Source organism: Virgisporangium aurantiacum (assembly GCF_016863635.1).
In the GTDB taxonomy this organism is placed as follows: Bacteria; Actinomycetota; Actinomycetes; order Mycobacteriales; family Micromonosporaceae; genus Virgisporangium; species Virgisporangium aurantiacum.
Window position 1 is genome coordinate 56,486 of sequence record NZ_BOPG01000072.1, and the last position, 56,325, is coordinate 112,810.

The 56,325-nt window shown below is 71.7% G+C and carries 54 protein-coding genes (2 of these 54 only partly in view); 15 read left to right on the plus strand and 39 right to left on the minus strand.

Features of this window, described 5'->3' with window-relative positions:
• The 9 genes from Vau01_RS47225 to Vau01_RS47265 all read right to left on the minus strand — a co-directional run.
• Window positions 1-540, minus strand: the 5' end (the start) of a protein-coding gene (locus Vau01_RS47225) for a hypothetical protein (protein ID WP_204007240.1). Its footprint begins 699 nt before the window's first position; only the first 540 of its 1,239 coding nucleotides appear in the window; its start codon is at window positions 538-540; its stop codon lies off the left edge, out of view.
• 80 nt (window positions 541-620) lie between these two features.
• Entirely contained in the window at window positions 621-2,207 is a 1,587-nt protein-coding gene (locus Vau01_RS47230) for a serine/threonine-protein kinase (protein ID WP_239152457.1), read from the minus strand.
• A gap of 69 nt (window positions 2,208-2,276) precedes the next feature.
• Window positions 2,277-4,961 carry a cyanophycin synthetase gene (gene cphA / locus Vau01_RS47235; protein ID WP_204007242.1) on the minus strand — a complete coding sequence of 895 codons (2,685 nt, stop codon included), beginning with the start codon at window positions 4,959-4,961 and terminating at the stop codon, window positions 2,277-2,279.
• 1 nt (window position 4,962) lies between these two features.
• Entirely contained in the window at window positions 4,963-5,859 is an 897-nt protein-coding gene (locus Vau01_RS47240; protein WP_239152459.1) for a cyanophycinase, read from the minus strand.
• Between the two features lie 455 nt (window positions 5,860-6,314).
• A complete protein-coding gene (locus Vau01_RS47245) occupies window positions 6,315-10,346 on the minus strand; it encodes a PDDEXK-like endonuclease domain-containing protein (RefSeq protein WP_204007245.1) in 4,032 nt (1,343 codons plus the stop codon).
• Between the two features lie 128 nt (window positions 10,347-10,474).
• Window positions 10,475-12,661, minus strand: a complete 2,187-nt coding sequence (locus tag Vau01_RS47250; RefSeq protein WP_204007246.1) for an MMPL family transporter — start codon at window positions 12,659-12,661, stop codon at window positions 10,475-10,477.
• 573 nt (window positions 12,662-13,234) lie between these two features.
• Window positions 13,235-14,602 carry a HAMP domain-containing sensor histidine kinase gene (locus Vau01_RS47255; protein ID WP_204007248.1) on the minus strand — a complete coding sequence of 456 codons (1,368 nt, stop codon included), beginning with the start codon at window positions 14,600-14,602 and terminating at the stop codon, window positions 13,235-13,237.
• Window positions 14,603-14,640: 38 nt separating this feature from the next.
• Window positions 14,641-15,327, minus strand: coding sequence for a response regulator transcription factor (locus Vau01_RS47260; RefSeq protein ID WP_204007250.1), 687 nt, complete (start codon window positions 15,325-15,327; stop codon window positions 14,641-14,643).
• A 189-nt stretch (window positions 15,328-15,516) separates the two neighbouring features.
• Window positions 15,517-17,028 (minus strand): fused MFS/spermidine synthase, encoded by a 1,512-nt coding sequence (locus Vau01_RS47265; RefSeq protein ID WP_204007252.1) that lies wholly within the window; start codon window positions 17,026-17,028, stop codon window positions 15,517-15,519.
• 10 nt (window positions 17,029-17,038) lie between these two features.
• Here Vau01_RS47265 and Vau01_RS47270 point away from each other — a divergent pair, with 10 nt between their 5' ends.
• Entirely contained in the window at window positions 17,039-19,162 is a 2,124-nt protein-coding gene (locus Vau01_RS47270) for an ATP-binding protein (protein WP_204007253.1), read from the plus strand.
• On the opposite strand, the gene Vau01_RS47275 is transcribed toward Vau01_RS47270, so the two are convergent.
• Window positions 19,148-19,864 carry a DUF72 domain-containing protein gene (locus Vau01_RS47275; RefSeq protein WP_239152461.1) on the minus strand — a complete coding sequence of 239 codons (717 nt, stop codon included), beginning with the start codon at window positions 19,862-19,864 and terminating at the stop codon, window positions 19,148-19,150. The genes Vau01_RS47270 and Vau01_RS47275 overlap by 15 nt on opposite strands.
• A 33-nt stretch (window positions 19,865-19,897) precedes the next feature.
• Between Vau01_RS47275 and Vau01_RS47280 the strand changes: the two genes are divergently transcribed.
• Window positions 19,898-20,887 carry an aldo/keto reductase gene (locus Vau01_RS47280; RefSeq protein WP_204007255.1) on the plus strand — a complete coding sequence of 330 codons (990 nt, stop codon included), beginning with the start codon at window positions 19,898-19,900 and terminating at the stop codon, window positions 20,885-20,887.
• Between the two features lie 2 nt (window positions 20,888-20,889).
• Here the strand turns inward: Vau01_RS47280 and Vau01_RS47285 are convergent, their stop codons facing one another.
• The 5 genes from Vau01_RS47285 to Vau01_RS47305 form a co-directional block, all read right to left on the minus strand.
• Window positions 20,890-21,678, minus strand: a complete 789-nt coding sequence (locus Vau01_RS47285; RefSeq protein ID WP_204007256.1) for a VOC family protein — start codon at window positions 21,676-21,678, stop codon at window positions 20,890-20,892.
• On the minus strand, window positions 21,675-22,442 hold the full coding sequence (locus Vau01_RS47290) for an ABC transporter permease (RefSeq protein ID WP_204007257.1): 768 nt from the start codon (window positions 22,440-22,442) through the stop codon (window positions 21,675-21,677). The genes Vau01_RS47285 and Vau01_RS47290 overlap by 4 nt, the downstream gene beginning before the upstream one ends.
• The gene (locus Vau01_RS47295) at window positions 22,439-23,395 is read right to left on the minus strand and encodes an ATP-binding cassette domain-containing protein (protein WP_204007258.1); all 957 of its coding nucleotides are present in this window, start codon (window positions 23,393-23,395) and stop codon (window positions 22,439-22,441) included. Before Vau01_RS47295 ends, Vau01_RS47290 begins: the two co-directional genes overlap by 4 nt.
• A gap of 147 nt (window positions 23,396-23,542) precedes the next feature.
• Window positions 23,543-24,148 (minus strand): PadR family transcriptional regulator, encoded by a 606-nt coding sequence (locus Vau01_RS47300; RefSeq protein WP_204007260.1) that lies wholly within the window; start codon window positions 24,146-24,148, stop codon window positions 23,543-23,545.
• 97 nt (window positions 24,149-24,245) lie between these two features.
• Window positions 24,246-24,725, minus strand: coding sequence for a tetratricopeptide repeat protein (locus Vau01_RS47305; RefSeq protein WP_239152463.1), 480 nt, complete (start codon window positions 24,723-24,725; stop codon window positions 24,246-24,248).
• A gap of 76 nt (window positions 24,726-24,801) precedes the next feature.
• Between Vau01_RS47305 and Vau01_RS47310 the strand changes: the two genes are divergently transcribed.
• Entirely contained in the window at window positions 24,802-26,013 is a 1,212-nt protein-coding gene (locus tag Vau01_RS47310; protein WP_239152465.1) for a monooxygenase, read from the plus strand.
• Between the two features lie 2 nt (window positions 26,014-26,015).
• Here Vau01_RS47310 and Vau01_RS47315 read toward each other — a convergent pair whose 3' ends face one another.
• The 3 genes from Vau01_RS47315 to Vau01_RS47325 form a co-directional block, all read right to left on the minus strand.
• Window positions 26,016-26,474, minus strand: coding sequence for an Lrp/AsnC family transcriptional regulator (locus Vau01_RS47315; protein ID WP_204007262.1), 459 nt, complete (start codon window positions 26,472-26,474; stop codon window positions 26,016-26,018).
• Window positions 26,461-27,483 carry a Glu/Leu/Phe/Val dehydrogenase dimerization domain-containing protein gene (locus tag Vau01_RS47320; protein WP_204007264.1) on the minus strand — a complete coding sequence of 341 codons (1,023 nt, stop codon included), beginning with the start codon at window positions 27,481-27,483 and terminating at the stop codon, window positions 26,461-26,463. The genes Vau01_RS47315 and Vau01_RS47320 overlap by 14 nt, the downstream gene beginning before the upstream one ends.
• A gap of 75 nt (window positions 27,484-27,558) precedes the next feature.
• Window positions 27,559-28,296 (minus strand): IclR family transcriptional regulator, encoded by a 738-nt coding sequence (locus tag Vau01_RS47325; RefSeq protein WP_239152467.1) that lies wholly within the window; start codon window positions 28,294-28,296, stop codon window positions 27,559-27,561.
• Window positions 28,297-28,310: 14 nt separating this feature from the next.
• Here Vau01_RS47325 and eda point away from each other — a divergent pair, with 14 nt between their 5' ends.
• Together eda and Vau01_RS47335 are read left to right on the plus strand one after the other, a co-directional pair.
• The gene (gene eda, locus Vau01_RS47330; RefSeq protein WP_204007266.1) at window positions 28,311-28,952 is read left to right on the plus strand and encodes a bifunctional 4-hydroxy-2-oxoglutarate aldolase/2-dehydro-3-deoxy-phosphogluconate aldolase; all 642 of its coding nucleotides are present in this window, start codon (window positions 28,311-28,313) and stop codon (window positions 28,950-28,952) included.
• Window positions 28,949-30,037 (plus strand): sugar kinase, encoded by a 1,089-nt coding sequence (locus Vau01_RS47335; RefSeq protein WP_204007268.1) that lies wholly within the window; start codon window positions 28,949-28,951, stop codon window positions 30,035-30,037. Before eda ends, Vau01_RS47335 begins: the two co-directional genes overlap by 4 nt.
• On the opposite strand, the gene Vau01_RS47340 is transcribed toward Vau01_RS47335, so the two are convergent.
• On the minus strand, window positions 30,034-30,585 hold the full coding sequence (locus tag Vau01_RS47340; protein WP_204007270.1) for a dihydrofolate reductase family protein: 552 nt from the start codon (window positions 30,583-30,585) through the stop codon (window positions 30,034-30,036). The genes Vau01_RS47335 and Vau01_RS47340 overlap by 4 nt on opposite strands.
• A gap of 75 nt (window positions 30,586-30,660) precedes the next feature.
• On the opposite strand from Vau01_RS47340, the gene Vau01_RS47345 reads away from it, so the two are divergent.
• On the plus strand, window positions 30,661-31,215 hold the full coding sequence (locus Vau01_RS47345; RefSeq protein WP_204007272.1) for a TetR/AcrR family transcriptional regulator: 555 nt from the start codon (window positions 30,661-30,663) through the stop codon (window positions 31,213-31,215).
• On the opposite strand, the gene Vau01_RS47350 is transcribed toward Vau01_RS47345, so the two are convergent.
• The 3 genes from Vau01_RS47350 to Vau01_RS47360 are packed head-to-tail and all read right to left on the minus strand — an operon-like array spanning window position 31,204 to window position 33,820.
• Window positions 31,204-31,788 (minus strand): acyl-CoA-like ligand-binding transcription factor, encoded by a 585-nt coding sequence (locus tag Vau01_RS47350; protein ID WP_204007274.1) that lies wholly within the window; start codon window positions 31,786-31,788, stop codon window positions 31,204-31,206. The genes Vau01_RS47345 and Vau01_RS47350 overlap by 12 nt on opposite strands.
• Window positions 31,766-33,259, minus strand: coding sequence for an MFS transporter (locus Vau01_RS47355; RefSeq protein WP_204007276.1), 1,494 nt, complete (start codon window positions 33,257-33,259; stop codon window positions 31,766-31,768). The genes Vau01_RS47350 and Vau01_RS47355 overlap by 23 nt, the downstream gene beginning before the upstream one ends.
• Before the next feature lie 60 nt (window positions 33,260-33,319).
• Entirely contained in the window at window positions 33,320-33,820 is a 501-nt protein-coding gene (locus Vau01_RS47360) for an anthrone oxygenase family protein (RefSeq protein ID WP_204007277.1), read from the minus strand.
• A gap of 117 nt (window positions 33,821-33,937) precedes the next feature.
• On the opposite strand from Vau01_RS47360, the gene Vau01_RS47365 reads away from it, so the two are divergent.
• The gene (locus tag Vau01_RS47365) at window positions 33,938-34,792 is read left to right on the plus strand and encodes an LLM class flavin-dependent oxidoreductase (RefSeq protein ID WP_204007279.1); all 855 of its coding nucleotides are present in this window, start codon (window positions 33,938-33,940) and stop codon (window positions 34,790-34,792) included.
• Between the two features lie 54 nt (window positions 34,793-34,846).
• Here the strand turns inward: Vau01_RS47365 and Vau01_RS47370 are convergent, their stop codons facing one another.
• From Vau01_RS47370 to Vau01_RS47380, 3 genes are read right to left on the minus strand one after another with little or no spacing between them, the layout of a single operon-like run.
• A complete protein-coding gene (locus tag Vau01_RS47370; protein ID WP_204007281.1) occupies window positions 34,847-35,347 on the minus strand; it encodes a cupin domain-containing protein in 501 nt (166 codons plus the stop codon).
• Window positions 35,347-36,612 (minus strand): sensor histidine kinase, encoded by a 1,266-nt coding sequence (locus Vau01_RS47375; RefSeq protein ID WP_204007283.1) that lies wholly within the window; start codon window positions 36,610-36,612, stop codon window positions 35,347-35,349. The genes Vau01_RS47370 and Vau01_RS47375 overlap by 1 nt, the downstream gene beginning before the upstream one ends.
• The gene (locus tag Vau01_RS47380; protein WP_204007285.1) at window positions 36,609-37,286 is read right to left on the minus strand and encodes a response regulator transcription factor; all 678 of its coding nucleotides are present in this window, start codon (window positions 37,284-37,286) and stop codon (window positions 36,609-36,611) included. Before Vau01_RS47380 ends, Vau01_RS47375 begins: the two co-directional genes overlap by 4 nt.
• A gap of 102 nt (window positions 37,287-37,388) precedes the next feature.
• Between Vau01_RS47380 and Vau01_RS47385 the strand changes: the two genes are divergently transcribed.
• Window positions 37,389-37,853 (plus strand): septum formation initiator, encoded by a 465-nt coding sequence (locus Vau01_RS47385; protein ID WP_204007287.1) that lies wholly within the window; start codon window positions 37,389-37,391, stop codon window positions 37,851-37,853.
• Here the strand turns inward: Vau01_RS47385 and Vau01_RS47390 are convergent.
• The gene (locus Vau01_RS47390) at window positions 37,850-39,652 is read right to left on the minus strand and encodes an alpha-amylase family glycosyl hydrolase (protein WP_204007289.1); all 1,803 of its coding nucleotides are present in this window, start codon (window positions 39,650-39,652) and stop codon (window positions 37,850-37,852) included. The two genes, Vau01_RS47385 and Vau01_RS47390, sit on opposite strands and share 4 nt — an antisense overlap.
• A gap of 22 nt (window positions 39,653-39,674) precedes the next feature.
• On the opposite strand from Vau01_RS47390, the gene Vau01_RS47395 reads away from it, so the two are divergent.
• Genes Vau01_RS47395 through Vau01_RS47405 form a run of 3 tightly spaced genes read left to right on the plus strand, consistent with a single transcriptional unit; the run spans window position 39,675 to window position 40,906 of the window.
• Complete coding sequence (locus Vau01_RS47395; protein ID WP_204007291.1) at window positions 39,675-40,055, plus strand: YidH family protein; 381 nt, start codon at window positions 39,675-39,677, stop codon at window positions 40,053-40,055.
• Window positions 40,056-40,379: a DUF202 domain-containing protein gene (locus Vau01_RS47400; protein ID WP_204007293.1), complete on the plus strand. Its 324-nt coding sequence runs from the start codon at window positions 40,056-40,058 to the stop codon at window positions 40,377-40,379.
• Window positions 40,380-40,384: 5 nt separating this feature from the next.
• Window positions 40,385-40,906 carry a DinB family protein gene (locus tag Vau01_RS47405; protein WP_204007296.1) on the plus strand — a complete coding sequence of 174 codons (522 nt, stop codon included), beginning with the start codon at window positions 40,385-40,387 and terminating at the stop codon, window positions 40,904-40,906.
• Here Vau01_RS47405 and Vau01_RS47410 read toward each other — a convergent pair.
• The 6 genes from Vau01_RS47410 to Vau01_RS47435 all read right to left on the minus strand — a co-directional run bounded on the left by Vau01_RS47410 (window position 40,901) and on the right by Vau01_RS47435 (window position 45,964).
• A complete protein-coding gene (locus Vau01_RS47410) occupies window positions 40,901-41,671 on the minus strand; it encodes an ABC transporter ATP-binding protein (protein ID WP_204007298.1) in 771 nt (256 codons plus the stop codon). The genes Vau01_RS47405 and Vau01_RS47410 overlap by 6 nt on opposite strands.
• A complete protein-coding gene (locus tag Vau01_RS47415) occupies window positions 41,668-42,738 on the minus strand; it encodes a FecCD family ABC transporter permease (protein ID WP_204007300.1) in 1,071 nt (356 codons plus the stop codon). Before Vau01_RS47415 ends, Vau01_RS47410 begins: the two co-directional genes overlap by 4 nt.
• The gene (locus Vau01_RS47420; RefSeq protein WP_204007302.1) at window positions 42,735-43,646 is read right to left on the minus strand and encodes an ABC transporter substrate-binding protein; all 912 of its coding nucleotides are present in this window, start codon (window positions 43,644-43,646) and stop codon (window positions 42,735-42,737) included. The genes Vau01_RS47415 and Vau01_RS47420 overlap by 4 nt, the downstream gene beginning before the upstream one ends.
• 206 nt (window positions 43,647-43,852) lie before the next feature.
• A complete protein-coding gene (locus tag Vau01_RS47425) occupies window positions 43,853-44,605 on the minus strand; it encodes an SAM-dependent methyltransferase (protein WP_204007304.1) in 753 nt (250 codons plus the stop codon).
• Window positions 44,606-44,722: 117 nt separating this feature from the next.
• On the minus strand, window positions 44,723-45,376 hold the full coding sequence (locus tag Vau01_RS47430; protein WP_204007306.1) for a PepSY domain-containing protein: 654 nt from the start codon (window positions 45,374-45,376) through the stop codon (window positions 44,723-44,725).
• A gap of 213 nt (window positions 45,377-45,589) precedes the next feature.
• Window positions 45,590-45,964, minus strand: a complete 375-nt coding sequence (locus tag Vau01_RS47435; RefSeq protein ID WP_204007372.1) for a RidA family protein — start codon at window positions 45,962-45,964, stop codon at window positions 45,590-45,592.
• 43 nt (window positions 45,965-46,007) lie between these two features.
• On the opposite strand from Vau01_RS47435, the gene Vau01_RS47440 reads away from it, so the two are divergent.
• A complete protein-coding gene (locus tag Vau01_RS47440) occupies window positions 46,008-46,469 on the plus strand; it encodes a MarR family winged helix-turn-helix transcriptional regulator (RefSeq protein WP_204007307.1) in 462 nt (153 codons plus the stop codon).
• Between the two features lie 3 nt (window positions 46,470-46,472).
• Here Vau01_RS47440 and Vau01_RS47445 read toward each other — a convergent pair whose 3' ends face one another.
• A complete protein-coding gene (locus tag Vau01_RS47445; RefSeq protein WP_204007309.1) occupies window positions 46,473-47,036 on the minus strand; it encodes an NADPH-dependent FMN reductase in 564 nt (187 codons plus the stop codon).
• Between the two features lie 101 nt (window positions 47,037-47,137).
• On the opposite strand from Vau01_RS47445, the gene Vau01_RS47450 reads away from it, so the two are divergent.
• Window positions 47,138-47,626: a MarR family winged helix-turn-helix transcriptional regulator gene (locus tag Vau01_RS47450; protein WP_239152471.1), complete on the plus strand. Its 489-nt coding sequence runs from the start codon at window positions 47,138-47,140 to the stop codon at window positions 47,624-47,626.
• Here Vau01_RS47450 and Vau01_RS47455 read toward each other — a convergent pair.
• The 3 genes from Vau01_RS47455 to Vau01_RS47465 are packed head-to-tail and all read right to left on the minus strand — an operon-like array spanning window position 47,610 to window position 49,653.
• Window positions 47,610-48,239: a class III extradiol ring-cleavage dioxygenase family protein gene (locus tag Vau01_RS47455; RefSeq protein ID WP_204007311.1), complete on the minus strand. Its 630-nt coding sequence runs from the start codon at window positions 48,237-48,239 to the stop codon at window positions 47,610-47,612. The genes Vau01_RS47450 and Vau01_RS47455 overlap by 17 nt on opposite strands.
• Entirely contained in the window at window positions 48,236-49,048 is an 813-nt protein-coding gene (folP, locus tag Vau01_RS47460; RefSeq protein ID WP_204007376.1) for a dihydropteroate synthase, read from the minus strand. Before folP ends, Vau01_RS47455 begins: the two co-directional genes overlap by 4 nt.
• 56 nt (window positions 49,049-49,104) lie before the next feature.
• Window positions 49,105-49,653: a TetR/AcrR family transcriptional regulator gene (locus tag Vau01_RS47465; protein ID WP_204007313.1), complete on the minus strand. Its 549-nt coding sequence runs from the start codon at window positions 49,651-49,653 to the stop codon at window positions 49,105-49,107.
• 99 nt (window positions 49,654-49,752) lie between these two features.
• Here Vau01_RS47465 and Vau01_RS47470 point away from each other — a divergent pair, with 99 nt between their 5' ends.
• Both Vau01_RS47470 and Vau01_RS47475 read left to right on the plus strand, forming a co-directional pair.
• Entirely contained in the window at window positions 49,753-50,697 is a 945-nt protein-coding gene (locus tag Vau01_RS47470; RefSeq protein ID WP_204007315.1) for an SDR family NAD(P)-dependent oxidoreductase, read from the plus strand.
• 50 nt (window positions 50,698-50,747) lie between these two features.
• A complete protein-coding gene (locus Vau01_RS47475) occupies window positions 50,748-53,912 on the plus strand; it encodes an ATP-binding protein (protein ID WP_204007316.1) in 3,165 nt (1,054 codons plus the stop codon).
• 40 nt (window positions 53,913-53,952) lie between these two features.
• On the opposite strand, the gene Vau01_RS47480 is transcribed toward Vau01_RS47475, so the two are convergent.
• The 3 genes from Vau01_RS47480 to Vau01_RS47490 form a co-directional block, all read right to left on the minus strand.
• The gene (locus tag Vau01_RS47480) at window positions 53,953-54,786 is read right to left on the minus strand and encodes an ABC transporter permease (protein WP_204007318.1); all 834 of its coding nucleotides are present in this window, start codon (window positions 54,784-54,786) and stop codon (window positions 53,953-53,955) included.
• A gap of 78 nt (window positions 54,787-54,864) precedes the next feature.
• Complete coding sequence (locus Vau01_RS47485; protein ID WP_239152482.1) at window positions 54,865-55,818, minus strand: ATP-binding cassette domain-containing protein; 954 nt, start codon at window positions 55,816-55,818, stop codon at window positions 54,865-54,867.
• 104 nt (window positions 55,819-55,922) lie between these two features.
• Window positions 55,923-56,325, minus strand: partial view of a TrmH family RNA methyltransferase gene (locus Vau01_RS47490; RefSeq protein ID WP_239152473.1) — the 3' portion only. Its footprint extends 116 nt past the window's final position; the window shows 403 of its 519 coding nt (coding positions 117-519); its start codon lies beyond the right edge, outside the window — the gene reads right to left on this strand; its stop codon occupies window positions 55,923-55,925.

A 56,325-nucleotide genomic window follows, 5' to 3' on the forward strand; every position in this document is an offset into this window, starting at 1 on the left:
CACGGTGCGCTCGGCGGCGTACCGGCCCACGCTCCGCGATGCACCGGCGGGCGGCGAGTCGGACTCGCCGTCGGGGGTGAGGACGGCCTTGCCGGGCCGGCGGTCGAGCCGCAGCACCCGTTCCGGACTCGACGTCAGCCACGGGAACCGGTCGGCGTACTGGCGGTAGCTGCGGCGGGCGATCACCGGCATCCCGGTGAAGTCGGCCACCTCGATCACGCGGTCTCCGACCATCGGAACCGCCTCGATCCGGCCGCTGTCGAGCCACCGGCCGAGGACCATGCGCTCCTTGGACGTCAACGACTGATCGGAGATCAACTCGCGCCCGGCAACCGGGAACAGCATCGCCGCGCCGTCGAGAAGGTACTGGGCCAACGCGTCGAGGACCATGCCCACGCGGAGCAGATTCACCGGACGTCCGCCGTCTAACTCCTGGAACCGCGCGACGTCGGCGAGGTCGACCACTGCCTGCGCCAGCGTGATATCGGTCGTCAGGCGCTGCTCGACCGTGTCCATCACCCGACTGACCTCGAACCGCACGGCTACTCCTCCCGTTGACGCCCTACACCCTAGGCGGTCGACGGTAACGAGGAAACGATCCCCTTCGCGGGGTCGGACAATCAGTCGTCGTCTTCGCCCTCGTCGTCTTTCTTCTTGCCCTTTCCGGGCCCGGAGTTTGACTTGTCCTCCTTCGGCCCGCCGGCGGCAGGACCGCCGTTAGCAGGCCCGGCAGGCCCGGCGGCGGGTCCGGCGGGTCCGGCGCCGGGACCGCCGCCACCCGCCACGGTCGGCGGCGGCGCGGCCGCACCGACAACCTGTTCCGTGCACTTGTGTCCCGCCAGTTGGAACCCGGTCGGCATCGGGTTGCCCGCCGCGTACGAGCCGACCAGCGACACCGTCGCCATCCCGCCGGCGGCCAACGGCGTCGAGGCCTCCAGCCGGACCGCTCCACCGTCCTGTGTGGACCGTGCACCGTCGACCGAGAGGATCTTCTGGTCGCTCCCGTAGTCGAACGCCAGCGCCCACTGCGACAGGGCCGCGGAACCGGTGTTCGCCACCGTCACGTCCACGATGAACTGCCCACCGGTGTCCACCCGCGTCCGGTATTCCACCCGGCATCCGGGTTGCGGCCCGGGCGACCCGGCCCCACCCGCGCCGGCCGCCGCCTGCGCCCGCACCCCGTCGCCGGCGGGTTCGTCGGGCCCGGCGCACGACACGGCCCCGAACGCCGTCGCCACCGCGGCCACCCCGAGGACACCGACGCCGGCAACGCTCGGGCGGAGGCGCGCGGAAAGCTTCGAAAACAAGGGGACGCCCACCGCCTGCGTCCGGGTACGGAAATCCGTCTTCGTTCCCGCGTCTGCGTCCGCTCGCGCGGGCAGCGCGCCGACCGGGACCCGCAGGCCGGTCACCGCCGCGAGCGTCCGGGCGATCTCCGCCGTCGACGGGCGCGCCACCGGTCGCTTCGAGAGGCTGCGCCGGCACAGGTTCGCCACCGTGGCCGGCAGGCCGGGGATGCGCGGCAACGGCGTCGGGTCGACGTAGCAGTGCGCCCGCAGCATCTGGGTGGTGGTGTCGGCGTCCCACGGCAGGTCGCCGGCCAGCGCCTTGTACAGCACGAGCCCGAACGCGTAGACGTCGCTCGCGGCGTCGGCCGGCCCGCCGTCGAGGCGCTCGGGGGCCAGGTAGGCCGGGGTGCCGAAGACCTGGCCGGGTCCCTCGGAGGTGTCGCCGGCCTCGGCGGAGATGCCGAAGTCGACCAGTTTCGCGCCGATCGCGGTGAGCATGATGTTCGCCGGCTTCACGTCGCGGTGCACGAGACCGCGCTCGTGCACGGCCGCGAGCGCGGCCGCCACCTGGGCGCACAGTTCCACGGCCGCCCGCCACGGCATCGGCCCGTCGGCCAGGTGGTCGTCGAGTTGCACGCCCTCGACGAGTTCCATCACCACGAACGGGACGGTGTGGCCGTCGACCTCCGACTCGCCGTAGTCGTAGACGTCGGTGATGTTGGGGTGGTTGAGGCGCGCGGCGGCGCGGGCCTCGCTCCGGATGCGCTCGCGCGAGGCGGGATCGGTGGCGTACTTCGGCGCGAGCAGCTTCACGGCGACCGGACGGCCGAGCACGTCGTCATGGCCGCGCCACACCACGGACATGCCACCGGCGCCGAGGCGGTCGACCAGCCGGTACCGGCCCGCGAGTGACTCCACCCCATCCATAGGGAAGTCCTGCCCGCCGGGCCGGCGACCTACACAACTCCCAGGTCTCGAAACGGAGACTTAAACGTGAGCCACGCTCCGCAAACGGGCAAGTTCCCGCTGCTGAGTGACGGCGCGTGCGCCGAGCGTGTCGAGAACCTCCAGCATCGGCCCGATCGCCTCGTACATGAGCACGACCACGTCACCCGGGTTCGCCATCGCGAGCGCGACCGGCACCGCCTCGGCCGCGGTCATCACCGTCGTGGCGACCAGTTCCGGCCGGCGGGCGGCGATCTCGCTGCGGACGATCTCCGGCACCTCACCGTGCGCGCGGCCGCGCAGGTCGGAGTCCTCGTACAGCACCACCCGGTGGAAACCGTCGGCAACGGCGCGGGCACAGTCGGCGATCAGGTCGTCGCGCCGGTCACCGGGCAGCGTCACCGCCGCGACCGCGTGCTCGGTGCCCCAGATCGCCTCGACCAGCCCGGCGACGGCCGAGATCGCGGCCGGGTTGTGGGCGTAGTCGACGAGCAGGTGGACGCCGCCGAGCTCGAACAGCTGGCCCCGGCCCGGGTTCTCGGCCGCCGCGTCGAACGAGCCGAGCGCCGGCCCGATCTCGCTCGCCGCGAGTCCCATCGCCCGTGCCGCCGCGGCGGCCGCGAGCGCGTTCGCGGCCGCGAACCGCGCGGCGCCGGCGAAACCGCCCGGAACATCGGTGACCGGCAGCAACCTCGTCTCGACCGGCCCCGCCCGTTCCATCAGGTACCCCTCGGACAGCACGTACGCGGTGCCGCCGTTCTCCACGTGCCGTTCGACCAGCGGCGACTTCGAGTCCAGGCTGAACCACAACAGGTTCTTGTGGGCCGCCCGGATCCGGGGCCGCACGATGAGGTCACGCACCAGCGCGTCGTCGGCGTTCAGCACCAGCGTCCCGCCGTCGCGGACCTTCTCGGCGATCAGCGCCTTGACGTGCACCAGGTCGTCCATGGTGTCGACGCCGTCCTGGCCGAGGTGGTCGGGCGACAGGTTGGTGATCACGCCGACGTCGGACCGGTCGTAGCCGAGGCCCTGCCGGAGCAGCCCGCCCCGCGCGGTCTCCAGCACGGCGCAGTCGATGCCGGGATCGCCGAGCACCACCTGGGCCGAGCGGGGACCGGTGGCGTCGGCCTTCTGGGCCAGCCGGCCGTTCAGGTAGATGCCGTCGGTGGTCGTCAGGCCGACCCGGTGACCCGACTGCGCCAGCATGTGCGCGGTCAGCCGGGCGATCGTCGTCTTCCCGTTCGTACCCGCGATCGAGACGATCGGGATGCGGCCGGTGCTCCCGCTCGGGTACAGCGCCTCCATCACCGCCGTCGCGACCGGGCGCGGCGCGCCCTCCGACGGCTCCAGGTGCATGCGCAGGCCCGGCGCCGCGTTCACCTCGATGACGCCGCACGTGCCGGCGTCCGGCTGGTCCGGCGGCAGCGGCTCGGCGATGTCGGACAGGCGCAGGTCGATGCCGGCGATGTCGAGCCCCATCAGCCCGGCGACCCGCGTGCAGAGGTCCCGCACGTCCGGATGGACCTCCGGGGTGACGTCGCGGCTGGTGCCGCCGGTGGAGAGGTTCGCGTTCGCGCGCAGCCACACCGGTTCGCCGTCGGCGGGCACCGCGTCGGACGTGTAGCCGATCCGGCGGAGCTGGGCGTCGTCGATCGTGAGCCGGGTCAGCGACCGGTTGTGCCCCTCGCCCCGGCGCGGGTCCCGGTTCGCGATGGCGACGAGCTGGCTGATCGAGCTCACGCCGTCACCGATCACGTGCGCCGGAATCCGCTCGGCCGCCGCCACGACCTGGCCCTGCACCATCAGCACCCGGTAGTCGCGCCCGCTGAACTGCCGCTCGACGATCACCTCGCGCTCACCCGACGAGACGATGCTCTGGAACGCCGCCCGCACCATGTCCGGCGTGCGCAGTCCGAGGTGGACCTGGGTGCCCTGGTGCCCATGCCGCGGCTTGACCACGGCCGGCTCGCCGACCGCCCGGAAGATGTCGAGCGCCTCCTCCGCCGTGCTCGCGAGGCCGCCGGGCGGAACCGGCACGGCCGCGTCGGCGAGCATCCGCCGGGTCAGCTGCTTGTCACCGGCGATGTCGACGCCGATGGCCGAGGTCGCGTCGGTGAGGGCGGCCCACACGAGCCGCCGGTGTTTGCCGTGGCCGATGCGGAGCAGGCTCAGATCGTCCATCCGCTCGACCGGAAGGCCGCGCGTGCGCGCGGCCGCCGCGATGGCCGCGGTGGTCGGGCCCGGCCGGGTGTTCTCCCAGCGCTCGCGGATCGGCACGAGGCGCTCCGCGATCGCCGGCGACGCCGACCCCTCGATGATCTCCAGGACGATGTCGGCGGCGAGTTGCAGCAGGTCCTCCGCGATCCGGCAGTCCGGTGGCTCGTCGACCGGGCACTCGATGACGACGTCGTAGCCGGGGAGGTTCGCGACCGTCCGTCCGAAGTTGACCTCGCGACCGATCAGCACCGACAGTTCGATCGCCACGTGCTCGGTGACGTGCCCGAAGTAGGTCCCGTGGTGCAGCCGGTAGACGAACCCGCCCGGCCCACCGGTGGCACAGTGGTGGTCGGCGAGGCCCGGCAGGATTTCCAGCAACGTGTGGGTGAAGCCCGGCATCTCGTGGGTCTCGTGCCCGCCGAGATCCTCCAGGTACAGGTGGGCGACCATGACCGGCCGGTCCAGGTAGACGTTCGGTCCGCGCAGCCGGCGGGTGGATTCGATCCGCATCTCAGGCCCCCTCGGGGTGGACGCCGGGCGGCAGGGGACGTCGCCCGGTCAGGTGAAACTGGTGACCCACCGGCAGCACGTGCAGTGCCATGCCGTAGACGGCGATCGCTCCGTCGCCGTCGACGGGGGTGCCGATGCGGGCCGCGGGGCCGGCGTCGATCACGGTGACCGAGCCGGCGCCGAGCACTTCGAACCTGTCGCCGGTGACCAGGATCGCGGTGTCCTCGTCGATGCCGAGGCCGAGCTCGTGCGGGTACATGGCGACGGCGCTGAGCAGCCGGTTCAGCCGTCCCCGGCTGGCGAAGTGCATGTCGATCAGCACGCCGCGCAGGAACTCGAGCCCGGGCGCGGTGCGCACGGCGTTGGTGCTCACCGTGGGATCGGTGCCACCGATGATCATCGTCCCGGACATCATCGCGGCGCCGGCGCTCGTGCCGGCGACCACCATGCCCTCGGCCACCCGGCTGTGCAGCACCGAGTCGACGCGCGACCCGCCCAGCGTGGTGGTGATGCGAAGCTGGTCACCGCCGGTGAAGAAGACGCCGGTCGCGGTCATGATCGCGGCGGCCGCTTCCGGGCCGCTGGCGTGCTCGCGGTCGTCGAGGCGCAGCGGCGTCACGCGGCCGGCACCGAGCCGGCTGAACACCCGCTGGTACTCGACCTCGCGCTGCTGCGGTTCGCTGCTCGCCGTCGCGATCACCACGATGTGCCCGGACCGGCCGCCGGCCAGCTCCACGAACCTGGCCAGAATCGTGTCGGACGGCGCCTGCATCTGCTCGGCGCCGCCGATCAGCAGCAGCGGGCCGCCGGTGTTCTCCTCGGCCGTCGCGGGCGCGGGCGCGGCCACGGGCCGCAACTGCACCGGACGCGCGGCCAGTTGCTGGGCGAGGCTGATCACCTTCTGCGGCGTCCGCGCGGGGCTGGCCGCCGCCGCGTGCGAGGCCGTCTGATAAACGCCCGGTTGCGACTGCGGTGCCGGGCCGGGACGCTGCGCCGCGCCTGCGCCGGTACCGGCGCCGATCCCGTGCGGCCCCGGGCGCGCCTGGTCCGGCGTCTGATCCTGCGGTTGACCCTGGTCCTGCCCCGGCGGCCGGTGCGGCTTTGGCGCGAGACCCGGATTCACCGGCTGCCGTCGCGATGACACCGGAGGTGCAGGATCGGCGTACAGCGGCCTGACCGAGTCGCCACGACCTCTACCCGGTGTACGTTGTGGCATCCGCCCTCCTTGCCCCGCTTTGCCCAATCGTGCTCCGCGTAGGGCTCTCATGTCTGGCGTTTGCCGAGGGGCGGGTCCGGTGGTGCGGATGTGGCGTGATCCTGCGACGTTGCGACGTTGCGACGTTGCCGCGAACGTCAGCGGGTGGCGCGGGCGGCGGCCAGGGCGCGGGAGATGGCCTCGCGGATCCTGGGGCCCTTGCGGCTGAAGCCGAGTTCGCGCATGACCTCTTCGAGGACCTCGTCCTCGGTGCGCAGAAGCGTGTCGGACTCGATCCAGCGGATCAGGGCCACCAGGTCGGCATGCCGGTAGCCGGCGATCGGCAGGCCGACCGGCACCGGTGGGCGACCGGTCCGCGGCCGGCCGCTCTCCGCGACGTCAGGCGCCGCAGGGGCCGCAGGCGCCACGGGCGTCGCGGGCGGATCCTCCGGAGCGGCCACAGGTTCCGGAACTACCGGGGGTTCCGGAAGAGCCGGGGGTTCCGGAGGTACCGCAGGTTCCGGGACGACGACCGGAGCCGGCTCCGGGGGATCCAGGTCGAGGATGGCGTCGTGGTAGGCGGAGACGGCCCTGGCCACCTCGGGCTCGGGGTCGGTGAACCAGTCGGTGGACCAGATCCGGTGCACCCGCCAGCCCAGGCGTTCCAACTGGGTGGGGCGTAGGCGGTCCCGGTCGCGGACGGTGCCGGCCGCGCGGTAGACCGGGCCGTCGGTCTCCACGGCGAGCGCCATCCGGTCGGGCCGGGTCGGGTGGGCGGCGGCGAACTCGATGTGCTGGCCGCTCAGGCCGTACCGGGGAAGCACCGGCACCCCGGCCGCGGTCAGGCGGTCGAGCACGTCGCGGTCGAAGGGCGTCAACGGGACCGGGTCGGTGGTGGCGACGGCGGACACTGCGCCGCCAAGAGCGGCGTAGCGGAGGTACTCGCGGAGCAGGGCCACACCGCGGCCGGTGGTTCGGGCGGGGTCCATATCGGCGGCCGAGAACGAGCTGACCACGGTCATGCGTCCGCGGGCTCGGGTGATCGCGACGTTGAGCCGCCGCTCCCCGCCCGCGGTGAGCAACGGGCCGAACCGGTACAGCAGCCGCCCGTCCGCCGTCTTGCCGTACCCGACGGACAGGATGATCGCGTCGCGCTCGTCGCCCTGCACCCGCTCCAGGTTCTTGACGAAGAACGGCTCGGCCGTGTTCTCGGCGAAGAACCCGTGCAGTTCCGGCCGCCCGGCCAGCGCCAGCCGCAACGCGCGGTCGATGCGGTCGGCGTGGGTGACACCCATCGCGATCACGCCGAGGCTCTCCCGCGGCCGCTCGGAAGCGTGCGCGAGCACCAGCGCCACCACACGGTCCACTTCGGACGGTGCCGATTCCGGATCGTCAGCGGCGGAAATGCCGGAGGACACGAGCACGTGCGTCAGCCGGCCGACCGACGCGGTGCCCGGGAACGTCACCAACGACCGGTCGTAGATCCACTCGTTCGAGAAACCGATCAGCCGGTCGTCGCGGCTGCGGTAGTGCCAGCGCAGCATGTACGCCGGCAGCAACGCGGTGAGCACGTCGAGGATCGACTCGTAGCCGCTGGTCAGCGACAGGTCGATGGCGCCGTCGGCGGTGACGCCCACCGCACCGTCGCCGTCGGTCGCGGCCGCGAAGAACGCGGTCGGCGGTAGCTGGTGCTCGTCGCCGGCCACCACGACCTGGCGGGCGCGCAGGATCGCCGGCACCGCGTCGGCCGGGGTCACCTGGCTGGCCTCGTCGAAGATGACGACGTCGAAGTACTGCCCGTCGGCGGGCAGCAACTGCGAGACCACCAGCGGGCTCATCGCCCAGCACGGCTTGAGCGCGGTGAGCACGTTGGGCGCGGTGGCGAACAGCTGACGCATCGGCAGGTGCCGCCGCTTCAGCGACGCCTGGTGCTCCACCAGCCGGTCCTGCTCGGGGAACCGCTCGCGCACGGCCACGATGTGCTCGGCCACCGCCCGCAGCACCCGCCGGGCCGACGAGTCGAGGTGGGCCGCGTCGGCGGCCCGGTACTCCGACACGATCCGCTCCTGGGCGACCGCGTCGAACCCGCCGATCCGCGCGTCCAGAAAGCCGACGTGCTCCACGATCGACGCGTGCCAGACCGCGTCGAAGGCATCGACCGGGTTCACATCCGGAGCAGTGCGCAGCGCGTCCACTATTTCTTGAACCCCGGCGTCGGCCAGCTGCGCGGCGAGCTGCAACCGGTGCGGCTGCCGCCGCAGGGCCCGGTCGTCGGCCGCCAGCCGGGCCGCGTACGCCGTGAGGTCCGGCCACGCGAGCGTCGTCAGGTCCACCGCGGGCAGGCAGGCATCGAGCGTGGTGATGTCGGTCTCGACCCGGTCGTGGACGCGGCGCACCGCGTCCCATTCCGCCGGCAGCCTCGGCGTGGAGGGCCACCGCTGGCGCTGGCCGTGCGCCGCGAGCAGGCCGTGGAAGAGCTCGTCGCGGTCCATCTCGGCCCGGCCCAGCGCGGCGGCGCGCTGGCGCAGCCGGCGCGCCTTCCACCATCCGATGTGGACGCCGTTGGCGCTCCGCCACGCCTGGTCGGCACACGCGGCCACCAGGTCGGCGAGCGGCTCGTCGTACACCGCCGGGTCGAACCGCAGCAGCGTGGCGGTCACGCCGTCGACCAGGGCACGCGCCGACCGGAGCTCCACCAGCCGCTGCGGCCGCGCGAGCCCGACCGATTCGAGCGCGGCGAACACCGGCTCCAGCGCCCGCGTGGCGTTCGCAAGCCGACCCGCCGCGAGCCACGCCTCCTGCGCCTGTTCTCCACTGTGGACGGTCGATTCGTGCCACGGCGACGCCGCCGGCCCCAGCCCGCCGAGCGAGGCGTACTCCCGCAACGCCTCCCGCACCTGCCGCGCGACCACCTCCGTGACGCCCAGCAACGGGGAGCCGCGCAACCGCACCGGCAACGGCGGGGGCGACGCGAGCAACGCCGACTGCGCCTCGAAGACGCTGACGCCCCACGGCTCCCGCGGCTCGTGCAGCGCGATCACGTGCTCCGCCAGCCGCGAGCGCCGGTCGACCAGCGTCCCGTGCAACTCGGCGAGGTCGGGCAGCGCCGTGCGGGCGGCCGACTCGTACGCGCTCTTCAGGTCCGCCGCGATCCGCCGCCGCGCCGACGTGCCGTCGTGCACGTCCATCACGAGTTGGCCGAGGCCGCGGCGGGCGAGCCGGTCGGTCACCGCGGTGATCGCGGCCCGCTTCTCGGCCACGAACAGCACCCGCTTGCCGCGCGCGACCAGCGACGTGATCAGGTTCGCGATGGTCTGGCTCTTCCCGGTGCCCGGCGGGCCCTTGATGACGGCGTGCTGGCCCGACAGCACCGCGTCGATCGCGGCGTGCTGGGACGAGTCGGCGTCGAGAACCAGGAACTCCGCCGACGGCGGGAGCGAGTCGGGGTCGCTCCCGCCGACACCGGCCGGCACCCGCACCGCGGTCTGCGCCTCCGCGTCGCCGGCGATCGCGGCCACCACCTCGTGGTCCGTCAGGGCGTCGACGGCGGCGGCGAGATCGGTGACCATCGGCAGCTTCGCGTACGAGAACGTGCCGATCACCTCGCGGGCCGAGATGGCGAACCCGCGCACCCGTCCGGCCGCTTCCTTGGCGATGCGTTCGAACGCCTCCGCCGGCTCCAGGTCGGCGACCAGTTCCGCGTCGAACCGGACGTCGAACTCGGTGCCGAGCACGTGGACGAGCACCGGGTTCACCTCGGCGTCGGCGGTGACGGTGAGGTCGAAGTCCTCCTCGGCCGCGCCGTGTGCCCGCAGCACCGCCGACCGCAGCAGCACCGGCGCCACCGGCACCGCGCCGCCCTTCGGGTTGGTCCAGGTGGCGCTGCCCATCGCCAGGTAGCAGGTCTCGATGCCGCGTTCCTCGTAGAGTTCGCGGGCCTTGTTGCGGATCGCGCGGGCGCGCTTCACCGCGTCGGCGTGCGCCTGCGGGTCGGGGAAGAGCCGGGCCAACGGGACGGTGCGGCCGGTGGCCATCGCGCCACGGGCGGTTCCGTCGGCGCGGGCGAGGTCGAGCGTGCCGACCTTCAGATCGCGGTAGTGCAGCAAGGCATTGCGGCCCGCGACGTCCATGAGCTGTTCGCTCCACCGGCCCACCGCGGCCGCCACCTTCGCGGTCCTGCCGTCGTCCACTCGGGCGAGCGTAGCGTGCGGCCGCAGTTGTCACCGACGGTGGCCGATAAAGTACGTGGGTGCCGGTGGCGTTGTCGCCACCGGCACCCATCCCCCCGATAGGAACCCCCCGATGAAGAGCGGGAACGTCAGACCCGCTCGAGAACCCGCTCGTCGGACTCCGGCGCCGCGTGCCGCGGTGCCGACTTCGGCCGCATGAACTTCGGCGCCCACCAGTTGGCCTTGCCCAGGGCCGTCATCACCGAGGGCAGGACCACCGCGCGGATCACCGTGGCGTCGATCAGGATCGCCGCCGCCAGGCCCACGCCCAGCTGCTTCATGTCGATCGTGCTCAGTGTGGCGAAGATCGAGAACACCCCGACCATCACCATCGCCGCGCTGGTCACCGTGCCGGCCGAGGTGGTGATGCCGTGGGCCACGGCGTCCTTGGTCGACATCCCGCCCAGCACCGCCTCGCGGATCCGGCTGACCACGAACACGTGGTAGTCCATCGACAGCCCGAACAGGACCACGAAGAGGAACAGCGGCAACCAGGTGACCACCGCGTCCATCGAGTGGAAGCCGAGGATGCCCTCCGCCCAGCTGCCCTGGAACACCAGCACCAGGAGGCCGTAGGAGGCCGCCGCCGAGAGCAGGTTCAGCAGGATCGAGGTCAGCGCCACAACCACCGAGCGGAACGTCACCACCATCACGAAGAACGTCAGGAACAGCACGAACGCCATCACGAGCGGCAGCTTCGAGCGGATGTGGTCGGCGTAGTCGACGCTCGCCGCCACGAACCCGCCGACCGCGTACTCGGCGCCGGGCACCGCACCGACGGTCGCCGGCACCAGGTCGTTCCGCAACGTCTCCAGGGAGTGCTCGGCCTGCGGGCTGCCGCCGTGGAACGGCACCGGAAGGTCGATCACCGCGATCCGCTTGTCGGCCGAGACCTTCACCTCGGGCTTTTCGCCGACGGCGAACTCGGGGTCGGTCGCGGCCTTCGCGACAAGGGCATCAAGAGCATTTTGGACGGCCGCAGCGTCGTTCGGTGACGCCTTGACCACGATCATGTGGCTGGTGCCGGTGCTCGGGAACGCGGCGGTCAGCCGGTCGTACGCCTGCATGGCGGCGGTGTCGCGGGGCAGGTCCTCGTCGCCGGGGAACTTCATCTTCATGTCCAGCGCCGGGATCGCGAGCGCCACCAGGGCACCGGCCGAGATCAGCAGCGTCACCAGCGGGTACTTCAGCGCGGGCTTGAGCAGCGCCGGCCAGAAGCGCGGCGGACCCTGCCGGTTCGTCAGCTTCCACAGCACCGGGATGCGACCCTTGTCGAGCCACCGGCCCATCTTGGCGAGCATGGCCGGCAGCACGGTCAGCGAGCCGAGCATCGCGACGGCGACCACGAGGATCGAGCCGACCGCCAGCGACGAGAACACCGTGTCCTGGGCCAGGAACAGGCCCGCCATCGAGATCATCACCGCGATCGCCGACACCACCACGGCGTGGCCGGACGTCGCCGCGGCGATCTCCACCGCGTCGAGGTGCGCCCGTCCCTTGGCCTTCTCCTCACGCTCACGTCGCACGTAGAAGAGCGAGTAGTCGACACCGACCGCCATGCCGATCAGCAGGATCACGCTGTTCGTGGTGTCCGTCGCCGGAATCAGGTGCGACGCGAGCGTCGACAGGCCCATCGCGCCGATCACCGACGAGATCGCCAGCAGCAGCGGAACGCCGGCCGCGATCAGGGCACCGAACGCGATCACCAGGATCACGATGGTCACCGGCAGGCTCAGGAACTCCGCCTTCTTGAAGTCCTCGCCGAGCGTCTCGTCGAGGGCCTTGTTGATCGACGGCCCGCCGGTCTCCTCGACCCGCACGGCCGGGTTGGCCGCCTGCACCTCGGCGGTGACCGCCCGCAACGCCTCCACCCGGTCGGTCGCGGTCTCCGGGTCGCCGGTCATGGTGATCTTCACCAGGAGCGCGGACCCGTTCGGCGCCGGAATCGGCCCCTCCACCTTGGCGACGTCGGTCCGCCCGGTGAACTTCTTGACCGCGTCGTCGGCCGCCTTCGTCGCGGCCGCCTGGTCCAACTGGCCGGCGCGAGCGGTGACGATGACGTTCTCCACCGCCGGGTCGTCGAAGTTCGCCTGGTCATACAGTTGCTCGGCCCGGCCGGCCTCGCCGATGCCGAGGTCGTCCTCGGCCTCCTTGAGCCCGACTGCCCCACCGACACCGAAGCAGAGCACCACGAACACGACCCACATGGCCATCGCGCGCCACGGATGGGTGGCGCTCCAGCGGGCCATCCGCACAGTCACCGGTCGCCGTTCCATGGCGATCCCCCTACCGTCTCCTGAAAGTTTTGACAGGAATGACGCTAGGGAGCTGGGGCTGTTGATACATCGGGGACGAACCCCGCCCGCACCCGGACCAATTTCGGGCCTGCCGGCTCAGGGGAACCCTGACTGCAACCCTGACTGACCCGCGCTGCATCGGAAGACCTGCATCGTAGATAAGGACGCCGGCCGGTCTGGCCCCCATCAGCCCGGACGCGTTCCCGGATGCAGTGCGCCCGCCCGCCGCCGCTGGGAGAACACATGGAACGAGGCTGGCCCGATGCTCGCAGGTGCATCGGGCCAGCCTCGTTCTGTGATCGCGCGCCGAGTTCTTGCTGGCCCCTACACGGCGCACGACCGAGAAACGTTTGGTTTCCCATCGGGAAATCCAGAGCGACGGTGTGGGCCGGGGCCGAGCCGGCCCACGCCGTCGCAACTGAACACAACCGGTTTCAACGGGGCGGGACAGGGGGCGAAACCGGTGCGCCCGATGGGAACACCCGAGACGTTAGTGGCGCCGGGTACCGGGGTTCGAGCCCTCTAAGAGAGACCTAATCCGTTGTTGTTCTGTTAACGAGGAACGCCCTGATGGCGGCCGCGGCGACGGCCCGGCTCACGGGAGAGGCGGCCCACCAGACCGAAGCGGCTGGTCGGCCGGGGCGGTGCCTCGACATCGGGCAGGAGCACCACGACGCTGGCGCCGCCGAACCGGCTGCGCCCGATGTTGACGGCGCCGTTGACGCCCGCGGCCAGCCTTCGCGCGATGTCGAGGCCGAGCCCGGTGGACCCCTTGTTGCTGACGCCGCGCTGCATGGCCGCCTCGGGGTCGGGGATGCCCGGGCCGCCGTCGTCGACGCGGACGGCCACCCAGCCGTCCCGGCGGGTGACCGCCACCTCGATCGGCGTGCCCTGCGGCGTGTACCGGAACACGTTGCCGAGGATGGCGTCGAGCGCGGCGGCGAGGTCGGCCCGCGACACCGGAACCGGCGCCGGCAGCGTGGCACCGACCCGCTTGCAGGTGCGGCCCTGGTCGCCGGCGACCGCCGACCAGAACACCATCCGCTCGCGGACGATCTCGCTGGCGTCGCACTTCGCGCCGACGGGCAGCCCGTCGGCGCCGACCTTGGTGATCTCGCCGGTGTTGGCCGGAGGCTGTCGGGCCGAGCGGATCAGCTGGTCGACCTCGACCTCGAGGTTGTTGATCGAGCGGCGCACCCGCTCGCCCGCCGGGCCGGTGATCGGCTCGGCGTCGAGGCGCAGCGCCGTGAGGGGGGTCCGGAGCCGGTGCGACAGGTCCGCGACCAGCTCGCGCTCCGCCTTGATCAAGGCGAGGACGCGCTCGGCCATCGAGTTGAACGCCTGGCCGGCCTCCATCAGCTCCAGCGGGCCGCCGGGCTGGACGCGCACACCGAGCTGCCCGTCGTTCAGCGAGCGGGCCGCCTGGGCGAACGACTTCGCGGCACCGACCACCTTGTGGGCGAGCCGGTCGCCGACCCACACCGACGCCGCGACGAGGCCGACGGCCAGCGCGAACAGCGTCACCCAGGCCAGCGCGACGCCCTTGTTCAGCTCGTCGGCCGGTACGAACACCTCGACCACGGCGTTGTCCCCGTTGGGCTGCCGGGCGGGTACGAGCAGGACCTTGCCACCGTCGACGTCGACGGTGCGGGTCTCGGTGCCGGTGGCGGCCTCTTCGACCGCGGCGGTGCCGGCCCGACCCGTGCCGACCTGAACCTTGTCCAAGCGGTGCACCGCGACCCGACCGGCCGCGTCACCGCTCGTGTTGACGACCGTGCTGTCGATCGTCGCCTGATCCGGCTTGACGGCGATCACGGCCACGACGGCCGCCGCCATCCGCTCGGCGTCGGCGACCGCCCGGTCCTCCGCGAGCTGCTGCACCACGAGGCCGAGCGGGATGAGGAATGCGATGGCCACCATCGAGGTGACCGCGACGCTGACGTACGCCAGCGCGGCCCTCAGTCGGGTGCCGTGAACCGAACCCCGACCCCGCGCACGGTGTGCAGGTATCTCGGGGCCGCCGCGCTCTCGCCCAGCTTGCGCCGGAGCCAGTACAGGTGAACGTCGATCGTCTGATCCTCCCCCACCGACGGCTGACGCCATACCTCCTCCAGGAGCTCTCGACGGGAGACGACCCGGCCGGGCCGGGCGGCCAGGTAGGCCAACAGATCGAATTCCTTGCGCGTCAGGGTCAACGGCGCGCCGTCAAGGTACGCCTGACGCTGCGCGAGGTCTACTTTCAGCCCGCCGGCCTCCAGCACGCTGGGTGGTTCTTTCACCCCTCGGCCGGTACGCCGGAGCACCGACGCCATCCGCGCGTCGAGGTGCGCGCTGGTGAACGGCTTGACCATGTAGTCGTCGGCGCCCGCCTTCAGCAGCCGGACGATCTCCGCCTCGTCGTCGCGCGCGGTCGCGATGATCACGGGCGCGTCGGACACGCCCCTGATCATCCGCAGCGCGTCGGCGCCGTCGAGATCGGGCAGTCCCAGGTCGAGAACGACACAGTCGGGCGCGTCGGACGCGACCTTCCGCAACGCTTCCAGAGCTGTGCCGACCGCATACACGGTGTGCCCCAGGTCAGTCAACGAGCGCAGCAGGGCACCCCGCACCACGTGATCGTCCTCGACGAGCAACACCGTTGCCATGCATGCACCGTACTGGCCCGCTGTGGCCGATGGGACTCCTGGGGCGGCGCACCCGGTCCGATCTTGCGGAAAACGGGCCCGGTCCGGGACCGTGACAATCCAAGATCGCCCTGGTCAGACCGCTGGTCAGCGCCTTTCACGGCGGTATGAAAACTCTTCAGGTTCGTGACAGGTCAGGACGGTCCGGGATCAGGACGAGAGGAGCTGATCCACCGGCGCGTGGTCGTCCCGCAACACCATGGCGTCGCCGGCCCAGCCGCGGGCCTCCACCACCGCCGCCGACACCGCGGCCCGCGCCACCCCGTCGGCGATCGCGGCCTCGTCCAGCGGGGCGTCCGACGCCACGATCACGAAGTTCGCGCTGCGGCTGCCCGCCAGCGCGTCGGCGGGCGAGATCACCAGCACATTCCGGAACACCGCGGCCACCGTGGCCGCCTCGGCCCGCACGAACCGGCGGGCCCGGCCGTCGATCACGTTCAGCGCGTAGACACCGTCGGGTTGCAGCACCCGGTGGACGTCGCGGGTCAGCTCCACCGTCGCCAGGTGCCAGGGCACCACGAGGTGTCCGAAGGCGTCGCCGATGAGCAGGTCGCGGGAGTCGGCCGGCTCCTGTGCCAGCAGGGCGCGCCCGTCACCGGTGCGGACCCGCAGCGACGGACCGGTGGTGAGGCCGAGTTTCCGGCGGTCGAGCTTCACCAGTTCCGGGTCCAGTTCGAGGACGACCTGGTCACTGGCGGTACCGGCGAAGTAGCGCGGCAGCGTGAACCCGCCGCCGCCGAGGTGGAGTACCCGCTGCGGCGGCTTCAGCGCGGCCACCACGGCGATCCACTGCGAGTAGCCGAACTCCAGGTGCTTCGGGTCGTCGAGGTCGACGTACGAGTGGCGGGCCGAGTTGAGCCACAGCGTGCGCCCGCCCGGCCGGTGCGGGTCCTTCGTGACGGCCGCGCAGTGGTACGCCGTCTCGACGTCACACGGGGTCGGCGCGACCGCGGCGAGCCCGGCGGCGCCGAACCCGACGACGGCCATCGTCACCCGGCCCCGCCGCGACACCCACAGCCCGTACCGGATCGACAACCACAGCCCGATCGCCGCGGTGAGCCCGGCCAGCACCAGGATGATCACGCTCGTCGGCAGCGCCCGGACCAGGATGAACCCGGTGCCGAGGGTGGCGGTGATCGCCCCGAGCGTGCCCACGCTCGACAGCCGGCCGACGATCCGCCCGGTCACCGCGAGGTCGTCCAGTTGCAGTTTGATCACCAGCGGCGTCACCGACGACAGCAGGGCGGCCGGCAGGAACAGGGCCAGCACGGCGAGCAGCACCACGTTGGCCGCGTCGGTGCCGCGCAGGAACTCGCCGGCCCAGCGCACCAGCGGCACCGTGACGGCGGTCAGCACCGCGGCCGCGAGCAGGGCCGGCCCGAGCAACCGCCGCGGGTCGAGCCGGTCGGCCAGCCAGCCGCCGGTCCACGCCCCGTACGCGATGGCCGCCAGGGCCACGCCGATCACGGCGCTGCTGGTCTGCAGCGTCACCCCGACATAGGGCCCGACCAGGCGCAGCCCGACGATCTCCAGTACCAGCACCGAGCCGCTCGAGTAGAAGACCAGGGCGCCGGCAAGTCGAGGGTGAAGGGGCACGGAGGCCGATGCTACGCGGACGGCCGTACCACGGAAGCTGCCCCGTAATCGCGTTAAACCCCACATAATGGACAGGGTGGACAGCGAAGGGGAGGCAAGCGTCTCCGTGCTCGGCCGCCCCTCCCGGCTCGCGGCCGTCGAGCAGGCCCGCCTGCTCCTGTCGGCCTCCCCCGTCCCGCTCGATCGCCTAGCCCGCCTCGTCGCCGTCGGCGGCCACGCGCCGATCGGCGCGATCACCCTGCTCGACGCCCACCGCGAGTACCTCGTCGCCGGGCACGGCGTGCACCGCGGCGACCAGCCGGCGTCCGCCTCGCTGTGCCAGTACGTGATCAACGCCGACCTCCCGCTGGTGATCGAGGACGTCGACCGGCCGGGCGGCCCACCCGTGCCGGACGCGGTCCGGGCGGCGGGCGTCGCCTCGTACGCCGGCTACCCGGTGTACCTCGCCGGTGCGGCGGTGGGCGTGGTGTGCGTCGCCGACCAGGCACCCCGGCGGTGGACCACCGTCGAACTGAACGCGGTGGGCGACGCCGCGAGCGTCGTCACCGCGATGCTCGCCGAGCACGAGGCGGCGCACGAGATCGCGCCCGCCGCCTGGTTCGAGTTCGATCCGGCGATGCGCGACGCCACCCGCGGCAGGGCCTTCCTGAACGCGCTGCTGGGCTCGCTCGACACGGCGGTCGTCGCCTGCGACGAGAACGGGCGCCTGATCCTCTTCAACCGCCAGATGCGCAAGATCTCCGGCGAGCTGGACTACACGACGCCCGACCAGTGGCCCGGCCGGCACAACACCTACCACTCCGACGGCCGGCCGATGCGCACGGAGGAGCTTCCCCTCATGCGCGCCCTGAACGGCGAGCACCTGCAGAGCGCGCGGATGCTGATCCGCAGCGACGGCGAGCCCGACCGCTACTACCTGTGCAACGGGCGCCAACTCAGGTCGGACGACGGCGAGGTGCTCGGCGCCGTGATGGCCGTCCACGAGGTCACCGAGATGGTGCGGTCCAGCCGGTTCAAGGACTGCGAGGTGGCCGTCGCGCGCGTCCTGGAGGGCGACCCACCGCCCAACGAGGCGGGCGGCGAGGTCCTCGACCTGGTCGTCGGCACCCTCGGCTGGCCGTGGGCGGAGCTGTGGCTGTGCGAGGGCAAGGGCAACGACCTGCGCCGTTGTGCGACGGCGAGCCTCTCGCCCGAAGGCCACGCGACCGGGAACCCGCCCGCGCCGGGGCACGCGCTGGCCCGGTCGGCGTTCGAGCGTGGCCGGCTGGTGTGGGCCCGCGACGACTCGGCCACCGGCCCCCGCCCGACGCTCGCGGTGCCGATCCGCAGCGCGGAGCGCGTCCTCGGCGTCCTCACCCTCTTCGCCGACCGGGTCGGCGATCCGCCCGAGCACCTGGAGCGGCTGGTCACGGGGGTCGCCGCGCACATCGGCATGTACCTCGAACGGCGCCGCGTCGCCGAGCTCACCCAGGCGCTGGCCCACAGCAAGGACGAGTACATCGGGCTGGTCGGGCACGAGATGCGCACGCCGCTGACGTCGATCTGCGCCTACACCGACCTGGTGCTCGAGGACCCCGAACTCGACGACGACCTGCGCGGCATGCTCGCCGTCGTGCAACGCAACGCCGGAACCCTGCGCGGGATCATCGCGAACCTGCTCGACCTGGCCGCGTACGACTCCGGGCAGGCCCGCGTACAGCTCAACCCGACCGACGTCGCCGACCTCGTGCGCACCGCCGTCGAGGCCGCGGTCGCCCGCACGGCCGCCGCCCGTGCCGCCGGCCCGATCGACGACACGTGGACCGGCCGGGGCGCCCCACCGGCCATCACCGCCGAGATCGACGCCGGCATCCGGGTCGACGCGGACGCGCCGCGCCTGCGCCAGGTGGTCGACATCCTGATCGGCAACGCGCTCACCTACACGCCCGGCACCGGCAGCGTGGTGGTGCGGCTGGGAACGGCGGGCCGCCAGGCGGTGCTCGACGTGGTCGACACCGGCATCGGGATCCCGCCGAACGAGCGCCCCAAGCTCTTCGGCCGGTTCTTCCGCGGCCGCGCCGCGAAGGGCGCCGGCGTGCCCGGCAGCGGGCTCGGGCTGGCGATCTCGCGGGCGATCGTCGAGGCGCACGAGGGAACGTTGGAACTGCTGGACCGGCCGGCCCCGGGCAGCACGTTCCGCGTCCGGCTACCGCTCGCTTGACGACTCGCCGAGGGACCGGAACGCACGCGCGTCGGTGATGGCGGCGCCGCCGGGATCATTGTTGAAATACACGTGGACGCACGTGAACTCCGTAATCCGCCGCACCCACGACCGCAGCGCCGTCCGCCCGTACCGCGGCCACGGTGTGGCCCGGCCCTCGTGCATGCGCAGGTAGCCCCACGACGCCGTCGTCCACAGTGGAGTCAGCGGGCGGCTGTTCCGGTCGGCCCAGCACAGCGCGGCGCCGTGGCGTTCGAGCACCCGCCGCGTCCCGTCGGTCCACCAGGACTCGTGGCGGGGCTCCACGGCGATCTTCGCGGTTGACGGCACAAGCGACAGCGCGGCGTCGAGCAGGCCGGTGTCGCGCTTCAGGTTCGGCGGAAGTTGGAACAGCACCGGCCCGAGCTTCGGCCCGAGCGCGTCGGCCCGCCCGAAGAACCGTTGGATCGGCTCCGCCGGCTCCTTCAACCGCTTGATGTGGGTCAGGTAGCGGCTCATCTTCACGGCGAAGCAGAAGTTCTCCGGGGTGCGCTCGCGCCACTGCTCGAACGTCGTCCGCTCCGGCAGCCGGTAGAACGCGTTGTTGACCTCCACCGTGCGGAACTCCTCCGCATAGTGTTCCAGCCACCGGCTCTGGGGCAGCTTGTCCGGATAGAACCGGCCGCGCCAGTCCTTGTACTGCCATCCCGAGGTGCCGAGCACGATCACACCGTGCCGATACCCTAGTTTCGACACATGGAACAACGGATCCTCGGCCGGACCGGCCGGTCGGTGGGCGTCGTGGGTCTCGGCGCGTGGCAACTCGGCGCCGACTGGGGCGAGGTCACCGACGACGCGGCGTTCGCTGTGCTCAGGGCGTCGATCGGGAGCGGTGTCACGTTCGTCGACACCGCCGACGTCTACGGCGACGGTCGAAGCGAGAAGCTCATCGAAAGGTTCCGCGCTGACGGCGGCTTCGGGTCCGCGGCGGTCACGGTCGCCACGAAGATGGGACGCCGGGAAGCACAGGACCCGGCGAACTTCACCCTCGACTCGTTCCGCCGGTGGACCGACCGGTCCCGGCAGAACCTCGGCGTCGACACGCTCGACCTGGTGCAGTTGCACTGCCCGCCCGACCCGGTGTTCGACTCTCAGCGGGTCTTCGACGATCTCGACACGCTGGTCGCCGAGAAGGCGATCGCCGCGTACGGCGTCAGCGTCGAGACGTGCGACCAGGCGCTGCGCGCGATCGTCCGGCCCGGCGTGGCCAGCGTGCAGATCATCCTGAACATGTTGCGGCTGAAGCCGCTGGAGCGGGTGCTCCCGGCGGCCCGGTCGGCCGGCGTCGGAATCATCGCCCGGGTGCCACTGGCCAGCGGCCTGCTGTCCGGCCGCTACGACGAGCACACCGAGTTCGCCGCCGACGACCACCGGAACTACAACCGGCACGGCGAGGCGTTCGACGTCGGCGAGACGTTCTCGGGCGTCGACTACGCGACCGGGCTGGCGGCCGTGCGCCGGCTGCGTCCGCTGACCCCGGACGGCGCGACCACGGCCCAGTTCGCCCTCCGCTGGATCCTCGACCAGCCGGGCGTGTCGGTGGTGATCCCCGGCGCCCGCACCGCCGACCAGGCCCGGACGAACGCGGCCGCCGCCGCCCTACCGCCGCTCGACCGGTCGACGGTGGACGCCGTGGCCGGGATCTACGACGACCTGGTCCGGCCCGCGACCCACGACCGCTGGTAGGGCTACTTCGGCGCGAACGCGCAGAACTCGTTTCCTTCGAGGTCGGCCATGATCCACCAGGAGACGCCGTCGCCGGGCTCGCGGAGCACCGTGGCCCCGGCGACGACCAGCTTCTCCGGTGTCGGGTCGGTGAGCGTCACGTCCCAGTGCATCCGGTTCTTGGCCCGCTTGCGCCACGGAAGCTTGTCGAACACCAGGTGGTCCCACGGGAGCCCGGCGGCGCCCGCGACGTGCGCGCCGCCGTCGCCCGACGAGCGGGCCGTGCCGCCGAGCACCGACGCCCACCAGATCGCCTGCGCCGGCGCGTCCTTCGCACCGACCACGAGTTCGGAGACGGCCGCGAGCGCGCGCCGCTTCAGCGGCGTGGGCACCCCGCGCCGCGGCGGGAACGCGCAGAACTCGTTGCCCTCCGGATCGGCGAGCACCCACCACTTGATGTCGCCGCCGGGCTTGCGGAGCAGCGTGGCCCCGGCCGCGACGAGCGGCTTCGGGTCGCGGGCCGGCAGCCGCACGTCGAGATGCACACGCGTACCCTTGCCCCGCTTCTCCGGCACCGGATCGACCCAGATGGGGATGCCCGCGCCGGTGTCGACACGCGCCGACCCGTCGCCGAGGTCGACCAATCTGCCGCCGAGCACCTTCCGCCAGAAGGTCGCCAGCGCCACCGCGTCACCGGCACCGGAGCCGGCATCGAGAACGAGGTCTTTGAACGTCGCGATCGCCACGACCACCGACCATAGTGGACGCATCCGGCGCCGACCGCGCTGGTCGGCGCCGGATGCCGCGATCACACCGATTTCTGGTACGTGCGGAACGTTCGGGTCGACAGCCACACCGTCAGCACGGCGAGCACGAGCAGCGCCGCTCCCGGTGTGACGACGTCGCCCCAGTCGGGGTTCTCGGTCAGCGCCGCCCGGGCCGCCTCCACCGCCCAGTTGACCGGGTTGTAGTTGGTCAGCGTCTGCATCCAGTCGGGCATCAGGGTCTCGGCCATGAACGTGGTCGAGATGAACGTCAACGGCAGCAGCAGCAACGTGTTCAGCCCGATGATGGTCTCCCGCTGGCGCACCAGCATGCCGACGGTGTTCGACAATGCGCTGAACACCGTCCCCAGCAGGATCGCCATCAGGATCAGCACGAGCACACCGGCCGGCCCGCCCGGGTAGTCGGCGCCGGCGGCCCACGCCAGCAGCACGATGATGAGCGACTGGATGGTGGTGCTCAGCGCCTGCTCGATCACGTTGGCGTTCATGATGGCGCCCCGGCTCACCGGCGTGATGAGGAAGCGGTTGAGCGTCCCCCGCTCGATCTCCTCCATCGTGCCCATGCCCGCCCACATGTTCGACGCCATGGCGCTCATCACCACGACGCCCGGCACGATGTAGGTCAGGTACGACTGGCTGCCGAACCCGGGCAGTTCGATGATCCGCTTGAACAGGTTGCCGAACAGGAACAGCCAGATCGCCGGCTGGATCAGCGTGAAGACGAGGTACCACGGCTGGCGGATGAACGCCTGCAACCGCCGGTGCGTCATCCACAGGGTGTCGGTGGTCATGCCGCAACCTCCGTCTCGAATCGCTTCCCGGCGTAGCGGAAGTACACGTCGTCGAGTGACGGCCGGGCGACCGTCACCGTCGCGGCCGGGGTGCCGGCCTTGTCGAGCGCCGCGAGCGCGTGCGGCACCGTGGCGGCGCCGTCGTCGGCGCGGGCGCTGAGTTGCCGGCCGGCGAGCGTCACCTCACGCACGCCCGGCACATTTTCGAGCGCGGCCTTCGCGTGATCGTCGCCCTCGTCGCGCAGTTCGATGTGGACGGCGTCGCCGCGCAGTTCCGACTTCAGCTGATCCGGGCTGCCGGTGACGACGATGCGCCCCCGGTCGACGATCGACACCCGCCGCGCGAGCCGGTCGGCCTCCTCCAGATGGTGCGTGGTGAGCAGGATGGCCATCGACTCGTCGGCGGCCAGCCGGGAGATCTCGGCCCACATCGCGGTGCGCGCCTGCGGGTCGAGGCCGGCCGTCGGCTCGTCCAGGAACAGCACCTCGGGCCGGTTCATCAGCCCGAGGGCGACGTCGAGCCGGCGTTGAGTGCCGCCCGAGTAGGTGCTGACGGCACGGTCGGCGAACTCGCCGAGCGCGAAGCGCTCCAGGAGTTCGCCCACCCGGCGCTTGAGGTCCCGTCCGCTCAGGCGGTACAGCCGCCCCTGGAGGAGCAGGTTCTGGCGGCCGGTGGCCACCGGGTCGGCGCCGGACTTCTGCGACACAACGCCGATGACCCGGCGCACCTTCGCCGGATGGGCGAGGGCGTCGTGTCCGGCGACGGTCACCGTGCCCGAGTCGGGCCGGGCGAGCGTGGTGAGGATCTTGATCGTGGTGGACTTGCCGGCCCCGTTCGGGCCGAGCAGGGCGAAGACCTCACCGGCGGGCACGCTGATCGACAGGCCGTCGAGGGCGCGCACCCCCTTGCCGTAGGTCTTGACGAGGTCGTACGCCTCGACGGTGTTACTCACGGTTCCTCCGTTGAGCAGGGTGAACCGTCCGCCGTGACCCGACTATCCTTACTGTGCAGCCTTGCGGTCGGGTCCGTTCGGATCGATTCGCGGGTTTCGTGGCCCCGGTGGGTGTTGCAGCACCTGCCGGGGCCGTTTCTGTGGGCTTCAGTCCTCCTCGGTCTCCTGGTGGTACCGACGCCACACGTCCATCGACGGCATGGTGCCGTCGACGAGTTCGGTGAGAAGCGACCGGGTCCAGTTCGCCTCGGCCTCGGCCATGGCGAGCTTGTACTCCCCCTCGACGAGGAAGAGGCGCGGGACCGTCTCCATCGCCTTCGTCAACTCCTCGCGCCCGTCGCGGACGACCGCGTCGAGCGCCGCGATCCGCCGCCGGAGCAGGTCGATCACCGTGTCGGGGGCGAGCACGCCCGCGTTCGACAGAGCCGCCTCGTACGCGGTGAACTCCTGCCGGGGTTCGGCGAGCAGTTCACACATCCAGTCGTCGAGTTCGGCCCGGCCGGCGGCGGTGATCGCGTACACGGTGCGCTCCGGCCGCTTGCCCTGCCGGGTGGTGTCGACCGCCTCGACGAACCCGTGCTTCTCCAGGTTCTGCACGACGGTGTACAGCGAACCCCATTGGATCTTGATGCTGAACTCCTTGCCGCGCTCGCGCAGCAGGGTCGCCATCTCGTACGGGTGCATCGGCTTCTCGCGCAGCCCGGCGAGCAACGCCAGGGCGAGCAGATTGCCCACCTTCCGCCGCTTCGCCATCGGTCCACCGTTCCTCTCGCACCCGGTTACTCGGTTCCGAGTATTACGGAGGCGAGCATGTTCCGCAAGGGTTGTGACGTCACTATGACATCAGAGTTCAGCGGTCGAGCAGTTCGTCGGCGTAGTAGCTGACCGCGCGGCGGTACCGGGTGAGGTGGCGGGCCAGGGCGAGCAGGGCCCGGGCGACGGCCTCGTCGGGGCGGCCGGAGTCGAGCAGCAGCAGGGCCAGGAACGCGGCCCGCGCGTCGGCGAAGTCGCCGTCACCCACCTCGGCGCGGAGGACGTCGACGCCTTCGGCCGCCCGGCCGAGGTTACGCAGCGTGCTCGCCAGCTGGATGAGGGCGCGGGGACGGCGTTCGCCGGCCAGCCCGGCGTTCAACGCCTCGCGGTAGAACGGCTCCGCGGCGGCCTCCCGGCCGATGTAGTCGTAGGCGGAGGCCCGCTCGAACAGCGCGTCCGGATCACCCTCGGGACGCTCGTCGGCCAGCGCGCACACGGCCTCGAAAACGTCGTCTTCGCTCCGTTCGGCGGCAGTCGCCCAGACCTTGTTCACCCGGCCGTCCCAGTCGTCGCCCACGAAACGATCGTCTCAGATAAATACGGTGGCGGCCGACATCTGGTCGGTACCGGTACCAACACGTACATTCGGGTTCGTGATAGCGCGACGGGCACTGGCGGCCATGGCAGCTCTCCTGCTCGTCACCGCGGCTGTGGGCTGCGGTGCCGACGACCGCTCCAACGGAGACGGCGGAGACGGCGGAGACAGCGGAGACGGCAAGCCGGCCGCGGCGCGCGGCGCGCCTGACCACCTGCCCGCGCACGCCACCGAGGCGAAGATCCCGTTGCGCGACGGTGAGCGGTTCCAGTTCCTGTCGATGGAGCAGCCCTACACGCCGACCCCGCCGTCGGGCGGCACCGACGAGTACCGCTGCTTCCTGCTCGACCCGCACTTCAACGGCAACACGTGGATCGTCGGGTCCGAGTTCCTGCCCGAGAACGCCGACATCGTGCACCACGCGATCCTGTTCCGCGTCCAGTCGCGCGACATCGCGGAGGCGCAGAAGGTCGACGCCGACTCGCCCGGAGACGGCTGGACCTGCTTCGGCGACGAGGGCATCAGGAGAGACGGCCTGGGCAGCACCGGCTGGATCGGCTCGTGGGCGCCCGGCGGCACCGAGCGCCTGATCAACGCGAAGGTCGGCTTCGAGATGGCGGCCGGCAGCCGCATCGTCATGCAGGTGCACTACAACCTGCTCGCGACCAACGGAAAGGCACCCGGCTCCGACAAGTCCGGCGTGCGGTTGCGGCTGATGGACGGGTCCGCCGACCTCTCCCCGTTGCAGACGACGCTGCTGCCCGCGCCCGTCGAACTGCCCTGCCCGCCGGGCGAGACCGGTGACCTGTGCGACCGCGAGCGCTCGGTCGCCGACCTCACCGCCCGCTTCGGCGACGAGGCCAAGCGGGTCGCGAACGGGCTGAACCTGCTGTGCAACCGCGGCCCGGCCCGCCCCGGCAACACCCAGCAGTGCGACCACAGGGCCGGCCAGGACGCGGTGGTGCACGGCGTGGCCGGGCATATGCACCTGCTCGGCCGCTCGATCAAGGTGGAGTTGAACCCGGGTACGCCCGGTGCGCAGACGCTGCTCGACGTCCCCGTCTACAACTTCGACGAGCAGGGTGCCCGCCCGACGCCGCAGCCCGTCACCGTGAAGCCCGGTGACACCTACCGCGTGACCTGCACCCACGACGCGACCCTGCGCGCCCAGCTACCCCAGTTGAAGCCCCTGAAGCCGCGCTACGTGACCTGGGGCGAGGGCACCTCCGACGAGATGTGCCTGGGGATCGTCATCTGGTCCAAGCCGTAGCCCTACTCGTCCAACGGCGGCACCACGGTCGACGCGACGTGCTGGTAGATGATCGACGTGCGGAAGCCGATGATCTCGCGGCGGATCGTGAACCGGTCCATCAGGAAGTCGTGCAGGCGCTGGATGTCGGCGACGGCCACGTGCACGATGAAGTCGTCGCCGCCCGCGAGCACGAAGACCGACAGCACCTCGGGCTGCTCGCTCATGTAGCGCTTGAAATCGTTGATGACGTCGCGGCTCAGCGGCCGCACCTGCACCGCGACCAGCGCCTGCAGGTTCCGGTCCAGCGCCCGCAGGCTCACCGCCGCGTGGTAGCCGGTGATCACGCCGCGGGCGCGCAACGCCCGCACCCGTTCCAGGCAGGTCGACGGGGCGATGCCCAGCTTCGCCGCCAGGTCACGGTTGGACTGCCGCGCGTCGCGCTGCAACTCGTCGACGATGGCCCGGTCAGTCGCGTCCACTGTGGACCAATCCGGCGGCGAGCCGGGACCGGGCGCGGTCCATGGCCGCCCGCGCCGGTGTGACGCCGTCGCGCCCGGCGATGTCGAGCAGGTCGCGCACGGTGTCACCGATGCCGTCCACCCGCGCCGCTGCCTCCGCGGCGGAGGCACCGTCGATCTCGACGGCTATCGCGTTGATGACGCCGCCCATGCTGACCACGTAGTCCGGCGCCCACACGATGCCGCGCGCGTGCAGCAGGTCGGCCACCGCGTCGTCGGCGAGCTGGTTGTTGGCCGGGCCGGCGATCGCCGTGCACCGCAGCGCGGGCACCACCTCGGCGGTCAGCAACCCGCCCAGCGCGGCCGGCACCACCACGTCGACGTCGGCGGTCAACGCCTCCGCGGGCGTCACCCAGGTCGCGCCGAGCGAATCGGCCAGCGCCCGCCGGGACGGGTCGACGTCGGTCACCACGAGAGCCGCGCCGGCGGCCGCCAGGGTCGACGCGACCGCGCCACCCACCCGGCCCAGGCCCACCACCGCGAACCGCCGCCCGGCCAGCGGACCCAGCGCGCGTAACGCGGCCACCACGCCGGCGGCCGTGGCCGGTGACGAGTCGCCGCTGCCGCCACTCGCGAGCGGCCGGCAGAAGACATGCGGGGTCCTGGTGGCGATCACGTCCATGTCGGCCTCGCTGGTGCCGACGTCGGGGGCGGTGGCGTACCGGCCGCCGAACGACTCGATCACGTCACCCGCGTCGAGCAGCGCGTCGCGCCGGAGCGCTTCCGAGGTGACGGCGGGGAGCGCCACCACCGTCTTGCCGCCGCCCTTGGTCGCTCCCGCGGCGGCGGCCTTGTAGGTCATCCCGCGGGCCAGCCGCAGCGCGTCGGCCAACCCGTCGCGCCAGTCGGAGTAGTGCCACATCCGCAGCCCGCCGACGGCCTGCCCGAGCGCGGTCGAATGCACCGCGACGATCACCGGCAGGCCGCTGCGCGAGCCGCGGACCATCCGGACCTCTTCATGTTCGAACATGGCTCCATTCACACACGGGATCCGGTCGGCGGGATCAAGATCCGAACGATATTCGGTGACCGGCGAGGATACCGGTCAAACGGCGCCGGAAATCTCCAGAAGCGCCCCGATGACCCAGCCTTCGAGGTCCGCCGTGAGCCGGGCCGTCGGTATCGAGACGCTGATCGCGTCGTCTGCAAAACCCCCGGGGACGCCCACCGCGAAGCACGAGATGCCCACCGTGTTCTCCTGCCGGTCGGCCGCCCACCCCTGGGACCGGACGAGGGCCAACTCGGCGTGCAGCGCGGCCCGGTCGGTGATGGTGTTGCCGGTGAGCGCGGGCAGCGGCCAGCTCAGCAGATCGTCGACGATCGCGTCGCTGCGGCGGGCGAGCAGGGCCTTGCCGAGGGCGGTGGCGTGCGCCGGCAGCCGGCGGCCGATCGCGCTGTAGAGGCGCAGCGGGTGAACGGACTCGCGCTTGGCCAGGTAGGTCACGTCCGGCCCGGACAGGCGTCCATAGTGGACGGTCTCGCCGAACCGGGCCGCGAGCGTGTCGAGCACGCCCGCGAACCGGGCCACCGCGTCGTCACCGTCCACATAGGACGCGCCCACCTGCACGGCGCGCAGGCCGAGGCGGAAGCGGGTGCCGGTCCCGTCGGATTCGACCCAACCGCGGTGGACCATCGTGCGGAGGATGCCGTGCAGGCTGCTCTTCGGGATGTCGAGCGCGCGGGTGAGGTCGCCGAGCGACTGCGGCCCGTCGTAGGCCGCCAGCGCCTCCAGAACGTCGAGTGTGCGATCGGCGGATTTCACGGGCTGGAAGCCGGCGTCCATGAGGGGTAGCGTACATGTACGTGACCGCCGTTCACGATACTGAACAGACAATTGCCCGAAACCGCCTCCTTCCGGTGGTCGTCATCGACGACGCGGCCGCCGCCGAGCCACTGGCCGACGCCCTCATCGCCGGTGGCCTGCCCTGTGCCGAGATCACGTTCCGCACCGCCGCCGCGGCCGACGCCATCAAGGCGATGGCCGCGCGCTCCGAAATGGCGGTCGGCGCCGGCACGGTACTCACCGTCGAGCAGGTCGACCGGGCGGTCGACGCCGGCGCGAAGTTCGTCGTCAGCCCCGGATTTGCCCCGGCCGTCGTCCAGCGGTGTCGGGACCTGAACATCCCCGTCTACCCGGGCGCCGCCACCGCCACCGAGATCCAGATGGCCCTCGACGCGGGCCTCGGCACGGTCAAGTTCTTCCCGGCCGAGCAGTTGGGCGGCGCGGCGATGATCAAGGCCCTGGCCGCGCCGTTCCGGCAGGTGACGTTCATCCCGACGGGCGGCGTCACCACCGACAACCTCGGTGAGTACCTGGCGCTGCCGTCGGTACTGGCCGTCGGCGGTACCTGGATGGTCGCGGCCGACCTGCTGAAGAACCGGGACTGGGCCGAGGTCACCCGCCGCACGCGGGCCGCCGTGGAGAGGGTGAGCCGATGAAACTGCGCAGCGACTGCCGCTACGACCTCGTATCGCTCGGGGAGATCATGCTGCGGCTCGATCCGGGCGAGGGCCGGGTGCGCACCGCCCGCACGTTCCGGGCCTGGGAGGGCGGCGGCGAATACAACGTCGCGCGCGGCCTGCGCCGGTGCTTCGGCCTCAAGACCGCCGTGGTGACGGCGTTCGCCGACAACGAGGTCGGAAAGCTTCTCGAGGACCTCGTGCTGCAGGGCGGCGTCGACACGTCGTACGTGAAGTGGGTGCCGTACGACGGCATCGGCCGCTCGGTCCGCAACGGGCTGAACTTCACCGAGCGCGGGTTCGGGGTGCGGGGCGCCGTCGGCACGTCCGACCGGGGTCACACGGCCGCCAGCCAACTCGCCCCCGACGATGTCGACTGGGACGAACTGTTCGGTGCGCACGGCGTCCGCTGGTTGCACACCGGTGGGATCTACGCCGCGCTGAGCGAAACCAGCGCGCACACGGCGGAGGCCGCGATGGCCGCCGCGCGCGCACACGGAACCGTGGTGTCGTACGACCTGAACTACCGGCCCAGCCTGTGGAAGGCGATCGGCGGGCCGGAGCGGGCGCGCGAGGTGAACCGGCGGCTGGCCCGGCACGTCGACGTGATGATCGGTAACGAGGAGGACTTCACGGCCGCGCTCGGCTTCGAGGTGCCCAACACCGACGCGTCACTGTCCACATTGGACGCCGGCAACTTCAAGCGGATGATCACCGAGGTCGCCAAGGAGTACGACAACTTCGAGGTGGTCGCGACGACGCTGCGCACCGTGCGCAGCGCCACCGTGAACGACTGGGGCGCGGTGGCGTGGTCGCGCGCCGATGGTTTCGCCGAGGCCACCCACCGCGAGGGCCTGGAGATCATGGACCGCGTGGGCGGCGGCGACAGCTTCGCGTCCGGCCTGATCTACGGGCTGCTGACCGGCCGCGATCTCCAGACGGCCGTCGAGTACGGCGCCGCGCACGGCGCCCTGGCGATGACGACGCCCGGCGACACCTCGATGGCATCGCTGAAAGAGGTCGAGAACCTCATGAAGGGCGGCGGCGCCCGCGTCGCTCGTTAACGGGTGTAGGTCAAGACGACCACCCCGCTCTCCAGCGGCGTGGCCGAGGTGAGCGTGAAGCGGGTGGGGTTGAAGTCCCGGCGCACCAACGGGACTCCCCCGCCCGCGATCACCGGGCTGAGCTTGATGACCAGTTCGTCGACCTCGTCGAGCAACTGGCCGGCGAGGTCGCCGCCGCCGCAGAGCCAGATGTCAAGCCCGTCCTCCTGCTTGAGTTTGCGCACGAACTCGACCGGGTCGCCGCTCTGCGCGCCGTCGAGCGTGCGGCTGAACACGTACTCCGTGAGGTGCGCGTACGGGTTGGTGATGCCGAGCTTCAACGCCGGGTCGAGCGTTGCCCGGCCCATCACCAGCGTGTCGAAGACCAGGTTCGGCGCGTCGTCGGCGATGCCGACCAGCGGGCGGACGTGCGTCGGCAGGGTCTCCGGGTACCGGGTGCGGATGAACTCCGCCAGGTCGGGCTCGAACGGGTAGAAGTCGATCTCACCGGCCGGGCCGGCGATGAACCCGTCGATCGACGATGCCACGTAGTAGACGAGCTTTCGCATGCCGTGCCTCCCAAACCACTATGTCTGTCGTGGTTAAAGTACAACACCTGCAGTGGTTGGTGCTAGCCTCTTTTCATGGTCAGCAATCCCCGACGCCGCGATCTCCTCGCCGACGCCGGCCTGCGGGTGCTCGCCCAGAGCGGCGCCCGCGGCCTCACCCACCGCGCGGTCGACCAGGAGGCCGGGGTGCCGACCGGCACCGCGTCCAATTACTTCCGCTCGCGCGACGCGCTGCTCGGCGGCCTCGCGGAGCGGATCTTCGCGCGCATCACGCCGGACTCCGACGACCTCGCCCGGCTCGAAGGGCGCGGCCGCATGGCCGACTACCTGCTCGACATCGTGCGCCGCACCACGCGCGAACCCGACCTGATGCGGGCCCTGTTCGAGCTGCGCCTGGAGGGCGCCCGGCGGCCGGAACTCGGGCGCATGCTCGCCGCCACGCTGAACCGCGGCTACCGCGACGACGTCGCGTTCCACACGACCACCGGCCTGCCCGGCGGCGAGTTCGAGATCGCGCTGCTGCACTACGCCCTCGACGGGCTGCTGCTCGACCTGCTGAGCACGTCGATCGGCGCCGACTTCGACACCGCGAAGGTGGTCGAGGCGTTCGCGGCCCGGTTAGTGCGCTAGCTCGCCCAGCGCGGCGAGCGCGTCGTCGATCAGCGTGCCGAGGTCGGGGCGGCCATCGCCCTCGTACCAGGCGAGGACGCCGATCGCGGCCGCCATCATGCAGGCGGTGACGAAGGAGCGCACACCGAAGTCGTCGGGCTCGCGGCCCAGCCGGCGGGCGAGCGGCGGAGCGATCGTGTCGGTGCTCTCCAGGACACCGAACATCGTGCGGTCGCGGAGCGCCGGCACCGAGAACACCAACCGCATCCGCTGCAGGATCTGGTCGTTCTCGCCCGGTTTGAGGTCGCCGAGCGAGGTCGCCAGCGCGTACCGCATGGCGGCGAGCGGACCGAGGTCCGGCGGGGCCGCCGCGATCGCCGCGACGATGAGGTCGTCGTACCGGTCGGCGCTGACGACCTCTTCCTTGGTCTTGAAGTACCGGAAGAACGTGCTCGGAGAGACCTCGGCCGCCTCGGCGATCTGCTCCACCGTGGTCGCGTCGTAGCCCCGCTCGGCGAACAGGCGCAGCGCGTGCTCCTGTATCGCCCAGCGGGTCTTCTGCTTCTTCCGCTCACGCAACCCGGGCTGGTTCATGCTCCGATTCTGACTGACGGGCGGCCGCGCGTGCCGGCAGCCAGCGGGCCGTGAGCACCGCGCCGGCGACCGCGAGCGTCCCGCAGACGGCCAGCACGGCGGCCATGCCGGTGGTGAACGCCGACCGCGCGGCCGCGATCTCGCCCGTGGCCAGCGCCCCGGCGATCGACTCGCGGGCCGCGGCGCTGGCGCCCGACCCGAGATCCGCCCGGTAGACCGCCGACAGCAGGCTGCCGAGCAGCGCCACCCCGAGCGCGCCGGCGGTCTGGCGCAGCGTCATCGTCACCGCCGTGCCCGAACCGGCCTCGTCGGGCGGCAGTTCGCCGAGCACCGCGTCCATTGCCGGCGCCAGCGCCAGGCCGGTGCCGAGCCCGATCAGCAGCAACCAGGTCGCGATGAACCCGTAGGTCGAGTCGGGCCCGGTCGCGGTGCCGACGAACAGGCCGGCCGCGGACACCAGCAGGCCGGTCACCACCGGGATCTTCGTGCCGATCCGCACGCTGAGCCGGGCCGCGACGGGCGCGCCGACGAACAGCCCCACGATCAGCGGCAGCAACCGCACACCGACCGCCAGCGCGTCCATGCCGCGTACCGCCTGAAGGAACTGCGGCACCACGAACAGCAGCCCGAACAGCGAGAACGACGCGATGGTGCCGGCCGCCGTGCCCCACGCGAACCGCGGCCGGCGGAACAGCCCGAGGTCGAGCATGGGTTCGGCGGTTCGCCGCTCGACGACCACGAACGCGGCCAGCAGGGCGAGGCCGGCGACGAGCGCGCCGAGCACGAGCGGGTCGGTCCAGCCGCGGACCGGCGCCTCGATCACCCCGTACACGAAGAGCGTCAGGCCGGCGGTCGACAGGAGGCCGCCGCCGAGGTCGATGTGTTTCGGCCGGGCGGCCTTCGATTCGGGGACGAGCGCGGCGACGGCGATGAACGCGACCACCGCGGCCGGCACGTTGACCAGGAAGATCGACCCCCACCAGAAGTGCTCCAGCAGGTAGCCGCCGAGGATCGGGCCGATCGGGAGCCCGATGCCCATGCCCATCGTGAGCAGGGCGATCGCCTTCGGACGGTCGGTGGCGTCGAACATCACCGGGATGATCGCGGTGCTGAGCGGCGTCATCACCGCGGCGCCGACGCCCATCAGCGTCCGGGCGACGATCACCTGACCGGGACCGGTCGCGACGACGGCGAGCAGCGACGCCAGGGCGAACAGCGCCAGCCCGGCCAGGAGGAGCTTGCGGCGGCCGTAGCGGTCGCCGAGCGCGCCCATGGGGAGCAGCAGACCGGCGAACACCAGCACGTACGAGTCGACGATCCACTGCAGCGCGCTGGTGCCGGCGTCGAGATCGGCGGCGAGCGTGGGCAGCGCGACGTTGAGGATCGTGATGTCGAAGCCGAGCGTCAGCGTGCAGAGCACGATCGCGACAAGGGCCCACCAGCGCTTCGGGCTGGAAGTGACAGTCTCCATAAAATGACAGTAGCTGCCAGATGGCAGCTACTGTCAATGGGATGCGTCACTCATTCTGATTCACGCGGTGGTCTGGCCGAAACGGACCAGCGCCCAGACGATCGTTCCCAGCGCACCGGTCGACGCGATCGTGCGGACGATGTTCCAGCGCATCCACGGCTCCTCGAACGCCTCCCGGGCGGCGGCCCAGGCCTCCGGCGTGTCCGCGCCGCGGGTCGCCTCCAGCGCGTCGTTCAGCGGGATGTTCAGGGCGCCGGTGACCACGATCGCCACCAGGTAGAGCGCCAGCGCCGCGAGGATCCACGGCAGCACCGGGCGGCCGTCCTTCGGGAGGTGCAGGGCCGCGGCGACCGCGGTGAAGAACAGTGCGCCGAGGAAATGCGCCATGAACCACGGGTTGATGATCGCGACGTTGATGTTCTGCATGGCCTGAACGAACGTGCGATCGTCGGACCGGCCGAGGCCGAGCATGACCGACGCTGAGTAGGTGTAGAAGAGGCCGGCGGAGAGTCCGAGGGTGATCGCGGCCGCGACGAGCGAACCGCCACGCAGGATTGTCATGCCAATGAGTCAAGGCGATCGCGGGTCGCCCGGCCATGGCTCGAACGCGCGGCCACATACGCCGGCGTCTACGGGTAGCTTGTTTGTTGACCGATCAGCTGTTCGTGAGGAGAACTAATGAGGATCGGAATTGGGCTTCCGAACACGCTCACCGTGCCCGGCCCGGTAGTCGTCGACTGGGCCCGGAAGGCCGAGGAGCGCGGCTTCCAGTCGCTGGCGACGATCGACCGGATCGTCTACCCGTCGTACGACTCGCTGACCACGCTCGCCGTGGCCGCCGGCGCCACGTCGCGGCTCACGCTCTTCAGCAACATCCTGCTCGGGCCGGTGTACCCGCCGGTGTGGCTGGCCAAGGCGACCGCGAGCCTCGACGCGCTGTCGGGCGGGCGGCTGCTGCTGGGGCTCGGCGTCGGTGGGCGTCCCGATGACTTCGCCGCCATGGACCGGCCGTTCGAGACGCGTGGCAAGTTGATGGACGGCACGCTCGACATCCTCCACCGCGCGTGGGCCGGCGAGGAGGTCACCGGCGACGGCGTCGCGGTCGGCCCGGCGCCCGCCCGCGGCAACCGGGTGCCGGTGCTGATCGGCGGCACCAGCGACGCCGCGATCCGCCGCACGGTGCAGCAGGCCGAGGGCTGGACCGCCGGCGGCGGTGGCCCCGAGATGGCCGCGCCCGTGATCGAGAAGGTGCGGCAGGCCTGGGCCGCCGCCGGTCGCGACGGAGAGCCCCGCATCGGCGCGCTGGTGTACTTCGGCCTCGGCGACGTCGACGCGTCCCGCCGGTCGCTGCTCGCCTACTACGGATTCCTCGGGGAGTGGGCCGAACGGGTCGCCGAGAGCACGATCCGCACCGCGGCCGACGCCAAGGCGGTGGCACAGCGGTTCGCCGACATCGGCGTCACCGATCTGGCCTTCGACCCCACGATCGCGTCGCTGGACGAGATCGACCGGCTGGCGGACGCTGTTCTGTAGAGACTCCGCGACCGCGGACGCCCGTCGGCGTGGTGTCCGCGGTCGCGGTCTTTCTTACGCCTCCTCGGTCCAGAACGTGTCGTGCTTCAGGAAGAACGCCAGCCGTTCCTCCTCGCTCCGCTTGGCCATCGCGGCCACCTGCTCGAAGTACTCCTCGCGGGGAGCGCCCGGCGCGAACAGGATCAGCATTGAGGCCGGCTCGCCGGAGTCGTTTCGGAAGCCGTGGATGCCGCCCTCCGGCACGTAGAGGAAATCGCCGGGGGTGGCGTCGATCCACTTCGCGCCGTTGTAGAGGCGGACGGTGCCGCTGAGGATGAAGAACGATTCCGAGATCGACCGGTGGAAATGCGGCCCGGGACCCGTCGGCTTGCCGGGCATGTCCCACCGGTACAGGCCGAACTGGCCCTTCGTCGACGCGCCCGTGGCGAGGTAACTGGCCGCGGTCGCGGTTCCGACGTGGTCGGGTGCCGCGTCGGCACGGCGGAGAACCGCGCTGGGCTCACCCGTCTCGCCGAGGTACGTGGGGTCCGGATACACCTCTGGAGGGAATGACATCAGCCCAATCTAAGGGTCACCGCGGTGCCTGTCGGGCTGGTCCGGGTGAGTGTCAGTTCGCCGCCGCTGGCCCGGGCGGCACGGCGCGCGATGTCCAACCCGAGGCCGGTGGAGCCGCCGCCGCTGGTGCCCCGCTCGACGTACGCCGCCGGGATGCCGTCGCCCTCGTCGGCGATCGTGACGGCGGCGCCGGGGTGCCGCGGGGTGAGCGTCACCGTGAACGGGGTGCCGTCGGGAGTGTGGGCGAACACGTTGCCCAGCAAGGCGTCGAGGGCGGCGGCCAGCTCGTCGGCGGCCACCCGGACCGGCAGCGGGCCGGGCGCCAGGTCGAGGACGACGGTGCGGCCGGTGTCCTCGGCCAGCACGGTCCAGAACTCGACGCGCTCGCGCACCACCGACGCCGCGTCGCACTCGGCCGGGCCGGTGGCCTCGCCGCGGCGTCGGGCCTGCACGATCAGGCCGGTCACCGCGCGTTCCAGGCTGTCGACGCCGGCGCCGATCCGGGCCGCCTCCCCGGGCTCGGCCAGTGCCTCGGCCTCCAGCCGCAGCGACGTCAACGGCGTGCGGAGCCGGTGCGACAGGTCGGCCACGTGCTCCCGCTCCTCCCGGAGCAGGTCCTGGATGCGGCCGGCCAGGTGGTTCAGGGCGCCGGCCACCTCGCGCAGTTCGGGCGGGCCGGCCGGGGTGGCGCGGGCGGTCAACTCGGCCCGCGCCAGCCGGTGCGACACCGCCGACAGGTCCGTGATCGGCCGCACGAGCGTGCGCGCCAGCCGGTCGGCCACCAGCAGTCCGAGCAGCAGCAGCGCCAGGCCGAGCGCGGCGAGCACCAGCCACGACCGGGTCACGCCCCGAGTGAGCTCGGCCGAGGTGACGTACGTGCGCACCACCGCCGTCCCGTCGGGCCGGCCCAGGATGGCCACCACGATCTCCCGCCCGGCGCCGGTGCCCACGGTGAGGCTGCTGCCGCGGCGGGCGGCCAGTTCCACGGCGACGGTGCGCTCGACGGGCGTGCCCAGCACCGTCCCGTCGGCAAGGAACACCGTCACCGGGCGCTTCGACGTCGCCGCGACCTGGCCGGCGGCCAGGCCCAGCTCGTCCGGTGGCGCCGTGCCGGCGGCCGCGACCAGGCCCTGGACGTTGGTGACCGCCGCGACCGCCGCGCGGTCCGCGGCCACCGAGCGGAGCAGGAGCGCGAGCGGCACCAGGAATGCGGCCAGCACCAGGCACATCGTCGCCCCGACGAGCAGGGTGAGCCGGCGCCTCATGGCGCGCTCAATCGAACGCCGACACCCCGGACCGTGTGCAGGTACCTCGGCTCCTGCGCGGTTTCGCCGAGCTTGCGCCGCAGCCACGACAGGTGCACGTCGACGGTCTTGTCGGCACCGCCGTACGGCACCTGCCAGACCTCGGTGAGCAGTTCCCGCTTCGACACCACCTCACCCGCCTTTCCGGCGAGGTGCAGCAGGAGGTCGAACTCGCGCGGCGTCAGGTCCAGGCGCTCGCCGTCCAGCACGGCTTCGCGCGACTTGGCGTCCAGGCGGAGCCCGCCCACGACGACCTCGGTGTTCGCCGGCGTGCCCGCGGCCCGGCGGAGGACCGCCCGCACCCGGGCGTCGAGCTGGTTGGCCGTGAAGGGCTTGACGATGTAGTCGTCGGCGCCGACGTCGAGCCCGCGCACCATTTCCGTCTCGCTGTCGCGGGCCGTGGCGACGATCACCGGCGTCGGCGTGACCGCCCGGATCATCTTCAGCAGTTCCAGGCCGTCGAGGTCGGGCAGGCCGAGATCGAGAATGATCAGATCGGGACGGTCGTCGAGCACCGCCTGCAGCCCGGCCATCGCCGTGGCCGAGAAGGCGACGGCGTGACCACGTTCGCGCAGCGCCCGGATGAGCGGCAGCCGGATCTGCGGATCGTCTTCGATGAGGAGCAGGTGCGCCACAGAACGCACGGTAGCGGGCCTACGACCCGGAACGGGCGGGTTAACGGTTCGTTAGGGTCCGACGGTGCCCGCCTTAACCATCCCGGCGGGCATTATCGGGGCATGCGTTCCCTGTTCGCCGTGGCCGGATGGATCGCCGCCGCCGTGGCCGCGATCGGCATCGGTCTGGCCGGCGTGCAGACCATCGGCAACGGGATCACCGCCGGCACGGGCGGAAACGTGCTGACCGCCGAGGAGGCGGCCCGCGAACTCGCCGCCGCACCGCCGGTGCCGTCCGCCACCCCGTCTTCGTCGCCGTCGGTTGTTTCCCCCGCCCCGGATCAGCCGGTGAACGTGCGGCCGTTCGCCGGCACCGGTGGCACCGTGACGGCCGGCTGCCTTCCCGCCGGCGCGTTCCTGGTGAACTGGTCGTCGGCCCAGGGTTACAGCGTCAAGGAGTACCGGCGCGGGCCGGGCGAGTACGCCGAGGTCCGCTTCGAGAGCGGCAGCCACAAGGGCAAGGGCAACGGCGAGTCCCGCGTGCGGATCCGCTGCATCGCGAACGTCCCGACCGCCGAGTGGAGCTAGGAGTAGATGACGAAGCCCGCGGCGGGCACCGTGATCAGCACCGCCCGGCCGTTGCGGGGCTCCACCGTCACCTCGCGGCCCTCCTGGGCCTGGTCGGTCGAGTAGCGGCACACGAGCGCCGAACCGGCCGCGTGCAGGCCGGCGTCGATGGTGACCCAGACGGTGTGCGACAGCAGGGGATCGGTGTTGATCGCGAGGAGCACTTCGCGGTCGGCGAAGATGCGTGACCACGGGACGACCGAGCGCAGGCCGGGATAGCCGAAGCTCACGCCGTCACCCGAGATCTGCCGCAGATACTGGCGACCGCGCCGCAGCGCCGGCGTGGCCCGGCGCACGGCGAGGATGCGCGCCACCTCGTGGTAGACCGTGCCGGACTCGTCGAAGACGTGCCCGCCCGTGCTGCGGAACGCGCCGAACGCGCCGCCGAACATCGTCTCGCGGAGGTAGCGGTCGTTGCCGCCGGAACCGTCGAGGCGTTGCTCGGAACCGTAGTACAGGCACGGGATGCCGAGCGTCGTCACGTTGAACGCGATCGCCGCGAGCGCCATCCGCTGGCCGAGGTCGTCGGCCGCGAAGCGGGCCTTGGCCGGGCCCTTGCGCACCTGGTCGTGGTCGTCGTAGCCGGTGACCACCCGGTTGCGCAGCCAGGTGTGCGAGTCCTTGCCGAGCGCGAACGAGTCGCGGAACAGGTCGAAGTAGCCGCGCGGGTCGCGCTGGCCCTTCACCAGCCACTCCAGCTCGTCCTGGATCTCGGCGAGCCCGAGCGCCGCGTCCATGCCGACCTTTTCGAGCGTCTCGAACGCGAACCGCCGGTCGCCGGTGATCTCGGCGATCAGGTAGAAGTTCTCCTTGCCGATCGACTGCGCGAACTCGTGGATCACCGAGGCGAAGTAGCGGGCGGCGCCGCGGTCCATGTGTTTCACCGTGTCGACGCGGAGCCCGTCGAGGTCGGCGTAGGCGATCCAGTAGCGGTAGCAGCGGGCAAGGGCTTCCAGAGCAGGGGACGGCGTGTAGCGGTCGGTTTCGCCCGAACCGAGGTGGACGTCCTTCAGCCCGAAGAAGTCGCCGTCGAGGTATTCGGGGTAGCGGTCCCAGTCGACGATGCGGCCGCCGCAGGTGAACACGCCCGGTTCCTGGAGCTCGGCGGGCCAGACGGCGCCGTCGGGGTCGTCGACGGGTCCGAACGGCAGCGTCGGCTTGCCGGAAGCGTCGCGGAACCCTTCGACCGGATAGGGATGGCCGAACCAGGTGGCGTCGGTGACGTCGTCGCGGTAGGCGAACACGTCGCCGGTGTGGTTGAGGACGATGTCGAGGATGACCCGGATGCCCATCCCGTGCGCCTCGGTCACCAGGTCACGGAGCTCCTCCTTCGTCCCGAAGTGCGGGTCGACCGCCAGGAAGTTCTGGGTGGCGTACCCGTGGTAGGTCTCCTCGAACGGCGTCTGCTTCAGGATCGGGCTGATCCATACCGCGGTGACGCCCAGCCGGCCGAGGTACCCGAGCTTCGTGCGCAGCCCGTTGAGCGTGCCGCCGCACCACGCGGCACCCGCCTCCCGCCAGCGGGCGGCATCCTCTTCGGTGGCGACGGCGTTGCCGCGGTCCTCCCGGCGCAGCGCCGGCGTGGTGCCGGTGGTGACGGGCGCGCCGTTGTTGTCCAGGTAGCCGGTCTCGAAGCCGTCGGAGAACCGGTCGAGCATCAGGAAGTAGAGGACCTCGTCCTCCCACGCGACCGGCGACGGATGGAACTCCCGGTCGGTCAACGGGCGGAAATCGATCTCGGACGCGCGCCTGGTGTCCACCGCCTGAGCTTAGGCTCTGGACGTGGACCCGGATAAGGATCGGCGCTGGCCCCGTTCGGTGTACGGGGTGGGCGCCGAACCCGATCCCCGGTTCAGCTTCGCCAACGAACGCACCACGCTGGCCTGGCTGCGCACCGCGCTGGCGCTGATCGCGGCCGGGGTCAGCGTCGACGTGTTCCTCGACGACCTCACCTCCGTGCTGCGCAAGGCCGTCGCGGTGCTGCTGCTGGTGCTCGGAGTCGCGTGCTCGATCGGCGCGTTCGTGCGGTGGGCGCGCAACGAACGGGCGCTGCGCGACCGGCAGCCGCTGCCGGGCACCGGGCTCGGGCTGACGCTCGCCTACGCACTCGCGGCCGTCGGGATCGTTCTGGGCGTCGCGGTGCTGTGGGGAGCGCTGAGTTAGATGGAGCAGTGGGACGCCGGTGTGCAGAACGAGCGCACCGCGCTGGCCTGGCAGCGCACGGCGCTGGCGCTGTTCGGCGCCGTGGTGGTGGCCGCCCGGCTGGGGTTCCGGCAGTGGCCGGTCGCGACGGCGGTGGCGCTCGCACCGGCGCTCGGGCTCAGCCTGGCGATGCTCCGGCTGTCGAGCCGCCGCTACCGGCAGGCCCACGCCGCGTTGAACGGCACCGACCGGACGCCGGGTGGCCGGCTCCCGCTGTTCGCCGCGACGTCGATCACGTTGCTGGGCATGGCGGCACTTGCCGCCGTGCTGGCCGGCATACGCTGACGCGCGTGACCATTTCCCCCGACACCAAGGACTGGACCTGGGTGCTCAACCGGCCGTGCCCCGAGTGCGGGTTCGACAGCCGGACGATCACCGGGCGGGACGTGCCCGCCCTGCTCCGCGTCAACGTGGCGGAGTGGCCGGCCGTGCTGCACGACCCGGCGGTGCGCGAGCGGCGGCGCCCCGACTCGTGGTCGCCCCTGGAGTACGCCTGCCACGTGCGCGACGTGTTCCGCATCTACACGTACCGCCTCAACCTCATGCTCACCGAGGACGACCCGGAGTATCCGAACTGGGACCAGGACGAGACCGCCATCGCCGACCGGTACGGCGAGCAGGTTCCGGGAACCGTGATCGCCGAACTGATCGCCGCGGGCGAGACGCTGGCCGAGGCGTTCGAGGCCGTACCCGACGACGCGTGGCAGCGCACCGGCACCCGCGGCGACGGCGCCCACTTCACGGTGGAGACGTTCGCCCGCTACTTCGTGCACGACCCGATCCACCACCTGCACGACGTGCAGTCGTCATGATCTGACGGGCACCACGATGGGGCCGTGCGCGCCCTGCAGCACCTTCACGCGCGCCCGGTACTGGGTGGTCAGCAACTCCTCGGTGAGCACCTCGGCCGGTGGGCCGGCGGCAACGACCCGCCCACCGGCCATGAGCACCATCCGGTCGGCGTACTCGCCGGCCACCGACAGGTCGTGCATCGTGGCGAGCACCGCGAGGTTCCGGTCCCGCCGCAGGTCGTCGACCAGATCGAGGACGTCCTGCTGGTGACCGATGTCCAGCGCGCTGGTCGGCTCGTCGAGCAGCAGCAGGGGTGCCTCCTGCGCGAGCGCCCGGGCCAGGAACACCCGCTGCCGTTCCCCGCCGGACAGCGTCGGCAGGAGCCGCCCGGCGAACGCGACGAGGTCGAGCCGGGCGAGCACGCCGTCGACGACGGCGAGGTCCCGGGCCGACTCGCGGCCCAGCGGGGAGATGTACGGGGTGCGGCCCAGCAGCACGTAGTCGATCACCGTCATGCCGGGCGGAACCACCGGCGTCTGCGCCACGGCGGCCACCGCGCGGGCGCGGGCGCGCCGCGACAGCGCGCTCACGTGCGTCCCGTTGATGGAGATCGACCCCCGATGGGCCAGGCGGCCGCCGACGGCGCGCAACAGGGTCGATTTGCCGGCGCCGTTCGGACCGATCACCGTGACCCACTCACCGGCGGCGACCGTGAGGTCGACGCCGCTGAGGATCTCGGCGCCGCCGAGCGTCACCGACAAGCCTTCGATCGCCAGGGCACTCATACGGACATCCGGCTCGTCGTACGCAGCACGACCGCGAAGAACGGCGCGCCGAAGAACGCCGTGATCACCCCGATCGGAATCTCGGCCGGGCTGCCGACCGTGCGGCCGAGCAGGTCGGCGACCACGAGGAACGCCGCGCCGTACAGCATCGACAGCGGCAGGATCGCCCGGTAGCTGTACCCGGCGAGCAGGCGCACCGTGTGCGGCACGATCACGCCGACGAAGCCGATCAGCCCCGACACCGACACCGCCGCGGCCGTGCCCAGCGACGCCGCGCCGAGCAGGATGTACCGCGACCGCTGCGGGTGCAGGCCGAGGCCGGCCGCCTCCTCGTCGCCGACCGCGAGCACGTCGAGCTCCCGCCGGTGCAGCAGGATCGCCACGGCGCTGAGCGCCGCGTAGGGCAGCAGAACGAGGACGTCGTGCCAGCCGGCGGTGGCCAACCGGCCGAGCAGCCAGGTGTACACCTCGCGCACGTTGTCGATGTTGCGTTGCAACAGGTACGTCTGCGCGGCGGCGAGGAACGCCGACACCGCCACGCCGGCGAGGATCAGCGTCGCGGGCGACCGGTCGCGCCCGCCGACGCCGCCGAGCAGGTAGGTGAGCGCGACGGCGCCGACCGCGCCGACGAACGCGGCCAACGGCGTGCCGGCCGGCAATCCGCTGGTGCCGGTACCGGTGTCGCGCAGCGCGATCAGCGCGGTGACCGCGAGACCCGCACCGGCCGCGACCCCGAGCAGGTGCGGATCGGCCAGCGGGTTGCGGAACACGCCCTGGTACGCCCCGCCGGCGAGGCCCAGCATCCCGCCGACCAGCAGCGCGAGCACCACCCGCGGCAGCCGCAGTTCGAGGATGATCGCGACCTCGCGCTCGCTGAGCCCGCTGTTCCAGTGCACGCCCGGCAGCAGGTTCAGCAGTTCGATCGCCACCGAACCGGGCGGCAGCGACGCGGCACCGAACGCCACTCCCACGATCACCGCCACCACGACGGCCGCGATCCCACCCAGCGCCGCCGCCAGCGGGATGCCGGCCCGTTGCGCGGTGACGGCCTCCGCGGTCTTGGTCACGCGGGGGCTCGCGGCACCGCGCCGGCGATCACCCGCACCAGGTCGACGACGCGCGGTCCCCAGCGCGACGCGATGTCGTCGTCGAGCGGGATCACCCGGTTGCCGGTGACGGCGGAGATGTTCGCCCAGCCCGGCCGGCCCTTGACCGTCTCGAGTGACTGCTGGCAGCACTTGGTGTCGGCCAGGAAGACGAAGTCGGGATTCGCGGCGATCAACGCCTCCGCCGCCATCTGCGGGTAGCCGCCCTTCGAACCGTCGGCGTCGGCCGCGTCGGCGACGTTGGCGAGGCCGAACATCGCGAACAGCGAGCCGACGTACGTCTTGCTGGTGACGGTGTAGAACGTCGGGTCGAGCTCGTAGTAGTACGTGGGCTTGTCGGCCCGCTTCGGCGCGTCGGCGACGAGCTTGGTGATCTCGTTCTTCGTGCGGATCACCAGGTCGGCGGCCTCGTCCCGGTGACCGGTGAGCGCGCCGAGGTCTTCGATCTGCTTGTACGTGTCGTCGAGGGTGACCGCGGCCGTGCCCAGGTAGACCGGGATCTTCAACGCGGTCAACTGGTCTTTGATCTTGTTGATGTCGTTGGAGATGACCACGAGGTCGGGCTGCTTCGCCGCGATCGCCTCGGCGTTCGGCTGGAAGCCCGACAGGTTGCTCTTCGGCGCGTCGGGCGGGTACGTCGACTGGTCGTCGACGGCCGTGACCTGCTTGCCGGCGCCGATCGCGAACAGCATCTCGGTGCCCGACGGCGACAACGACACGATCTTCTCGGGACGCTTGTCGAGCGTCACCCCGCCGGCCGAGTAGGTCTCGGCGGGCGCGGGCTTGTTGCCGTCGTCGTCGGTGGAAGCGCAACCCGTGAGTGCCAGGGTGAAGGCGACGGCGAATGCCGCCCCCATACGAATTCTCATCGGGACCTCCTGTCGGCCGAGGAGAGGTGCTTCGCCGACAGGCCCGGGGCTTGGGCGCGTCCGCGAGACGCCCTTCCTCGAGAGCGCTGGTTCGCGACCGCCGCAGGCGACCTGGCTCGTCCCCCATCGCGCGGGGGCTTCACAGTTGCGGGACAGCGCCGGAGTCTTGACCGGCTTCGCTGCGGACGACCTGGTAAGACCGTAACTCAGGCCTTGCGGGCTACCCCGGCGTACTCGGGCACCGAAGTGGTGTCGTTTCCGTCCGGGCGCCAGCGCGTCACGGTGACCACACCCGGGTCGAGCAGGTCGAGGCCGCGGAAGAAGCCGGCGACCTCGCTCGGTGCGCGGGCGCAGATCGGCGCGGACCCGCTCGCGTTCCACCACTCCATCGCCCGCACCACCGCCTCCGGCGCCACCTCCAGCGTCGGGTGGGTCAGCACCAGGTAGCTGCCCGACGGCAGCCCGGCCATGAGGTCGCGGACCGCGGCGGCGGCCGCACGATCGTCGACGATGAAGTCCACCACCCCGATCAGCATCACCGCGACCGGTGCGGAGAGATCGAGCGTCGCGGCGGCCGCGCGGAGGATGTGGTCCGGGTCGCGCAGGTCGGCCTCGATGTAGGTCGCGGTGCCGGTGAGGAGTTTCCGGGCGAGCGCGACGACCTGCGGATCGTTGTCGGCGTACAGCACCGTGGCGTCGGGTGCCACCTGGTGGGTGTTGTCGGCGGTGGGCAGGCCGGCGCCGATGTCGAGAAACTGCGTGACCCCGGCGGTTCCGGTGAGGTAACGCACGGCGCGGCCCAGGAACCGGCGGTTGCTGCGCGCCCAGGTGACGAGCCCGGGCAGGTGGCGGAGCATCTGTTCGGCGGCGGCGCGGTCGACGGGGTGGTTGTCGGTGCCGCCCAGCAGGTGATTCAGCAGCCGGGCCGAGTGTGCGACTTTCGGCGATGGCTCGGTCACAACCGGAGAGCGTAGCGATACCCGGCACCGGCGATATCGGCTGAATGGCCCTTTGACAGAGCGGTGGCCGCTCCCAGCACCTGGAGCGGCCACCGCCGTTGAACGGCATCAGGATAGTCAGTCGTCGCTACCGTGCCCACCGCCGCCGTGGTCGTCACCGGGCGGGTCGTCGTGCCCACCGCGCCCGCTGCCGCTACCGCCCTTGCCGCTGCCACTGTTGTCGTCGCTGCCGGAGCCGCTATTGCCGCTGCCGCTGTTGCCGCTGCCGCTATTGCCGCTGCCGCTATTGCCGCTGCCGCTATTGCCGCTGCCGCTGTTGCCGGAGCCGCTCTCCGCGCCCTTGTTCTCGAATCGCGTGATCGCGCCGGTCACCTTGTCGACGTGTACGTCGTACCGCACGCCGTTCTTCACGATCCGGACCTTCCACACGGCCCGCCCGTGCTCGAACTCCGACTCGACCCGCGTCACCGTGCCGCCGCCCACGTGGGCGAGCGCCGCGGCGGCCGCGAGGTCGCTCGGCACCACCTCGCCGCCGAGCGGTGCCGGCGCCGTCGTGGTCGGGCTGTCATCCGGGGACGTCGGCGAGGCCGTATCGGTGGGCGAGGCCGTGTCGTCGGGCGACGGCGAGTCGTCCGGCGACGGTGATCCGGTCGCCGCGACCGTTCCGGGCCGGCCGGAGTCGTCGGATCCGGCCGCGGCGAGGGCCGCCCCGCCGATGGTCAACGTGGCGAGGGCGGCGACCCCGGCCACCGCGAGTGCCTTGCGCTTCATGTCGTGAAACCTCCTGAACGTTGCTGTCAGGAGAGAGCGTCGCCGGAACCGCCCTATCACCACGCTGTGCGAACCCTAAGCCCCGGTTAAGCGCCCGCACCCACCCGAGTCGATCTTGCAGTTGTGGTGCCTATCAAAGTGCCACAAAACCGGGCCAAGCCGGCACCACAACTGCAAGATCAACTGCTTTGGGGACGGGGGCGGGGCGAGAGATCAGGCGGCGGCGATCGCCTCGATTTCGAGGAGCCATTCCTCGGCGTAGATGTCGCAGATGATCACGGTGAGGGCGGGGCGGTGGTCGCCCAGGATTTCGGCGCGGATGCGGCTGTTGGCGGCGCGGTGTTCGCGGCTGCCCAGGAACACGGTGACCTTCACGAGGTTCTCGACGCCCAGGCCGGCCTCGCCGAGCACGGCGAGCACGTTGCCCCACGCGATCCGGCACTGCGAATCGAAGTCTTCCGGAAGGTCGCCACCCCAGGGCGGCTGCCCGCTGACGAACACCAGGCGCTCCGCCCCGGTGACCAGGGTGCCGTGGGTGTAGCGGGCCGAACTCTCGGGCAGTGACGGTGGGTCGACGGGTTCGATCATCACGACGGCGACCATAGCTGACCGGGGAGTTCATACTTGGGCCATGGACGAGGACGTGGAGTTCGCCGGTGCGCTGATCCGGCTGTCGCTCGCCGTCCAGTATGTCCTTCAGGACCTCAGCCGCGAGCACGATCTCACGCCGCAACAGTCGGTGCTGCTGTCGTCGCTGCTCGAACGCCCGGTCGGCATGGCCGAGCTGAGCGACCGCCTGCACGTGGAGAAGTCGACGCTCACCGGCCTGGTCGACCGGGCCGAGCGGCGCGGCCTGGTGCACCGCACCCCCGACCCGTGCGACCGCCGGGCCCTGCGCGTCGCGCTCACCACGGAGGGCCGCGACATGGCCGACACGTTCTACCGGGCCGTCACCGAGGCGCTGCTGGCCCACCTCGACGGGCTGCCGGCGGAGACGGTGTGCCACCTCCGGTCGGCCGTGCCGCCCACCGCGACCATGTTCTGGGACGCGGTGGGCTGCTCCGCGCGTCAGCGCTGCATCGAATCGCCCTGACGCTCAGGCCGCACGCAGCGGCTGGAGCGCCGTGCTCCACGCGATCACCTGGTCGAGCAGCGCGCCCAGGTCGTCCTCCAACTGCTGGTCGGCGCGGAAGTCGGTCCAGTTCTCGAAGTACTGCTGGATCGGGATCGTCACCTGGGCCCGCACGTCGGCGACCATCAGCTCGCCGAGGATGAGCCGGAGGTGCTCGGCGGCCCGGGCGCCACCGGCGCGGCTGCCATAGCTCACGATCCCGGCGGCCTTGTTGTTCCACTCCTGGAACAGGTAGTCGACGGCGTTCTTCAGCGCGCCGGACGTGGAGTGGTTGTACTCCGGCGTCACGAACACGTACCCGTCGTACTGCGCGATCAGCGCCGACCACTCCTTGGTGTGCTGGTTGGCGTACTGGGCGAACATCGGCGGCTGCGCCTCGTCGAGGTGCGGCAGCGGGTGGTCGGCCAGATCGATCAGGTCGAAGTCGGCACCGCCCCGTTTCTGGGCCAGCTGGTGCACCCACTCGGCCACCTGCTCGCCCCGCCGCCCGGGCCGGGTGCTTCCCAGAATTACCGCGATCCGCGTCATCGACGTCTCCTAGTCACGTGAATATTCAACTCGAAGCTAGCGCCGATGACTTGAGCGGTCAAGTGATCGGAGATGTGTCACAGGACGGCTAAACTCATGGCGTGACGGGCGAGGGCGACTGCTGCGAACCCGCCTGGCTCGACGACCTGGAGATCGACGCCTGGCGGCGGCTCGCCGCCGTGCTCACCGTGCTGCCGAGCGAACTCGACGCGCAGATGCAGAAGCGGGCCGACCTCAACCAGTTCGAGTACCACGTGTTGTCGTACCTGTCCGAGGCGCCCGACCGCACCCTGCGGATCAGCGACCTGGCCACGCTGGTGCGCGGTTCGCTGTCGCGGATGTCGCACCTCATCAAGCGGCTCGAACGACGCGGCTGGCTGCGGCGCGAGCCGGCGCCCGAAGACGGCCGCTACACCAACGCGATCCTCACCGACGCCGGCTACGAGAAGGTGGTCTCGGTCGCTCCGGTTCAGCTCGACGTGGTGCGGCAACTGGTGCTGGGCCAGCTCACGCGCGTACAACTCAAGCAGTTGCGCGAGATCGGCAACCGGCTGCTCGCCAACGTCGACTCGTTCAAGTGCGTCGAGTGAACGTGGCCACGAAGTAGCCGACGCCGAACGGTGCCGCGCAGTACAGCAGGTCGGCATCCGCCTTCGGGAGGGCCGCGGCGAGCACCCGCAGGGCCGGGAACCCGGTGACCATCAGGTCGGTGGGATCGAGGGTGTCCATTGTGGAGAGTTCACCGTCCACTATGGACTTTTCCACCGACGCGTCGAACTTCTCGGCCCGTAGCGCCAGATCCGTCGAGGTCTTCAGGTTGCGGTGGGCGGAGCCGTCGGCCAGCACCAGCAGGGCATCGGCGCGCAATTCCGGAATACCGGCCGCGACCGTCCACACTCGACGGTCACCGCGGAAGCCGGCCTCGTCGAGCAGCCGGCCGCCCAGGCCCACGCCGAGCGGCACCGCGGGCGCGCCGACGAGCCTCGGTCCGCCGTAGGGCGCGAGGTCCGCGCGTCCCGTTGCCGGCCATTCGCGCGTCACCCCGCCCGCCGCGACGATCGCGACCACCTCGACCCCCGACGCCACGAGCCGCGCCGCCGCTTCCGCCGCGGCCGCGCGCACCGCGGCGGCCTCCGGGTCGTCGCCGGTGAGTTCCGCGGCCATCAGCGGCGCCGCGGGGCACAGCGCGGCCGCCGCGATCACGCCAACCCCCGCGTGGTGCGCCGCGGCGGACGGTCACCCGCGATCGACGCCACCATGTCGAGCACCTGCCGCGTCTGCCGGGTCTGGTGGACGCGGTAGACGCGCGCGCCCAGCCACGCGCACACCGACGTGGTGGCGAGCGTGCCCGTCACCCGGTCGTCGACCGGCGCGTCGAGGGTTTCGCCGACGAAATCCTTGTTGGACAAGGAGACCAGCACCGGCCAGCCGGTCGCGACCAGTTCGCCGAGGCGACGGGTCACCTCCAGCGAGTGCCACGTGTTCTTTCCGAAGTCGTGGGCCGGATCGATGATGATTCTGTGCGGGTCCACGCCGGTGCTTTCGGCTTTTTCGGCGAGTTCCACCGTGTGTTTCAGGACCTCGGCGACCACGTCGTCGTAGGCGACGCGGAACGGGCGGGTGCGCGGGGCCATCGGGCCGGCGTGCGCGCACACGATTCCCACGTCGAACTCGGCGGCGACGCCGGCGAGCTTGTCGTCGACGCCGCCCCAGGGGTCGTTGATGAGGTCGGCGCCGGCGGCGCACACCGCGCGGGCCACCTCGTGCCGGTAGGTGTCGACGCTGATCACGACGCGTGGGTACGCGGCCCGCACGGCGGCGACGAACGATGCGGTCCTGTCGATCTCCTCGGCCGCGTCGACGTCGGCGCCGGGACCGGCGGGCACGCCACCGATGTCGACGATGTCGGCACCCTCGGCGACCACCTCGTGCACCCGTTGCATGGCCTTCTCTTCGGCGAACGTGGCGCCGCGATCGTAGAAGGAGTCGGGGGTGCGGTTGACGATCGCCATCACCACCCGATCCGTGACCGTGAACTCCCGCGGGCCGAGACGGAGGACCGACGGCTTCACGGTGCGGCCGGCTGGTAGCGCAGGCCGTCCATGATCAGGTCGAGCAGCCGGCCGGCCTGGTCGGGGGTGACGGTGGCCAGCGCCACGGCGCCGACCGCCCGGAGCACGTCGTCGGGATCGACATCGTCGCGCACCTTCCGGCTTTCGACGGCCGCGCGCAGCAGCGTGGTGGTGGCGGCGAGCATCCGTTCCCAACTGCGGGCGAACGGGTCGCCGCCGGCCGCGATCAGCGCCCGGAGCGCCGCACCCATGCCGCGCTTGGTGGTCATGTAGTCGACGAACCGGTCCATCCAGGCGCGGATCGCCTCGTCGGGCGGCAGGTCCGCGAGGAGGTCGTCGGCGGCGTCGCAGAGCCGGCCGAGTTCGTTCTGGTACGCGGCGTCGACCAGCGCCTCGCGCGTGGGGAAGTGCCGGTACAGCGTCCCGATCCCGACGCCCGCGTCCTTCGCGATCGCGTCGAGCGTCGCCGCGTCGCCGTCCCGGGTGAAGGCCTCCACGGCGACCTCGAGGATGCGGTCGCGGTTGCGCTGGGCGTCGGCGCGCACGTGACTCCTCTCACTTGAAACCGGAGGATCCTCCGGTTAGCGTCGGTCTCAGCTACGAAACGGAGGATACTCCGCTTCGACGGTCCTTTGGAGGATCCCATGATCGTCACTCCGTTCACCGCGACCTCGACCGCTGTCGAGGTGGTCGACGGCATCGACCTCACCGGACGGCGGGCCGTCGTCACCGGTGGCGCGTCCGGCATCGGCGTCGAGACCGCCCGCGCGCTCGCCGGCGCCGGAGCCGAGGTCACGCTCGCCGTCCGCAACCTTTCGGCGGGCGGGAAAACCGCCGACGACATCATCGCGACCACCGGGAACAAGCAGGTCTCGGTGGGTTTTCTCGAGCTCGCCGACCCGGCGTCGGTGGCCGCGTTCGTCGCCGCCTGGGACGGACCGCTGCACCTGCTGGTGAACAACGCCGGGGTGATGGCGGCGCCGTTCTCGCGCACGCCGGCTGGGTGGGAACTGCAGTTCGCCACCAACCACCTCGGGCACTTCGCGCTGGCCACCGGCCTGCACGCGGCGCTGGCCGCCGGCGCGTCGGACACCGGCCGGGGCTCCCGGGTGGTGTCGGTCAGTTCGGCCGCGCACCTGCGGTCGCCGGTGGTCTTCGACGACATCCACTTCGAGCGGCGCTCCTATGAGCCGTGGAGCGCTTACGGCCAGAGCAAGACCGCGAACGTCCTGTTCGCCGTCGAGCTGACCCGGCGCTGGCAGGGCGACGGCGTCACCGCGAACGCTTTGCACCCCGGCGGCATCCGCACCAACCTGCAGCGCCACATCGCCGAGGCCGACCTCGACGCGCTCCGGCGGGCGGCCGGCGTCACCTCGTTCGCCTGGAAGAGCCCGGAGCAGGGCGCCGCGACCTCGGTGTTCGTGGCGACGTCGCCGCTGCTGGAGGGCGTCGGCGGTCGCTATTTCGAGGACGTCGACGAGGCCGGTCTCAACAAGCCGGGCGAGCGGACCGGGGTCGCCGCCTACGCGCTCGACCCGGAGTCGGCGTCGCGCCTCTGGGCGGTCAGCGAGGAGACGCTGCAGCGCTGACGCCCGCACCGGATGCGCCTTGCCGGGCGCCGGCGTGGGACAGTTGATCCGTGCGGATCGGGATCCTCGGGCCGTTGCGGGTAACCGGTGACGACGGGGCAGACGTGGAGGTCAGTGGTGCCCGGCTACGGGCGCTGCTGGCCCGGCTCGCCCTCGACCCCGGCCGCCAGCTCGCCATCTCCGCCCTCACGGACACGCTGTGGAACGGCGACGCCCAGCCGTCCGACCCGGCCAACGCCGTCCAGTCCCTGGTCTCCCGGCTGCGCCGGGCGGTGCCCGGTGTCCCGATCAGCTCCGGCCCCGGCGGCTACCGGCTCGACCTTCCGCTCGACGCGATCGACGCCCACCTCTTCGAACTGCTCGCCGCCAGCGGCCGGCGCGCGCTGGCCGACGGCGACCCGACCGCCGCCGGCAAGCACCTGCGAGCGGGGCTCGACCTCTGGCGCGGTCCGGCGCTCGCCGACCTGGCCGACGCGCATCCGGCCGTCGCCGCCCGGCTCGACGAGTTGCGGCTGGCCGCCATCGAAGACCGGATCGACGCCGAACTCCGGTGCGGCGCGGCGGCGGAGAGCCGGCTGGTCGCCGAGTTGGAGGAGCTTTCCGCCGCGCACCCGTTGCGGGAGCGGTTGGCGGCGCTGCGGATCAGGGCGCTGGCCGCGGCCGGCCGGCCCGCCGCCGCGCTGACGGCGTACGAGGAGGTCCGCGGGCGGCTGGCCGACGAGCTGGGTGCCGACCCGTCGTCGGAGCTGCGCGACGCCCACCTGGCCGTGCTCCGGGGCGAGCCGAAGCCGCCGAAGCCGGCTTCGTCCCGCGGGAACCTCCGGGCGGCGCTCACCACGTTCGTCGGGCGCGACGAGGAGATCGAACAGGTCATCAAGCAGCTCGGCGAGAACCGGCTGGTCACGCTCGTCGGCCCGGGTGGTGCCGGCAAGACCCGGCTGGCGTCGGTGGCGGCCGGTCAGTTCGCGGCCGCGTCGTCGACGCTCGCCGGCGGCGTGTGGCTGGTCGAGCTGGCACCGGTCACCGATCCGGGCGAGGTGTCGCGCGCCGTGCTCGACGCGGTCGGCCGCTCCGATCCCCGGCCCGACGCCCACAAGCCGGGCCTGCCGCGCGACACGATGGCACGGCTGGTCGAGTTGCTCGCGCCGACCGACACGCTGCTCGTGCTCGACAACTGCGAGCACGTGATCGAGGCGGCCGCCCGACTCGCCGACGACCTGCTGGCCGCCTGCCCGCGGCTGCGCGTGCTCGCGACGTCCCGGGAGCCATTGGCGATCGTGGGCGAGGTGCTCACACCCGTCCCCCCGTTGCGGTTGCCGACCGCGGACGCCGCGCCTTCCGAGGCGCTGACGTTCGCGGCGGTCCAGCTTCTCGCGGACCGCGCGGCCGCGGTCCGGCCGGGCTTTTCCGTGACGGACGACAACGTGCGCGCCGTTGTCGAGATCTGTCGGCGGTTGGACGGGCTGCCGCTCGCGATCGAGTTGGCGGCGGCGCGCCTGCGTGCGCTGTCACCGGCGCAGGTCGCCGACCGGCTCGACGACCGGTTCCGGCTGTTGACCGGCGGCAGCCGCACGGCGCTGCCCCGGCACCGCACGCTGCGGGCGGTGGTGGCGTGGAGCTGGGATCTGCTGACCGAGGACGAGCGGCGCCTCGCGGAGCGGCTGGCGGTGTTCCCGTCCACGGTCACCCCGGAGAGCGCGGCCGGCGTCACCGGCTTGACCGACGCGACCGAGGTGCTCGACGCCCTGGTGGACAAGTCGCTGCTGCAGGTGGTGAGCGACGGCCGGTTCCGGATGCTGGAGACGATCCGGGAGTACGGCCTGGAGAAGCTCGCCGAGGCCGGCGCGGTCGCCGACGCCCAGCGCGCACACACGGCGTACTTCCTGAGCCTGCTGCAGGAGGCCGAACCGCACCTGCGCACGGCGCGGCAGTTGCCGTGGCTGGATCTGCTCGACGTCGAGCGGGAGAACATCTACGGGGCGATGCACTTCGCGTGCGACGCGGGCGACTCCGACAGCGCCATGCGGATGGGTGCGCTGCTGATGTTCCCGCTCTCGATCCGCGACGACTTCCAGCAGTCGGCGTCGTTGCTGGACCGCGTGCTGGCGTTGCCCGGCCCGGCACCGGCCGGTGCCCGCGCCGTGGTGCGGGCGATGACCATGATCAGCCGGGTGTTCTCGGGCTCGGGCATGCCCGAGCCGGGCGCGGTCGACCGGCTGATCGAGGAGGTCCGCCGCACCGACCCGACCGAGTACCCGTTCGTGCTGCTGATCGAGCCGATGGTCACGCTGTTCACCGACGACACCGCAACGGGCCTGGCCGCCGTCGAACGCGGGCTCGCCACGGATCCCGACAACTGGATGCGCGCGATGCTGCACATGCTGCGCGGCCAGATCGAGGAGAACGACGGCGACGCCGAGGGCATGCTGCACGACCAGAGCATCGCCCGCGAACTGTTCCGGGAGACGGGCGAGCGCTGGGGCCTGTCGATGTGCCTGGCCCAGCTCGCCGACGCCCACACCAAGCGCGGTGACTACGACGCCGCCGCCGCGTCGCTGAGCGAGTCGCTGGCGCTGGCCCGCCAGGTCAACGCGGAGGCCGACGCCTGGTATCAACAGATCTGGCTGGCGGCGTTGCGGGCCCGGCGCGGCGACGTCGCGGGCGCGCGGGCCGAGCTGACCCGGCTGGTCGACGAGGTCGATCACGAGCGCGACTCCCGCTCGGGCGCGTGGGCCCTGTTGATGCTCGGCGACCTGTCCCGGCAAGCCGGTGACCTCGACGAGGCCCGGTCGTACTACACCGCCGCCTGGGACCGGAACGAGGCCGCCACGATGTCGCCGCCGCAGTTCCGGGCGCTGCTCAAGGCCGCTCACGCCTACCTGGCGCTCGAATGCGACTCCCCCGCCGAAGCCCACGAGCACCTCGTCGAGGCGGCCGGGTATGCCCTGGACGGTCGCGACATGCCGGTGGTCGCCGCGGTCGGCGTCGCGACGGCCACCTACTGGGCCGCGGCCGGCTCGCCGGAGCGGGCGGCCGAGGTGCTGGGCGCGGCGGACAAGATCCGCGGCCACCCGGACCGCTCCAACCAGGACGCTGAGCGCCTGGTCACGAAGCTGCGCACGTCCGTCGGCGACGCGGCGTTCGAGGCCGCATATTCGAGGGGACGCGCGTCCAGCCGGGTCGAGGCCCTGAAGCACCTCGACCCGGCGTCCTGATTCTCTTCTTTCCGCCTTTACGCCCCTCGGCGTTCATGGGTTATGCGCGGCGCCGGTAGGCCCACACCGCGAGCGGCGCGAACACCGCGACGATCCCGGCCGACCACATCAACGTCTGCAGGACCGGCGTGGCCACCGGCCCACCGAGCATGAGGCCACGGGCGGCCTCCATCACGTCGGCGACCGGGTTGATCTTGACCCAGGCCTGCAGCCAGCCCGGCAGCGTGTCGGTCGGCACCATCATGTTCGTGCCGAACGTCAGCGGGAACAGCACCAGGAACGCGGTGCCCTGAACGGCACCCGGCTCCCGCATCAGCATGCCGACCAGCACGAAGACCCAGGTGACCGCGAACGCGAACAGCATCGTCAGCAACGCGGCCGCGATCGTCGACAATGGGTTGGTGCCGATCCGGAAGCCGATCGCATAGCCGAACCCGATCAGCACCACGATCGACACCACGAACCGGATCATGTCGCCGAGCACGGAGCCGATCAGCGGCGCCGACCGGGCGATCGGCAGGCTCCGGAACCGGTCGAACACGCCCTTCTTGATGTCCGTGTTCAGGCTGACGCCGGTGGAGATGCTCGCGAACATCACCGTCTGCACCATGATCGCCGGCAGCAGGAACTGCAGGTACGCGTGTTGCGATCCGGAGACCGCCCCACCCAGCAGGTACACGAAGATCACGACGAACATCACCGGCTGGAGCGTGACGTCGAGCAGCTGCTCCGGCGTACGGAGGGTCTTGATCAGGCTGCGCCGGGCGAGCGCCAGGCTGTGCTTGGCCGACCGGAACGGGCTCCGCGCCGGAGGATCCGCCCGGGCCTCGGGCTTTGTGGTCGGTTGGGGTCGGTGGGACGTGATAGTGCTCATGCCGCCATCTCCAGCTCTGTCTGCTTGTGGATAGTGCTCATGCCGCCATCTCCAGTTCTGTCTGCTTGTGGATTGCGCTCATGCCGCCATCTCCAGCTCTGTCTGCTTGTGACCGGTCAGGGTGAAGAAGACCTCGTCGAGGCTGGGCAGCCGGAGCGCCAACTCGACGACGCCGATGCCCGCCTCGTCCAGCCGCCGGACCACGGCGGTGAACGCCATGTCCCCCTCGACCGGCACCGTCAGCACCCCGCGCATCGGCGACTCGGGCTCCGCCCCGGACACGGCCCGCAGGATGTCCATCGTGTCGCCCAACCTGGCCGGATCGGTCGGCCGCACGACCACCGTCTGCGCCCCGGCAAGGCTCTTGAGCTGTGCCGGAGTGCCGTGCGCGATAACCTTCCCGTGGTCGATCACCGAGATCTCGTCGGCCAGCGCGTCGGCCTCCTCCAGGTACTGCGTGGTGAGCAGAACCGTCGACCCCTCGGCGACGAGGGACCGCACCACGCCCCACATGTCCTCACGCTTGGCCGGGTCGAGCCCGGTGGTCGGCTCGTCCAGGTAGATGACGTCGGGCCGCCCGACGAGGCTGGCCGCCAGGTCGAGCCGCCGACGCATGCCGCCCGAGTACGTCTTGGCCGGCCGGTTGGCCGCCTCGGTCAGGTCGAACCAGGCCAGCAGCTCCACTGAGCGCGCGCGGGCGTCCCGCCGCGACATGTCGAGCAGCTCACCGATCAGCACCAGGTTCTGGGTGCCGGTCAGATCCTCGTCGACCGAGGCGTACTGCCCCGTCAACCCGATCACCCGGCGCACCTTGCCCGGATCCTTCAGCACGTCGTACCCGGCGACCGTCGCCGTGCCGGCGTCCGGCCGCAGCAGCGTCGCCAGGATGCGCACCGCCGTGGTCTTGCCGGCACCGTTGGGACCCAGCACGCCGAGCACCATGCCCGGCCGGGCGGCCAGGTCGATCCCGGCCAGAGCGGTGGTCGACCCGTACCGCTTGACGAGGCCTTCAGCCGTGAAGGCGAATTCCAGCGAACTCATGCCACCGAGACTGGCAAGAGGGGCTGGCATGCCGCGCACATGCCGCTGTCACAGCGATGCCAGCGCCCTCAGCGCGCCCGGTCGGGTTTGGCGGGTCAGAGCAGGCCGGCGAGTTTGTAGAGCACGAGGGACCCGGCCACCGCCACGTTCAGCGAGTGGCCGGTTCCCACCATCGGGATCTCCACGACCGAGTCGAGCAGGGGAAGCGCTTCCGGCGGGATGCCCTCGGACTCGTTGCCGAGCACCATCACGGTCCTCTTGCGGGCGGCCGGCAGGTCGCCGAGGCGGACGGCGTCGTCGGCCAGTTCGACACCGACCACCGCCGAACCACCCGCCCGCTGCGCGGTGAGCCAGTCGACCGGCCGGTTCAGCCAGTGCACGCACGACCGGTGCCGCAACGTGTTGCCGCGGGCCAGTGCCTCAGTGACCCACGGCCGGCGGGGAACGGCGAGGCACGCACCGACCGCGTCACAGGTACGCAGGAGCGTGCCGAGGTTC

Excerpts from the sequence above, each read along its gene's own strand:
- cphA (WP_204007242.1), bottom strand. The coding sequence starts at position 4,961 with ATGCGGATCGAATCCACCCGCCGGCTGCGCGGACCGAACGTCTACCTG.
- Vau01_RS47250 (WP_204007246.1), bottom strand. The coding sequence starts at position 12,661 with ATGGAACGGCGACCGGTGACTGTGCGGATGGCCCGCTGGAGCGCCACC.
- Vau01_RS47255 (WP_204007248.1), bottom strand. The coding sequence starts at position 14,602 with ATGGTGGCCATCGCATTCCTCATCCCGCTCGGCCTCGTGGTGCAGCAG.
- Vau01_RS47260 (WP_204007250.1), bottom strand. The coding sequence starts at position 15,327 with ATGGCAACGGTGTTGCTCGTCGAGGACGATCACGTGGTGCGGGGTGCC.
- Vau01_RS47265 (WP_204007252.1), bottom strand. The coding sequence starts at position 17,028 with ATGTGGGGTTTAACGCGATTACGGGGCAGCTTCCGTGGTACGGCCGTC.
- Vau01_RS47280 (WP_204007255.1), top strand. The coding sequence starts at position 19,898 with ATGGAACAACGGATCCTCGGCCGGACCGGCCGGTCGGTGGGCGTCGTG.
- Vau01_RS47290 (WP_204007257.1), bottom strand. The coding sequence starts at position 22,442 with ATGACCACCGACACCCTGTGGATGACGCACCGGCGGTTGCAGGCGTTC.
- Vau01_RS47300 (WP_204007260.1), bottom strand. The coding sequence starts at position 24,148 with ATGGCGAAGCGGCGGAAGGTGGGCAATCTGCTCGCCCTGGCGTTGCTC.
- Vau01_RS47320 (WP_204007264.1), bottom strand. The coding sequence starts at position 27,483 with ATGTTCGAACATGAAGAGGTCCGGATGGTCCGCGGCTCGCGCAGCGGC.
- Vau01_RS47325 (WP_239152467.1), bottom strand. The coding sequence starts at position 28,296 with ATGGACGCCGGCTTCCAGCCCGTGAAATCCGCCGATCGCACACTCGAC.
- eda (WP_204007266.1), top strand. The coding sequence starts at position 28,311 with ATGTACGTGACCGCCGTTCACGATACTGAACAGACAATTGCCCGAAAC.
- Vau01_RS47335 (WP_204007268.1), top strand. The coding sequence starts at position 28,949 with ATGAAACTGCGCAGCGACTGCCGCTACGACCTCGTATCGCTCGGGGAG.
- Vau01_RS47340 (WP_204007270.1), bottom strand. The coding sequence starts at position 30,585 with ATGCGAAAGCTCGTCTACTACGTGGCATCGTCGATCGACGGGTTCATC.
- Vau01_RS47345 (WP_204007272.1), top strand. The coding sequence starts at position 30,661 with ATGGTCAGCAATCCCCGACGCCGCGATCTCCTCGCCGACGCCGGCCTG.
- Vau01_RS47350 (WP_204007274.1), bottom strand. The coding sequence starts at position 31,788 with ATGAACCAGCCCGGGTTGCGTGAGCGGAAGAAGCAGAAGACCCGCTGG.
- Vau01_RS47355 (WP_204007276.1), bottom strand. The coding sequence starts at position 33,259 with ATGGAGACTGTCACTTCCAGCCCGAAGCGCTGGTGGGCCCTTGTCGCG.
- Vau01_RS47360 (WP_204007277.1), bottom strand. The coding sequence starts at position 33,820 with ATGACAATCCTGCGTGGCGGTTCGCTCGTCGCGGCCGCGATCACCCTC.
- Vau01_RS47365 (WP_204007279.1), top strand. The coding sequence starts at position 33,938 with ATGAGGATCGGAATTGGGCTTCCGAACACGCTCACCGTGCCCGGCCCG.
- Vau01_RS47370 (WP_204007281.1), bottom strand. The coding sequence starts at position 35,347 with ATGTCATTCCCTCCAGAGGTGTATCCGGACCCCACGTACCTCGGCGAG.
- Vau01_RS47375 (WP_204007283.1), bottom strand. The coding sequence starts at position 36,612 with ATGAGGCGCCGGCTCACCCTGCTCGTCGGGGCGACGATGTGCCTGGTG.
- Vau01_RS47385 (WP_204007287.1), top strand. The coding sequence starts at position 37,389 with ATGCGTTCCCTGTTCGCCGTGGCCGGATGGATCGCCGCCGCCGTGGCC.
- Vau01_RS47400 (WP_204007293.1), top strand. The coding sequence starts at position 40,056 with ATGGAGCAGTGGGACGCCGGTGTGCAGAACGAGCGCACCGCGCTGGCC.
- Vau01_RS47410 (WP_204007298.1), bottom strand. The coding sequence starts at position 41,671 with ATGAGTGCCCTGGCGATCGAAGGCTTGTCGGTGACGCTCGGCGGCGCC.
- Vau01_RS47420 (WP_204007302.1), bottom strand. The coding sequence starts at position 43,646 with ATGAGAATTCGTATGGGGGCGGCATTCGCCGTCGCCTTCACCCTGGCA.
- Vau01_RS47430 (WP_204007306.1), bottom strand. The coding sequence starts at position 45,376 with ATGAAGCGCAAGGCACTCGCGGTGGCCGGGGTCGCCGCCCTCGCCACG.
- Vau01_RS47435 (WP_204007372.1), bottom strand. The coding sequence starts at position 45,964 with ATGATCGAACCCGTCGACCCACCGTCACTGCCCGAGAGTTCGGCCCGC.
- Vau01_RS47440 (WP_204007307.1), top strand. The coding sequence starts at position 46,008 with ATGGACGAGGACGTGGAGTTCGCCGGTGCGCTGATCCGGCTGTCGCTC.
- Vau01_RS47445 (WP_204007309.1), bottom strand. The coding sequence starts at position 47,036 with ATGACGCGGATCGCGGTAATTCTGGGAAGCACCCGGCCCGGGCGGCGG.
- folP (WP_204007376.1), bottom strand. The coding sequence starts at position 49,048 with ATGGCGATCGTCAACCGCACCCCCGACTCCTTCTACGATCGCGGCGCC.
- Vau01_RS47470 (WP_204007315.1), top strand. The coding sequence starts at position 49,753 with ATGATCGTCACTCCGTTCACCGCGACCTCGACCGCTGTCGAGGTGGTC.
- Vau01_RS47480 (WP_204007318.1), bottom strand. The coding sequence starts at position 54,786 with ATGAGCACTATCACGTCCCACCGACCCCAACCGACCACAAAGCCCGAG.